Annotated in this window: 54 protein-coding genes (2 of these 54 running past the window's edge); 44 read left to right on the top strand and 10 right to left on the bottom strand. The window is 39.6% G+C overall.

Annotated features, from left to right (window positions below; translation table 11 throughout):
- On the bottom strand, window positions 1-71 hold the start of the coding sequence (rpsD, locus tag BPOF4_RS15095) for a 30S ribosomal protein S4 (RefSeq protein WP_012960062.1). It extends 532 nt beyond the left edge of the window; only the first 71 of its 603 coding nucleotides appear in the window; its start codon is at window positions 69-71; its stop codon lies beyond the left edge, outside the window.
- Window positions 72-556: 485 nt separating this feature from the next.
- On the opposite strand from rpsD, the gene BPOF4_RS15090 reads away from it, so the two are divergent.
- Window positions 557-2,443 carry a sensor domain-containing diguanylate cyclase gene (locus tag BPOF4_RS15090; protein ID WP_012960061.1) on the top strand — a complete coding sequence of 629 codons (1,887 nt, stop codon included), beginning with the start codon at window positions 557-559 and terminating at the stop codon, window positions 2,441-2,443.
- Window positions 2,444-2,490: 47 nt separating this feature from the next.
- Here BPOF4_RS15090 and BPOF4_RS15085 read toward each other — a convergent pair whose 3' ends face one another.
- Entirely contained in the window at window positions 2,491-2,970 is a 480-nt protein-coding gene (locus BPOF4_RS15085; RefSeq protein WP_012960060.1) for a GAF domain-containing protein, read from the bottom strand.
- Between the two features lie 263 nt (window positions 2,971-3,233).
- On the opposite strand from BPOF4_RS15085, the gene refZ reads away from it, so the two are divergent.
- Window positions 3,234-3,884 (top strand): forespore capture DNA-binding protein RefZ, encoded by a 651-nt coding sequence (gene refZ, locus BPOF4_RS15080; RefSeq protein WP_012960059.1) that lies wholly within the window; start codon window positions 3,234-3,236, stop codon window positions 3,882-3,884.
- Here refZ and hisJ read toward each other — a convergent pair.
- Window positions 3,876-4,700 (bottom strand): histidinol-phosphatase HisJ, encoded by an 825-nt coding sequence (gene hisJ / locus BPOF4_RS15075; RefSeq protein ID WP_012960058.1) that lies wholly within the window; start codon window positions 4,698-4,700, stop codon window positions 3,876-3,878. The genes refZ and hisJ overlap by 9 nt on opposite strands.
- A 308-nt stretch (window positions 4,701-5,008) precedes the next feature.
- Here hisJ and ezrA point away from each other — a divergent pair, with 308 nt between their 5' ends.
- Entirely contained in the window at window positions 5,009-6,703 is a 1,695-nt protein-coding gene (gene ezrA, locus BPOF4_RS15070) for a septation ring formation regulator EzrA (RefSeq protein ID WP_012960057.1), read from the top strand.
- 50 nt (window positions 6,704-6,753) lie between these two features.
- Here the strand turns inward: ezrA and brnQ are convergent, their stop codons facing one another.
- Entirely contained in the window at window positions 6,754-8,055 is a 1,302-nt protein-coding gene (gene brnQ, locus BPOF4_RS15065) for a branched-chain amino acid transport system II carrier protein (protein WP_012960056.1), read from the bottom strand.
- A 359-nt stretch (window positions 8,056-8,414) separates the two neighbouring features.
- Here brnQ and BPOF4_RS15060 point away from each other — a divergent pair, with 359 nt between their 5' ends.
- The 5 genes from BPOF4_RS15060 to BPOF4_RS15040 all read left to right on the top strand — a co-directional run bounded on the left by BPOF4_RS15060 (window position 8,415) and on the right by BPOF4_RS15040 (window position 14,652).
- Entirely contained in the window at window positions 8,415-9,557 is a 1,143-nt protein-coding gene (locus BPOF4_RS15060) for a cysteine desulfurase family protein (protein WP_012960055.1), read from the top strand.
- On the top strand, window positions 9,558-10,769 hold the full coding sequence (gene thiI, locus BPOF4_RS15055; protein ID WP_012960054.1) for a tRNA uracil 4-sulfurtransferase ThiI: 1,212 nt from the start codon (window positions 9,558-9,560) through the stop codon (window positions 10,767-10,769).
- Window positions 10,770-10,896: 127 nt separating this feature from the next.
- Window positions 10,897-11,100 (top strand): alpha/beta-type small acid-soluble spore protein, encoded by a 204-nt coding sequence (locus BPOF4_RS15050; protein ID WP_012960053.1) that lies wholly within the window; start codon window positions 10,897-10,899, stop codon window positions 11,098-11,100.
- 187 nt (window positions 11,101-11,287) lie between these two features.
- Complete coding sequence (gene mbcS / locus BPOF4_RS15045) at window positions 11,288-12,880, top strand: acyl-CoA synthetase MbcS (RefSeq protein WP_012960052.1); 1,593 nt, start codon at window positions 11,288-11,290, stop codon at window positions 12,878-12,880.
- 176 nt (window positions 12,881-13,056) lie between these two features.
- The gene (locus tag BPOF4_RS15040; protein WP_012960051.1) at window positions 13,057-14,652 is read left to right on the top strand and encodes an amidohydrolase; all 1,596 of its coding nucleotides are present in this window, start codon (window positions 13,057-13,059) and stop codon (window positions 14,650-14,652) included.
- A gap of 283 nt (window positions 14,653-14,935) precedes the next feature.
- Here BPOF4_RS15040 and BPOF4_RS15035 read toward each other — a convergent pair whose 3' ends face one another.
- Window positions 14,936-15,736 carry an NAD kinase gene (locus BPOF4_RS15035; RefSeq protein ID WP_238446517.1) on the bottom strand — a complete coding sequence of 267 codons (801 nt, stop codon included), beginning with the start codon at window positions 15,734-15,736 and terminating at the stop codon, window positions 14,936-14,938.
- Window positions 15,737-15,899: 163 nt separating this feature from the next.
- Here BPOF4_RS15035 and sppA point away from each other — a divergent pair, with 163 nt between their 5' ends.
- From sppA to BPOF4_RS14990, 9 genes are all read left to right on the top strand, one after another.
- Window positions 15,900-16,895: a signal peptide peptidase SppA gene (gene sppA, locus BPOF4_RS15030; protein ID WP_012960049.1), complete on the top strand. Its 996-nt coding sequence runs from the start codon at window positions 15,900-15,902 to the stop codon at window positions 16,893-16,895.
- Between the two features lie 12 nt (window positions 16,896-16,907).
- A complete protein-coding gene (locus BPOF4_RS15025; RefSeq protein ID WP_012960048.1) occupies window positions 16,908-17,483 on the top strand; it encodes an RDD family protein in 576 nt (191 codons plus the stop codon).
- Between the two features lie 94 nt (window positions 17,484-17,577).
- Window positions 17,578-18,246 carry a DUF2953 domain-containing protein gene (locus BPOF4_RS15020; protein WP_012960047.1) on the top strand — a complete coding sequence of 223 codons (669 nt, stop codon included), beginning with the start codon at window positions 17,578-17,580 and terminating at the stop codon, window positions 18,244-18,246.
- A gap of 34 nt (window positions 18,247-18,280) precedes the next feature.
- Window positions 18,281-18,775, top strand: coding sequence for a GerW family sporulation protein (gene ytfJ, locus BPOF4_RS15015; RefSeq protein WP_012960046.1), 495 nt, complete (start codon window positions 18,281-18,283; stop codon window positions 18,773-18,775).
- Window positions 18,776-18,928: 153 nt separating this feature from the next.
- Window positions 18,929-19,429 carry a thiol peroxidase gene (tpx, locus tag BPOF4_RS15010; RefSeq protein WP_012960045.1) on the top strand — a complete coding sequence of 167 codons (501 nt, stop codon included), beginning with the start codon at window positions 18,929-18,931 and terminating at the stop codon, window positions 19,427-19,429.
- Between the two features lie 90 nt (window positions 19,430-19,519).
- Window positions 19,520-20,515 (top strand): class I SAM-dependent methyltransferase, encoded by a 996-nt coding sequence (locus BPOF4_RS15005; protein ID WP_012960044.1) that lies wholly within the window; start codon window positions 19,520-19,522, stop codon window positions 20,513-20,515.
- Window positions 20,516-20,765: 250 nt separating this feature from the next.
- Window positions 20,766-21,953 (top strand): acetate kinase, encoded by a 1,188-nt coding sequence (locus BPOF4_RS15000; RefSeq protein ID WP_012960043.1) that lies wholly within the window; start codon window positions 20,766-20,768, stop codon window positions 21,951-21,953.
- 156 nt (window positions 21,954-22,109) lie between these two features.
- Window positions 22,110-23,048 (top strand): hypothetical protein, encoded by a 939-nt coding sequence (locus BPOF4_RS14995; protein WP_012960042.1) that lies wholly within the window; start codon window positions 22,110-22,112, stop codon window positions 23,046-23,048.
- 52 nt (window positions 23,049-23,100) lie between these two features.
- Entirely contained in the window at window positions 23,101-23,937 is an 837-nt protein-coding gene (locus tag BPOF4_RS14990; protein WP_012960041.1) for an EcsC family protein, read from the top strand.
- A gap of 71 nt (window positions 23,938-24,008) precedes the next feature.
- Here BPOF4_RS14990 and BPOF4_RS14985 read toward each other — a convergent pair whose 3' ends face one another.
- A complete protein-coding gene (locus BPOF4_RS14985; protein WP_012960040.1) occupies window positions 24,009-24,314 on the bottom strand; it encodes a hypothetical protein in 306 nt (101 codons plus the stop codon).
- A gap of 249 nt (window positions 24,315-24,563) precedes the next feature.
- Here BPOF4_RS14985 and BPOF4_RS14980 point away from each other — a divergent pair, with 249 nt between their 5' ends.
- The 9 genes from BPOF4_RS14980 (at window position 24,564) to BPOF4_RS14945 (ending at window position 32,298) form a co-directional block, all read left to right on the top strand.
- The gene (locus BPOF4_RS14980; protein WP_012960039.1) at window positions 24,564-25,775 is read left to right on the top strand and encodes an argininosuccinate synthase; all 1,212 of its coding nucleotides are present in this window, start codon (window positions 24,564-24,566) and stop codon (window positions 25,773-25,775) included.
- The gene (gene argH, locus BPOF4_RS14975; RefSeq protein WP_012960038.1) at window positions 25,772-27,166 is read left to right on the top strand and encodes an argininosuccinate lyase; all 1,395 of its coding nucleotides are present in this window, start codon (window positions 25,772-25,774) and stop codon (window positions 27,164-27,166) included. Before BPOF4_RS14980 ends, argH begins: the two co-directional genes overlap by 4 nt.
- Window positions 27,167-27,232: 66 nt before the next feature.
- On the top strand, window positions 27,233-27,400 hold the full coding sequence (locus BPOF4_RS22270; protein WP_012960037.1) for a hypothetical protein: 168 nt from the start codon (window positions 27,233-27,235) through the stop codon (window positions 27,398-27,400).
- Window positions 27,401-27,616: 216 nt separating this feature from the next.
- Complete coding sequence (locus tag BPOF4_RS14970; RefSeq protein ID WP_012960036.1) at window positions 27,617-28,375, top strand: SDR family oxidoreductase; 759 nt, start codon at window positions 27,617-27,619, stop codon at window positions 28,373-28,375.
- Between the two features lie 53 nt (window positions 28,376-28,428).
- Entirely contained in the window at window positions 28,429-28,806 is a 378-nt protein-coding gene (locus BPOF4_RS14965) for a hypothetical protein (protein WP_012960035.1), read from the top strand.
- A gap of 107 nt (window positions 28,807-28,913) precedes the next feature.
- Window positions 28,914-29,768: a YitT family protein gene (locus tag BPOF4_RS14960; RefSeq protein ID WP_012960034.1), complete on the top strand. Its 855-nt coding sequence runs from the start codon at window positions 28,914-28,916 to the stop codon at window positions 29,766-29,768.
- A gap of 95 nt (window positions 29,769-29,863) precedes the next feature.
- A complete protein-coding gene (locus BPOF4_RS14955; protein WP_012960033.1) occupies window positions 29,864-30,547 on the top strand; it encodes a metal-dependent hydrolase in 684 nt (227 codons plus the stop codon).
- Between the two features lie 97 nt (window positions 30,548-30,644).
- A complete protein-coding gene (locus BPOF4_RS14950) occupies window positions 30,645-30,884 on the top strand; it encodes a hypothetical protein (protein WP_012960032.1) in 240 nt (79 codons plus the stop codon).
- 106 nt (window positions 30,885-30,990) lie between these two features.
- Window positions 30,991-32,298 carry a CBS domain-containing protein gene (locus tag BPOF4_RS14945; RefSeq protein WP_012960031.1) on the top strand — a complete coding sequence of 436 codons (1,308 nt, stop codon included), beginning with the start codon at window positions 30,991-30,993 and terminating at the stop codon, window positions 32,296-32,298.
- A 44-nt stretch (window positions 32,299-32,342) separates the two neighbouring features.
- On the opposite strand, the gene BPOF4_RS14940 is transcribed toward BPOF4_RS14945, so the two are convergent.
- A complete protein-coding gene (locus tag BPOF4_RS14940) occupies window positions 32,343-32,630 on the bottom strand; it encodes a YtpI family protein (RefSeq protein ID WP_012960030.1) in 288 nt (95 codons plus the stop codon).
- A 182-nt stretch (window positions 32,631-32,812) separates the two neighbouring features.
- Here BPOF4_RS14940 and BPOF4_RS14935 point away from each other — a divergent pair, with 182 nt between their 5' ends.
- On the top strand, window positions 32,813-33,766 hold the full coding sequence (locus BPOF4_RS14935) for a DHH family phosphoesterase (protein ID WP_012960029.1): 954 nt from the start codon (window positions 32,813-32,815) through the stop codon (window positions 33,764-33,766).
- Between the two features lie 40 nt (window positions 33,767-33,806).
- Here BPOF4_RS14935 and BPOF4_RS14930 read toward each other — a convergent pair whose 3' ends face one another.
- From BPOF4_RS14930 to ytrH, 3 genes are all read right to left on the bottom strand, one after another.
- Window positions 33,807-34,025 carry a YtzJ family protein gene (locus BPOF4_RS14930; protein ID WP_012960028.1) on the bottom strand — a complete coding sequence of 73 codons (219 nt, stop codon included), beginning with the start codon at window positions 34,023-34,025 and terminating at the stop codon, window positions 33,807-33,809.
- Window positions 34,026-34,135: 110 nt separating this feature from the next.
- Entirely contained in the window at window positions 34,136-34,642 is a 507-nt protein-coding gene (ytrI, locus tag BPOF4_RS14925) for a sporulation membrane protein YtrI (protein ID WP_012960027.1), read from the bottom strand.
- Complete coding sequence (gene ytrH / locus BPOF4_RS14920) at window positions 34,639-34,977, bottom strand: sporulation membrane protein YtrH (RefSeq protein WP_012960026.1); 339 nt, start codon at window positions 34,975-34,977, stop codon at window positions 34,639-34,641. Before ytrH ends, ytrI begins: the two co-directional genes overlap by 4 nt.
- Window positions 34,978-35,231: 254 nt before the next feature.
- On the opposite strand from ytrH, the gene dnaE reads away from it, so the two are divergent.
- The 17 genes from dnaE to polA all read left to right on the top strand — a co-directional run.
- Complete coding sequence (gene dnaE, locus BPOF4_RS14915; protein WP_012960025.1) at window positions 35,232-38,585, top strand: DNA polymerase III subunit alpha; 3,354 nt, start codon at window positions 35,232-35,234, stop codon at window positions 38,583-38,585.
- 234 nt (window positions 38,586-38,819) lie between these two features.
- On the top strand, window positions 38,820-40,058 hold the full coding sequence (ystJ, locus tag BPOF4_RS14910) for an NADP-dependent malic enzyme (protein ID WP_012960024.1): 1,239 nt from the start codon (window positions 38,820-38,822) through the stop codon (window positions 40,056-40,058).
- Window positions 40,059-40,090: 32 nt separating this feature from the next.
- Window positions 40,091-40,756, top strand: a complete 666-nt coding sequence (locus BPOF4_RS14905) for a FadR/GntR family transcriptional regulator (protein ID WP_012960023.1) — start codon at window positions 40,091-40,093, stop codon at window positions 40,754-40,756.
- 83 nt (window positions 40,757-40,839) lie between these two features.
- Entirely contained in the window at window positions 40,840-41,688 is an 849-nt protein-coding gene (gene accD, locus BPOF4_RS14900; RefSeq protein WP_012960022.1) for an acetyl-CoA carboxylase, carboxyltransferase subunit beta, read from the top strand.
- 13 nt (window positions 41,689-41,701) lie between these two features.
- Window positions 41,702-42,679 carry an acetyl-CoA carboxylase carboxyl transferase subunit alpha gene (gene accA / locus BPOF4_RS14895; protein ID WP_012960021.1) on the top strand — a complete coding sequence of 326 codons (978 nt, stop codon included), beginning with the start codon at window positions 41,702-41,704 and terminating at the stop codon, window positions 42,677-42,679.
- Between the two features lie 213 nt (window positions 42,680-42,892).
- Window positions 42,893-43,852, top strand: coding sequence for a 6-phosphofructokinase (gene pfkA, locus BPOF4_RS14890; RefSeq protein ID WP_012960020.1), 960 nt, complete (start codon window positions 42,893-42,895; stop codon window positions 43,850-43,852).
- Window positions 43,853-43,902: 50 nt separating this feature from the next.
- Window positions 43,903-45,657: a pyruvate kinase gene (gene pyk, locus BPOF4_RS14885; protein WP_012960019.1), complete on the top strand. Its 1,755-nt coding sequence runs from the start codon at window positions 43,903-43,905 to the stop codon at window positions 45,655-45,657.
- A gap of 85 nt (window positions 45,658-45,742) precedes the next feature.
- Complete coding sequence (locus BPOF4_RS14880) at window positions 45,743-46,138, top strand: FxsA family protein (protein ID WP_012960018.1); 396 nt, start codon at window positions 45,743-45,745, stop codon at window positions 46,136-46,138.
- Between the two features lie 143 nt (window positions 46,139-46,281).
- Window positions 46,282-46,755, top strand: a complete 474-nt coding sequence (locus tag BPOF4_RS14875) for a DUF441 domain-containing protein (protein WP_012960017.1) — start codon at window positions 46,282-46,284, stop codon at window positions 46,753-46,755.
- A gap of 218 nt (window positions 46,756-46,973) precedes the next feature.
- Window positions 46,974-48,089, top strand: a complete 1,116-nt coding sequence (gene citZ / locus BPOF4_RS14870) for a citrate synthase (protein WP_012960016.1) — start codon at window positions 46,974-46,976, stop codon at window positions 48,087-48,089.
- A gap of 109 nt (window positions 48,090-48,198) precedes the next feature.
- Window positions 48,199-49,467 carry an NADP-dependent isocitrate dehydrogenase gene (gene icd / locus BPOF4_RS14865; protein ID WP_012960015.1) on the top strand — a complete coding sequence of 423 codons (1,269 nt, stop codon included), beginning with the start codon at window positions 48,199-48,201 and terminating at the stop codon, window positions 49,465-49,467.
- A 133-nt stretch (window positions 49,468-49,600) separates the two neighbouring features.
- Window positions 49,601-50,545 (top strand): malate dehydrogenase, encoded by a 945-nt coding sequence (gene mdh, locus BPOF4_RS14860; RefSeq protein WP_012960014.1) that lies wholly within the window; start codon window positions 49,601-49,603, stop codon window positions 50,543-50,545.
- Between the two features lie 222 nt (window positions 50,546-50,767).
- On the top strand, window positions 50,768-51,493 hold the full coding sequence (locus tag BPOF4_RS14855; RefSeq protein WP_012960013.1) for a response regulator transcription factor: 726 nt from the start codon (window positions 50,768-50,770) through the stop codon (window positions 51,491-51,493).
- Complete coding sequence (gene pnpS / locus BPOF4_RS14850; RefSeq protein ID WP_012960012.1) at window positions 51,486-53,267, top strand: two-component system histidine kinase PnpS; 1,782 nt, start codon at window positions 51,486-51,488, stop codon at window positions 53,265-53,267. Before BPOF4_RS14855 ends, pnpS begins: the two co-directional genes overlap by 8 nt.
- Before the next feature lie 435 nt (window positions 53,268-53,702).
- Window positions 53,703-54,653: an FtsH protease activity modulator HflK gene (gene hflK, locus BPOF4_RS14845; RefSeq protein ID WP_012960011.1), complete on the top strand. Its 951-nt coding sequence runs from the start codon at window positions 53,703-53,705 to the stop codon at window positions 54,651-54,653.
- On the top strand, window positions 54,653-55,585 hold the full coding sequence (gene hflC / locus BPOF4_RS14840; RefSeq protein ID WP_012960010.1) for a protease modulator HflC: 933 nt from the start codon (window positions 54,653-54,655) through the stop codon (window positions 55,583-55,585). The genes hflK and hflC overlap by 1 nt, the downstream gene beginning before the upstream one ends.
- A gap of 109 nt (window positions 55,586-55,694) precedes the next feature.
- Window positions 55,695-57,671 carry the 5' portion of a DNA polymerase I gene (gene polA, locus BPOF4_RS14835; RefSeq protein ID WP_012960009.1) on the top strand. Its footprint extends 651 nt past the window's final position, so the window shows 1,977 of its 2,628 coding nt (coding positions 1-1,977); the start codon lies at window positions 55,695-55,697; its stop codon lies off the right edge, out of view.

Here is a 57,671-nt window from a genome sequence, read left to right as displayed (position 1 = left end):
TTACCAGTACCGCTTAGAGAGATTCCTAAACGACGAGATAATTTCCAAGATGGACCTGTATAACGAGCCATAATAAGACTCCTCCTTGTTATTTTGATGTTGCAAAATAACAACCGATGGGTAATCTCTTTAATATGTTCATTTTGCCTTCATGCATCTTCGCTTCGACAGCTAGAAGTTACGTGATGCACCTCAGTTTGCAGCCGCTAATCGAGGAACAAAATGACCGGACATATTAAGTTTACCTAGGCTGTCGTATTTCACACAAATTCGAGTATAAGCTTAATAGGGGCGAAAGTCAAGAGGAAACAAGAAAAGGCGATTCTTGTGAAAATTGTCGGAAGGTTTTCAAAATAATATCGTGGAAAATAATAGTAATGTGTTATAAGTTGATTTATAATGACAGTAACAAATACCTAGAAAGTATAATTGAGAATGGTTTTTTTTGATTACATTATCCTATAGTTTGTGACATTTTCTCTAGATAAGCCTATATGAACCAGTAATATTTAAGAGTAAATTAAGTATTTTCCTATATATGGTGGTGTAAAAGTAGATGAATCCACGGAATGAAGTTACGGTTGGGGAAATGATGACTGTTGATCAATGGTTAAAAGGAGCAGACTATCAAATTAATTTCTATGCATTAGCTTCTTCTTACCATGCCCTCGCATTAAAAGCGGGTAAGCCTAATCATTTAGAGAAGATAGCTATTTATGAAAGAAATAATGAACAATTTGAACTCGTTAAAGGGGAAGAAGCAGATAAAGGTATACTTCAGAATAATAAAGAGATCGAGAGCTGGTTCAAAAAGACTCATGATCATTCCATGGAAGTAGTAGAGGGCAGTTTAATTACCACTTCTCCAAGCTGGAATGTATGTATCTCCTTATACTATAAATCGATATTATATGGATTGATTATTCATACTTTCCCTACAAAAAAAGATGCAGATGCGTTTGCTGCAGGACACCTAGAGATGATTCCTTTCCAAACACTATTTGCCCAGGGCTATAATTGCTCGAAATCCACTACCGTCAGCATGAAGAGAGATCTTCTTTTGCAAGTAACAAAGAAGTGTCATGGATCTATGGATATAAACGAAGTATTAAAACAAATTATTACGGCTCTTAATCAAGTATTCCCTAATTGGAATGTTCATTTATATTTAACGCATGAGTGGAAAATTGATCATGACCTATCAATTAAACCATTGGTGTATGGAATGGATAACCATAACCGATTGGCCGAGCATGCTTATTTAAAAGGAGAGCTCCAAATAGATAGAAATGAAAAACAACTGAATGTTTTTGCGCCGCTTAGAGGCAAACAAGCGGTTTACGGGGTCATAGAATTAGAGGCTGATACAGACATTGTCCTTCACACACATGACCTCGAGTTTATTAATGTCCTAGCGGATACTGGGGGAAACGCTTTAGAGAATGCCGAGCTTTATCAGCAGTCTAGAAACTTAAATCAAGATCTGCAGCTTATTAATCAAACATCCCACCAGTTAAATGAAAAATTAAGACTAAAAGATACAATTACCTTTATGACTCAACAGATTCTTGTATCATTTGGAGCTGAACAAGTAGGTTTTGTTCTTTATGAAGAGGGAGAAATTACTGTGTTAGAAGGTAGTACACCTGTTTTCAATGACCCCTCACTCTTAAAGAAGCTCAACCCGCTGTTTATGGAGATGAAATACCATAGAGAACCGCAGTTTGTTGGGGACTCTAAAAGTCACAAGCTCTTTCAGCACTCTTATTATCGAAGTCTTTTAGCGGTGCCGATGATTCAAAGTGGAGTCTTAAAAGGTGTGGTTATCGTGCTGGATCAGAAGCCGTATTGTTTCAGTTACGATCATTTTAAGTTGCTGCAATCTCTCGCACATCACTCTACATTAGCTTTTACAAATGCTATGCTTCATGAGAAGTTAGAAAAACTCGTAATTACCGATCATCTAACCAGCTTATATTCTAGAAGTTATTTAGATCAGCAAATTAGAGCCTCGCTTGAAAATGATGGCTATGGGACGTATCTTCTATTTGATGTGGATAACTTTAAACAGATTAATGATACACACGGACATCAAATTGGAGATGAAGTGCTTATTCAAGTGGCTAAGATTTTGAAGGAAAATATTCGTGATGAGGATATTGCAGCAAGGTGGGGAGGGGAAGAGTTAGCTCTATATCTGCCAAAAGTCAATTTAGAAGATGCTAAAAAAATTGCCGTGCGCATCGTAGAAGCTGTTGAATATCAAACCGAGCCGCCTATTACGGTTTCATGCGGTGTCTCTTATTGGCATCATCATAAAGCTGCCCGCTCGCTAAAAGAATTAATTAAAGAAGCTGATGACGGGCTTTATACAGCCAAAAGGTTAGGTAAAAACCGGATTCATGTGGCTCAAGAGAGCTCTTCACTTAAAGAAGAAGCCTAAAAACATTCATTGTTTTTAGGCTTTATTTAATTTAACTATTATTTTGTTTATATGTGCCGTTCTAATTCTTCAACGAACGCTTCAAGATGTGTTTGATCTTCTTCAGTGAAACGATTTAGTATTGGACTGTCAATATCAAGAACCCCAACTAGATTACCATCTTTTATAATGGGGATCACAATTTCAGAACGTGATGCGGCATCACAAGCAATATGTCCAGGGAAAGCATGAACATCTTCTATGCGAAGAGTTTTTCTCTCAGCTGCGCTCGTTCCGCATACACCTCTGCCAAGTGGAATACGTACACATGCAGGCAGCCCCTGAAATGGCCCAAGAACAAGCTCATTGTCTTTTAATAAATAGAAACCAACCCAATTTACATCATGCAAAAATTGACTTAATAGAGCACTTGCATTAGACAAATTAGCAATAAGGTCATTCTCTCCTGTTAAAAGAGCATTCAATTGCTTAGTAACTAATTGATAATTTGAAGCAAGATCTCCTTTATAAGCTTCTTGATTAAACATGGCGACTCCCCCAAGCATCTATAGAATTATAGAAAATAGTTTACAGCAAGAGGCAAAGGAATACAAAATAATTCACTCTGAAAATACTGGAGGATAAAAAAGAGATTTGGTGGACGCTGTCATGTTATTGCCAGGATTCGTTTTATTGGGCTTTTTTTGTAGAAAAGTTTGACGGGAATGTCGAACAAATCAAAGAGGATCAATCAAAACAATAGAGAAGTAAAAGACTATAGCAAGCAGTTTATTGTTAAGGGGGAGAATGCATGAGTGAAACAACACGTGAGAAGATGAAAGAAGCAGCTGCCCGTTTATTTTATACACAAGGCTATCATGGAACATCGGTCCGTCACATTGCAGAACAAGCAAATGTAAATATTGCACTCGTATCTTATTATTTTGGTGGAAAAAAAGGGTTGTTTGAACTATTAATGACTGAATTTCTAGAAGGATACTTACAGGCAATGAAGGTGGATGAGGAAAAACTTAAAAACCAAGATGCTAGAGATCTGCTGTTAACCATGATGCATTCATTGTTATGCTATCAGCAGAAACATTATCATTTAGCTAGAATGGTACACAGAGAGATGACAATGGACTCGATATTAGTTAGGGAACTTATGTCCACGTATTTGAGGAAAGAAAAACATGATGTAGAGAAAATTATTAGAAAAGGGATGAGAGAGGGCAGGTTTATAGGGCAGCCAGTGGATTTTGTCTTAATTCAAATACGCGGAATGATTACACTTCCTTACTACTCGCCTCAGTATTTTAGAGAACTTTATCAGTTATCTACAACGGAACCTTATTTTATTGACCGCTATGCAGAGCATCTAGTGAGATGGATTGATTCATGCCTGTGCGGAATAAGCGAGCCACGAACCAATCGCATAATAAGCAGGGTGAATTTAGCGTAGAACAGGGGCAGAAAGAATATCCGTATCAAAAAGGGTATCAACCCCGGCAGCCATTCCCTTTACTTGATGAGCATCTGAACCATAAATTAATGGTATACCTAATTGATGAGCAAGAGATGCGATGTCACCAGGAGGATAGGTCACTCCGCATAAAGGCTTAAGTGTACCTGCCCCGTTATAATCAAGGCTGTAATTATGATCATTTATTAATTGGAGAATAGATATGATATCCTGGCTGTGTAATTCAGTCGCAGGGTATTTTTTTTTGAATTTTTGACAAAGAGTAATATGGCCGATTCTAGTGGGTTTGTATGAACCAAGGTCAGATTTTACTGATTTTTTAACCGTCTCGTAATAATGTTTATATACTGCATCCGTTGAGCCGAGCAATGTTTGACACGTTAAAAACACATCAGGGCTATAATCAATACAATAATATTCGTTATTTATGTTAATAAAATGACAAGATAGGATACTATCATCTAGTTTTGGGCCCACCTCATTTAGAAAGGTCGTCGTTTCTTTCTCAAACCCTTCAATGAAATCAACCTCCAGGCCGATTAATACAGATAGCTTATTCTTATAAAAAGATTTGACAGCTTGTAAATCCTCTATATAAGACGTCAGCTGGCCATAAGACATAGCGCTGTCCTGCTCTGGGGTAGGGTCAGTGAACCCTTCAGGAAGCGGGGCATGTTCTGTGAATGTGATGCCGGATAAACCATCGCTAATAGCTTGTTCGCAATAATCAGCAAATGTATCAGCTGTTCCATGCGGGCAATAAGGAGAATGGATGTGTCCATCGTGCTTGATCATGAATAAACCCCTTTCATACATAAGATTAATAAGAAGATGTAACTATGATAAAAAGGCATACAAAAGCTTATTTTCATGGTATCATATTACATATCGTATACATAAAAAAATGAATAATTTTGTTTGAAATTAAAGGGTTTTCACGTTTTAGAGAGAATCCATGTAAAGATTATGTCTAATAGTAGTGAATTTTAGCTTATGTAGAGAGGTCATAGTGATTAATGGTGCGGAGCAGTTAATATGTATAAACCAATCATCGAGGCCTTCATAAACAAGACTGATATGATGCTAGAGAAGGGGGTCCTCAAATGACGATGTATGTAATTTATGCGGCAATAGCCGTTATAGCTGTACTATTTGTTATTGGAATGGTATTTAGAAAAAACATCTATAAAGAGGTCGATAAATTAGACGACTGGAAAAATACCATTTTAAACCGTGATATCCCAAGTGAAATTGGAAAAGTGAAGAACTTACATATGTCAGGCGAAACAGAGGAAAAATTTGAATTGTGGCGTAGTGAATGGGACGAAATCGTGGGCGGTATCCTTCCAAATATTGAAGAACAACTATTTGATATTGAAGAAGCAGCTACTAAATATCGCTTTAAAAAAGCAAAGGAATTGATTGCTTTAACGACAGACAGGCTGAACGGGATTGAAACGCAGCTTCAAGTGATGGTTGAAGAAATTAACCAGCTTGTGACAAGTGCTGAACAAAACAGCACTGAAATTGGCTCTGTAAAAGATCAATTCCATACAGTCATGCAGCAAGTATTAAAAAAACGAGGTTCACTAGGTGTAACTGTTGAAACCTTTGATGAAAAACTTGCGCACACAAAGCAGCTTCTTGAAGATTTTGATCAAGCTACAGAAGAAGGAAGCTATTTAAAAGCAAGAGAATATCTGAGAGAAGCGAAAGAAGAAGTCGATTTAGTACGACTGAGTGTAGAGAAAGTACCTGCTATTCTTGTTCAATTGAAAACGACCATCCCCCAAGAGGTACGCCAGCTGATCCTTGGAATTGAAGATATGGAGAAGTCTGGTTATTATTTAGAACCGTTTGCTCTCATGTCTAAAATTGAATCGATTACGAACGAAAATGAACAACTGCTAGCTGACATTTCTACCTTAGAGGAAATAGAAAGTATGGAAGAGAAGGCAGCTGAGGTAACCGCTCAACTAGATCAGTTATATGAAGTGTTAGAAACTGAAGTTGAAGCAAAACAAGAGGTAGCAAAAGCAGTGCCTACAATGAAAGAGCAGGTTGAGCAAGTAGATGAACAACTCACTCTTTTAATGGAGGAAACGACTCAAGTGCAGTTAAGTTATCGTTTGGCAGAAGAAGAAATTTCCTTCCAAGAGAAAGTGAAAAAACAGTTGAATGAATTAATGCATCAGCTGCAGCTGATTGTAGATGTTTCTGAAAATAACTCTCAAACCTACACGTCTATCTTAGATATGGTAGAAGAATGGATGGAGAAAATCAAACAGATTCAGCTTGATATTGATAAAGGGAAACAAGCACTAAATGACCTTCGTCAAGATGAGCTCGATGCAAAAGAGACACTAATCGAGTTAAGACAAAAGCTGCTTGAGAGTAAACGTCTCCTCCAAAAGAGTAACATACCAGGCCTTCCGCAAGAGGCAGTAGATCACTTAGATGAAAGTGAAATGAAAGTGATTACAGCGGCAAGACAGCTTGAGCAGGTGCCTCTTGAAATGGGGCGTGTCAATGTATTGGTAGAAGAAGCTCTTAGTTGTGTAGAGGAAAATGAACAGCTCATTAAAGATACAATTGAGTCAGCTCAGCTTGCAGAGAGAGTAATTCAGTTTGCTAATAGATACCGTAACAGGTCGGAACGTACTAGAAACGGATTAATTGAGGCTGAAGAGCTGTTCCGTCAATATGAATACACCGAAGCGATTGAATGTGCTTACCAAGCTGTAAAGGAATTTGATCCATCGATTGTTGAAAAGGTAAGCGAACAATATACGGCATAATAAAAAGTGTAGCATCAAAGCGATGCTACACTTTTTTTGTTCTCGTCATTTTAACGCTTTGAAACAGCCCAGCCTATGAGAGCTCCGATGATACTAGGAACTAACCAGCCTAAACCTTCTCCGTACAATGGAATCCAGTCAAGGAATGCGAGAGACTCTAGATTAACACCTGCTGTACTGATTCCATCAAGCAGGCTGATAATAAATGCCCCTATAAGAGCTCCGATATAAATTTGGCGTCTTTGACCAATTTTATGGTGGAGAAATGATAGTGTAATCAACACAATAGCAATAGGGTAAATCGTTACTAATACAGGTACTGAAACGGCAATTAATTGGCTTAAACCTAAGTTAGCCATGGTGAAACTGAATACACACAAGATGAAAATAATGACAGGATAAGATACACTCGAGAAACGTTTAGCAAAAAATTCACCACATGCCGAAACCAGTCCAATTGATGTGGTTAAACAAGCAAATGTAATAACAAGCGCAAGGATCATCGAACCAGTTGAGCCGAAAAGAGCATTTGCGACTGCTGCTAAAATAGCTCCTCCGTTATCTAAGCGACCAATAGTGGAAACACTGCTTGCTCCTAAGTATCCTAATGATAAATAAACAAGAGACAATCCAACACCCGCTATAATACCTGCTTTAATGGTAAAGGCTTGAATAGCTGCACGGTCTTTAATTCCTCTTTCTTGCAGGCGGTTCATGATGACAATCCCGAACACTAAAGCAGCAATTGTATCCATCGTTAGATAGCCTTCAATAAAACCTGAGAAAAAAGCGCCGTTTTGATAGTTTTCCTCAGCTGCTTCAAAGCTTCCCATCGGGGCAAATACTCCGCGAAGGGAAACGATGGCAATCAATATAATTAATAACGGTGTTAATATTTTCCCGACCCGGTCGACTAATTTGGCCGGATTCAAAGCTAGCCAGAACGTTAGACTAAAGAAAATAAGAGTGGATATAAGTAAAGAAGTAGTGGTAGCTTGTCCACCAGGCAAAAATGGTACCACACCTATTTCATATGCCACGGTTCCTGTACGAGGAATTCCAAAGAATGGTCCAATCGCAAGGTATACAGTGAATGAAAAAATAACAGCGAATATTGGGTGCACCCGGTTAGCTAATTGATGCAGATCTCCATTGACCTGTGAAACAGCAATGATGGCAAGTAACGGCAGTCCCACACCTGTTACAAGAAAGCCTATTATGGCAGGCCAAAGTGCCGTTCCTGCTTGTTGCCCCAGCAATGGTGGGAAGATCAGGTTTCCTGCCCCTAAAAATAGAGCGAACATTAGAAAGCCTAATGCTGCTAAGTCCTTCATTGGTAATGTACGATTCATAGTTGTCCTCCAACATATAATATAATGGTATAATTTGCACTTGCTTCCATAAATGTAAGCGTATACGTGTTTTTTCAGTCATAAGAGAAATTCCCTTATCACTTACCGTCGCTTATCGTATCATAAATGTTGCGAATTGTTGAATAGTTTTAAAAAAGAAAGAATAATCAGTTTTTTGATAAAGTTTATTTCACATATCTGATCGCTTTTCTGTCTTGTCATTTAAACATTTTGTGCTAAGATATAATGATGCATACATGGGATGTGTGCAAGAGTTGTGTTTGTGAGAAGATATAATTGTGATGATAAAAGCACAATTTTTTTTATAGAAGTTCATAATTAAAGGGGTAAATAATCCAATGATTTATCTTGATAATAGTGCAACAACTAGACCGCATCAAGACGTGTTAGAAACCTATACAAAAGTGTCGTATGACTATTTTGGAAATCCTTCATCACTTCATACATTAGGGATGGAAGCAGAAGGATTACTGACTAAAGCGAGATCAGCTATTGCTGATCAGCTTCACGTATCTGCAAAAGAAATTTTGTTTACCTCCGGGGGAACAGAGGGTAATAACCTTGCTATTAAAGGAACAGCGTATCATAAAAAATCTAGGGGCAGGCATTTGATCACAACAGAAGTGGAGCATGCTTCTTCATATGAAACCTATAAGGAACTAGAGGCAGATGGGTTTGAGGTAACATATTTATCTGTAGACTCTAATGGAAGAGTTTCTTTAGAAGATGTGAAAAAAGCTATTCGCAAGGAAACCATTTTAGTCTCAATTATCCATGTTAATAATGAAACAGGGACGATTCAACCAATAGAAGAGATAGGTCAGTTATTAAGCCACTTTCCTCAAGTTCGTTTCCATGTCGATGATGTACAAGGTATAACAAAAGTGCCTTTAAATATAAAAAAAGCCAAAATTGATCTGTTAACAGCATCTGCTCATAAATTCCATGGAGTAAGAGGTACAGGGATGCTTTATGTACGTAACGGAGTAAGGTTGAAGCCTCAAATTCATGGCGGTGTCCAAGAGATGGAAGTACGCTCAGGCACTGAACATGTTGCGGGGGCTGTGGCAATGGCCAGAGCATTAAGAATGGAAATGGAGAAGGCCCAAAAAGAGAAGTCTCATTTAGTAAAACTTCATTCTAAACTTATTCACAGTCTGCCAACGATTGATGGAGTGACGATTAACAGCCCATTAGAGAAATCTGCGCCACATATTATTAACTTCTCTGTAGAATCAATTAAGCCTGAAGTGCTAATTCAATCACTATCAGCTAAAAAAATATATGTCTCAACAAAGTCAGCATGCTCCTCAAAGTTAGCCGAACCCAGCCGAGTGCTCCTAGCTATGGGGAAAAATTCAACAGCAGCTGGTTCTGCAATAAGAGTCAGTTTATCTTATGAGACAACGGAAAAAGAAATTGATGTCTTCTTGCGCGAGTTAAAGAAGATCATACCAACACTAGTGGGGGTTAGAAAATAAATGGAATACAATCATATTTTAATTCGTTTTGGTGAACTTGCCTTAAAGGGAAAGAATCGATCTTTTTTTGAAAAGCAGTTACTCCAGAATATGAAATTCACATTAAAAGGATTATCAAATCTTACATTTAAACGCACGTATGGAAGAATCGTGATCGAATTAAACGGTGAGAATCATGAGCCTGTCATGGAAAAGCTATCTAATATCTTCGGGATCCACTCATTTAGCTTAGCGTTAAAAGTAGAAAATGACGTGGATGAAATGAAGAAGGCTGCACTTGGAATTTTAAAGGAACAGCAGGCGGCAGAAGGAATTAAAACATTTAAAATCACGTCAAAACGTGCGTATAAGCCGTTTCCTATCGATTCTCAGCAATTAAATCAAATGATCGGCGGTTATGTACTTAGTCAATCAGAAGATATTTCAGTAGACGTTCACAATCCAGATTTAGATATTCGAGTGGAAGTACGAGAGACAGCAACGTACCTAACCTTTGGACAGTATCCGGGAGCTGGAGGCCTGCCTGTTGGTACTGGTGGAAAAGTTCTCTTAATGCTCTCAGGTGGAATTGACAGCCCGGTTGCTGGTTATTTGACAATGAAAAGAGGGGCTCGTATTGAAGCCGTTCATTTTCACAGCCCTCCATATACAAATGAAAGAGCACTGCAAAAAGTGAAAGATTTAGCTCAAACGTTAACGAAGTATGGTTCAAGCATCCGTCTTCATTTAGTACCGTTTACTGAAATCCAACAATACCTTCATAAAGAAGCGCCAAGTAATTATCAAATGACGCTTATGAGACGAATGATGCTTCGTATTAGTGAACGAATTGCACGTGAGCGAGATATATTAGCGATTGCATCTGGTGAAAGTTTAGGACAGGTTGCAAGCCAAACTCTTCACAGCATGAATACAATTAACGAAGTAACAAATTTACCTATCATCCGTCCTTTAATAACAATGGATAAATTGGAAGTTATTGATATTGCCAAGAAGATTGATACATTTGAAACGTCTATTCTTCCTTTTGAAGACTGCTGTACAATCTTCTTGCCTTCTGACTCAAAGACTCGTCCAAAAAGAGAGCATGCGAACAAGTTTGAGAAGTATTTAGAGTTCGATAAATACGTAAATGATGCTGTGGAACGAACGGAATCGGTCCAAATCACAAGCGTAAGCAAAGCTGAAAAAGACATGGAAGACTTATTTTAGCCAGACTTTTTCGGTTAAATAAAAGCAAAGAAGCGTGCTTCTATTTCTCTCATTAATTACCATAAAATATTGTGCATGTTAAACAGCCATGTGACTCATTCTATAAGTACAGAAGGAGGTGAGACACATGGCTAACAACAACAGCTCAAATCAACTTGTAGTACCTGGCGTACAACAAGCACTTGATCAAATGAAATATGAAATCGCTTCTGAGTTTGGTGTACAATTAGGACCTGATGCTACAGCTCGCGCTAACGGATCTGTAGGTGGTGAAATCACTAAGCGTCTAGTTCAAATGGCTGAACAACAATTCGGCGGACAACAATACTAATATTATATGAATGGCTTAAGAGGGCGGATCATCCGCTCTCTTTTTATTTGTTCACAATCTTTATGAAAATAATATTCAAAAAAATCATTTTTTTCTGTATAATGTGGAGGAGGACATCGAAAAAAATAGTCCTGTAATGAAGCAAGGTGTATGTATAAAGGTTTATGTATAATTGAGGAGGATGATTATGGAAAGAGAACAACTTATCGCACCAGAGATTTACAATTTATCTCATGAAGTAGAACGTTATGCAAAAGACACAGAACGAATTGCTATTGATTGGTCAGATGATAAGAATAACCGCCGCATCATTTCTTACCCTGAATTAGTAGCTCAAACAAACCGCTTTGCGAATGCTCTATTAAGCCAAGGATTAAAGCAAGGAGATAAGGTCCTTCTTATTCTACCAAGGGTTCCTGAAGCTTATTTTTCATACTTAGCATGTTTAAAAGCAGGGCTTGTCATTATTCCTTGTTCTGAAATGCTTCGAGCAAAAGATTTAGCTTATCGTATTAATCATGCAGAAGCAAAAGCTGTTATTGCTTACACTGGATTTACAGATGAAATTCAGTCTCTCGGGGATTCTACTCCTACACTTCACGCTAAACTAATCGTTGGACAAACATTAGAAGGATGGGTAGATCTAGTTGCTGCAGCTGAAAATGAAAGCGATTACTACGAAGGTGCAGAAACAAAAAGAGACGAGCTTGCTTTCCTTCCTTACACATCTGGTACAACAGGAAATCCAAAAGCAGTTGTACATACACACGGATGGGCTTATGCTCACCTGCAAGTCGCTTCAAAAATGTGGCTTGATGTTCAAGAAGGAGATAAAGTTTGGGCAACAGCAGCTCCTGGCTGGCAGAAATGGATTTGGAGTCCTTTCTTATCAACGATTGGAGTAGGCGCGACAGCATATGTCTACCATGGCCGCTTTGACCCTAACGAGTACCTTCAACGTCTAGAAGATGAGAAAATTAATGTATTATGCTGTACACCAACTGAATATCGCCTAATGGCTAAAGTTGAATCAATTGAAAGTTATAAATTACCAGAGCTTAGAAGTACAGTTTCTGCTGGTGAGCCTCTTAACCGTCAAGTTATTGAAACCTTTAAAAAAGCATTCAATGTAAATGTTCGTGATGGATACGGACAAACAGAAAATACCTTACTCATTGGTACACTTCAAGGGATGGAAATTAAGCCTGGTTCTATGGGCAAGCCGACACCTGGTAATGAGGTAGCGATTGTGGATGAGAGTGGTGTTCCGGTTCAGCCAGGTGAAGTTGGCGATATAGCTGTGCACAAGAGTGCCCCTGCATTGTTCCGTGAATACTATAAAGATCCTGAACGTACAGCGATGGCGTATAGAGGAGACTACTATATTACAGGAGACCAAGCTAAATTAGATGAAGATGGATACTTCTGGTTTGAAGGGCGCAGTGATGATATCATTATCAGCTCTGGATATACAATAGGACCTTTTGAAGTAGAAGATGCCCTTACAAAGCACCCAGCTGTGAAAGAGTGTGCTGTTGTAGCTTCTCCTGATGAGATTAGAGGTAATGTTGTAAAAGCATTTATCGTATTAAGAGATGAAAAGGCAGTAGCTGATGATCAACTTGTAGCTGAATTGCAAGAGCATGTGAAAGTGATGACAGCACCATATAAATACCCAAGAAAAATTGAGTTTGTAAACGAGCTTCCAAAGACGACATCAGGGAAGATTAGACGTATTGAGCTTCGTCAGCAAGAAACAGCGAAATATGCAGAAGCTTAAAAAGATATAATATCCTTTATTCTTTGGTGAGCGAGCGCTCGTACAGGATAAAGAAGAGGAAGTATGGCTTAAATAGCAGCCATGCTTTTTCTTTTTGCTCTAGATTGCATCTTGCTATGTTTTCTGTCACGATAGAATAAAAATGACATGATGTTACAACTTCAGGAGGGAAAACAGTGGGGACTCTTTGGTGGAATGGGACGTTTTTTACAATGAGAAAAGAGGGTGAAACAACGGATGCTGTATATGTGGAAGAAGGACAGATCATTGATCATGGCAGCGCAGAGGATCTTTCATCAGCATATTCAGAACGCATCACCAAGAAGGTTGATATAGAAGGAGCATACGTTTATCCAGGTTTAGTAGACAGTCACCTGCATATGGTAGGTCATGGTGAACGGTTAATCCGTCTCGACTTATCAGAAACCACTCAAGCGAGTGAAATGGTTCATCAACTGATAAAAAAAGTAAAAGACACACCGCCTGGTGAATGGGTATTTGCAGAAGGGTGGAATGAGAATAACTTTATAGATCGAAAGATTTTTCACCGGATGGAATTAGATGAAATAACAACATCTCATCCAATGTACTTAACGCGCATATGCAGGCACGCAGCTTTAGTAAATTCTAAGGCGTTAGAACTGGCTGGAATTACAAAAGACACCCCTGATCCTGAAGGAGGGGTGATTGTTCGTGATGCAGATGGAATGCCGACTGGCTATTTGCTTGATGCGGCGACTGAGTTAGTTAAATCGGTCATTCCTCCTGTTGATAAAGCTTATGTAAAACGAGCACTTCAAACAGCAGTACAGGATATGCTCCGCTTAGGTTTAGTTGGAGGACATACGGAGGATTTGAATTATTACGGCGGCTTTAAACAGACATTTGATGCATTCAATGAAGTGATCAATGGAGTAGATTGTAAATTTAGAGCACATTTGCTTGTCCATCATGAAGCTATAGATGAGATGAAAGAATCAGGTTACAGTAAGGGTGAAGTAACTCCTTATATTGAACTGGGACCCATGAAGATCTTTGCCGATGGAGCACTAGGCGGAAGAACGGCTCTTCTTAGCGCACCTTATACGGATGACCCAAGAACAAGCGGAGTGGCAATGCATCAACAGAGCGAGCTTGAAAACTTAGTAAAACGAGCACGTGATGAAGACATGCCTGTTGCTATTCACACAATCGGAGATGAAGCTCTGCGCTTAGCAATTGATGCGATTGAAAAGTATCCTTGTACAAATGGGCGTGATCGATTAATCCATGTACAAGTCATCAATCAAGATTTAATTGAGCGGTTGAAGAATTTGCGCGTAGTTCTTGATATTCAACCACGTTTTGTGGCTGCGGATTTCCCTTGGGTTATGGAGCGGCTTGGTGAAGAGCGTCTGCCTTATTCCTTTGCTTGGAAAACATTAATTGAAGAAGGTCTTCATTGTGCGGGAGGATCGGATGCTCCTATTGAACCCGTGGATCCGCTATTAGGCATCCATGCAGCGGTAACGAGAAAGAAACCAGGCGAAACGCATGAAGGGTATTTACCTGATCAAAAGCTATCGATGTTTGAAGCTGTAAAGTTATTTACAACAGGCAGTGCTAGTGCGATTGAAAAAGAGAGTGAGCGTGGCTTGATTGCACCAGGTTATGCTGCTGATTTTACTGTTTTAAATCACAATGTTTTTGAAGGAGACCCTGATCATCTATTACATGCAGAAGTCCTTATGACGGTAGTTGATGACTCTATCATGTATCAAAAGAATAAATAGGTAAAAGACGACTTATTTGTAGTAAATAAGTCGTCTTTATCGGTTTATGCTGAGTATGGTTCATACAGGCGTTTTTATTTCGTTCATTTGCTGGGTAATTGCACTGTGTAATTACTAAGTAGGGCGGTGTAGTTAGGGTGCAAAGCTTGTTTAAAGACTCAAGTACCTAAACCATGGGGGGGAGCGTACTTGCCGCTCCTGAACTATACTTCGCTGCAGCGGAGATCAACATCTACTTCAGTGGGAATAACCTTGGACTATCAAGCTCATCGTTATTCTTTTCTTATAAAAAATTTCGCTGTACCTTTTGCCAGAACGAGTTTGTTTTAAGTTTTAACACTTTTATTTGTCGGTCTGCTAACTTAATACGGATGTTTTTAGCATGGCGCAGACTTAACGCTTCATTATCTGCACCGATGATTGGGTGGTCGTTTCCGTCTTGGACCACTTTTAAAAGCAACGTACGATCTGGACCGAGGACAAACGGACTGCCAAGAGTACGGTATTGATTATTATTTAAAGAAGCTAGCTCACTTACTTGCATAGATGGCAAAGTAGGGTCTATAACAGCGCCTCTAACGGATTTATTATAGGCGGTGCTGCCTGTTGGTGTGGAAACAATCATGCCATCTCCTCTAAATGTTTCAAAAGCAAAATCATCAATGACAACATCAATAACAAAGGTCTTAATCACATTTGAGCGGATAGAACATTCATTCAAACAAAAAATAGGTTTCTCGTTATTGACCGATACTTCTAATACAGGGTAGCGGCGTACCTCAAGCTCTTCATTTTTCATCGCTTGAATCATGCGTTCCTGGTCATTGATTGTAAAATCAGTGTAGAAGCCTAGTTGGTCTGTATTTACTCCGATATAAAGACAGTCTTCTCTAAAGCCGGTTTTTCTTAATGCTTGCAAGAACGCATTGTCACCGCCTACACTTACAACAATATTTGCTTCTTTAATAGAATGAACTAAATGAAAGCCATGTACCTCAGCTAAGTTTTTAAGTGGTGTTACGATGTCTTGCATTTCTGGCGTTTGTTTAAAGAAGAAGTATAGGTTTTTACGTGAAATCATCAGAATCATCCTTTCTAGAGGAATTAAATCAGGTGAATAGTTCCACTTCAAGTGAAATTTGACAGGATTCTATGTTATCATAACCTTTGTTCAGGAAAAGAATCAAAAATTATTATCGTTTACGTAATCGGAAACAAAACGTGATACAAAAAGAAGGGGTGGGATCATGAGTCGCAAACGCTGGCTGGCTTTAATTGCAGCTCTTATGTTGGTTGTAGCTGCTGTAGGAGTTAATGTGGCCACTTCACAAGCAGGGGCAGATTTAGACCGAATGTTTGGAAGTGAACATGGCTGGGCTGAGAGAGTGATTGAACAAGGAGACGATTTTGGAAACTCTATTGTTGTGCTTGAATTAAATGGAGTGATTCAAGATACAGGAGATGCTGTTAGTATTTTTGATGCACAAGGCTACAGGCACCAAGCTTTTCTTTCTCAAATTGAGCATGCTGCGAAGGATTCCTCTGTGCAAGGGGTAATTATTCGAGTGAATACACCAGGCGGCGGGGTAGTTGAAAGTGCAGAAATTCATGAAAAGATCGTAGAAGTTCAAGAAGAGTATAATAAGCCTGTCTATATCTCAATGGGCAGTATGGCAGCTTCTGGTGGGTATTACATAGCAGCACCGGCTGATAAGATTGTAGCTAGTCCACAGACGATTACGGGTTCCTTAGGCGTTATTATGGAGTCTATTAATATTGCTGAACTGGCTGAGAATTACGGTATTAAATTCAACACGATTAAAAGCGGAGAATACAAAGATATCATGTCAGCGACGCGTGAGATGACAGAAGGCGACCGTGCAATTTTACAATCATTAATTGATGAGTCTTATGATGAGTTTGTACGTATTATCTCTGAAGGACGCAACATGTCTGAAAGTGAAGTAAGACAATTAGCAGACGGGCGAATCTATACAGGAAACCAGGCTTTAGAAATAGATTTAGTTGATGAGCTTGGAAGTCTTGATGATACGATTGCCATGATGCGTGAAGACTTAGGTGCAAATTATAGTGTAATTAAATATGAGGCTGATACGGGTCTGTACAGTTTATTTTCAATGACAGCGGCTAAAATGTTATCTTCGAATAATGAACTGGCAAGTATTGAACAATTAATTACAGAGCGCCGTGCACCGACATTAAAGTATCTTTACACTGAATAGGGAGGGATCATTTTGGAGCAAGGAATGATAAACCGCGGGTCTCGCCCAAGAAGGAGCCGTATACTCCAGCAAAGAAAAAAGAGACAGGAGCGCTCGCTTCAACCAAGTGAAGGACTTAACCGTCAGGAAGAGATAGAACGTGAAACCTATTACGCGAATGAGCGGCACTATGCTGGTTTTTGGATGAGATTCTGGGCGTTTAGCCTTGATGCTCTTATGCTGCTAAGTTTACGTTGGCTGCTTATTGGTCCGATCTTAAATCTAACGGATCTTCGTTACGCATTGGGTGGAATGTACGGATTTTTTGACTTAGTTGTATCAGCCTTATTCTTCTTCGCCTACTTCGCCCTGATGACTAAGTTTTATGGTGCGACTATAGGCAAGATGGTATTTGGTCTGCGAGTCGTTTCAAAAGAAGGAGACTTGCTTTCGTGGAGAGAGGTCATATTTAGAGAAGGAGTAGGACGAGTGTTACACCAGTCTTTTGCTCTCCTCTATATTCTTTATATAACGGTTGCTTTTACGTCTACTAAGCAAGGCTTGCATGATATGATTGCTGATTCCTATGTGATTTATGAAAAAAGATAAAAGTGGGTAAACCTGTGTGTCAAGACGCACAGGTTTATTTTTTTTTGGCAGGGATATCCTAGAATAATCAACGCTGTCTTAAAGGGAGTTTAACATGACTTGGTTTTTAATCATTCTTGCTGTAGTTATTGTCTTATTACTCATCCTGTTACTTACAAAAATAAAAATAGAACTCACTTATAAACATACGAAAGATGATGACTTGCTAATGGCCGCTGTAACAATTTGGTGGATGCGTGTATATACATTTGAAGCACCTCTGATAAAAATAAATGAAGAATCACCAGCAATCATCGTAGAGGAAAAAGAAAATATCGCTGGGTCAGAAAGCGAAAAAGATAAGAAAATAACGCTTGAGACGATTATTCACGATATTCATTTAGCGGAACGTTGGATTAGGCATGTAGTCGGCTTAAATCGGATTATTCGCAGGTTTCTAAGGCATGTCCATGTGTATAAATTTGATTGGTACTCGGATGTTGGGGTCGGAGATGCTGCTTTAACAGGACCTGCTGCTGGTATGCTATGGTCAATGAAAGGCATGATGGCAGGCCTAATCGGGAACCATGTGAAAATGCATAGGATGCCTAAAATGTCTGTGACACCTCATTATCAAGCCGTTGTTTCACATACCTATTTTTCTTGCATGTTTATGTTTGGGATAGGGCATGCTATTTTTGTAGGTCTTTCGATCATAAAACATTGGAAGCGAAGACCAAAGAGGAATCATGATCAAGACCAAAAAGCTACAGAAACAATGTAAGAAAGAATGCAGGTATTTAAAGGAGGAAAAGGTTATGTCTGATCATCCTATTCAAGGGCTAATGAAGACGGCAATGGAAAATCTTAAAGAAATGGTAGATGTAAACACGATTATTGGTGATCCGGTAGAGACACCAGATGGAAGTGTGATCATGCCTGTTTCTAAAGTAGGGTTCGGGTTTGCAGCTGGCGGAAGTGAGTTTGTTATTGATCAGCACCGTCCATCATCTACAGAAGATCACACGCAAAAGCACCCATTTGGCGGCGGTAGCGGCGGAGGTGTTTCCATCACCCCAATTGCATTTTTAGTAGTCGGACATCAAGGTGTGAAAATGGTTCATCTTGATAGCAGCACCCACCTTTACGAGAAATTATTGGATTTTGCTCCGCAAGTAGTGGATAAAATTCAACAAATGATCAAGTCAGGTTCGAACGCATCGTATTCCAATCAATCGCAGCAAACGAATCAAGCGTATACAAACAATTCAAATATGAATTACCAGCAGCGTAATGATCAGTCACCAATTTAGAGAATGGGATAACCCCACTCTCTATTTTTGTGTATAAAGTTAATAGTTGCATCCTTTTAGGTATGAACAATAGGTTGTTACTTGAATTTGTGGCGTCAGCTCATGTATGATGAGTACGTACATAATTTGGAACGATCATAGGAGGGTGTTCACATGGCAGAAATTACATTTAAAAACAATCCTGTAACGTTACTTGGAACAGAAGTAAAGGTTGAGGAAAAAGCTCCTGATTTTAAAGTTCTTGCAAATGATTTATCAGAGGTAACTTTGGCTGATACTAAAGGGAAGGTTCGTTTAATCAGCGTCGTTCCATCGATTGATACGGGTGTTTGCGACCAACAAACCCGCCGTTTCAATGAAGAGGCATCATCACTTGGCAACGTAGAAGTATTAACGGTAAGTGTAGATTTGCCATTTGCTCAAAAACGTTGGTGTGCAGCTGCAGGTATTGAGAATGTTCAAACATTATCAGACCATCGTGAGCTTTCATTTGGACAAGCATTCGGTGTTGCAATTGAAGAACTTCGTCTGTTAGCTCGTTCCGTTTTTGTTATTGATTCAAATGATGTGGTAACTTATGCGGAGTATGTATCTGAAGCAACGAATCATCCAGATTACGAAGCAGCTATAGAAGCAGCAAAAGCTGCAAACTAAGCACGCTGGTTACATTTAAAAAGAATGTTAAAAGGGTCAACCCGCTTGCTAAGTGGTGGGTGACCTTTTTTTAGGCTAGGAGTTGAAAAAATGAGCGTAATGAATTCGAAAATGGAAGAGCTCTTTATCTTTCTAGACAAAGGGGCTTCTCTCTTAGAGGAACACGAATCCTTTACTTATCTAGAGGGACTCTCTGAGATGGGAGAAAACTTATTTCAAGGTGAAGTGGTACAAACGGTTACACCAGAAGTGAAAGACCGTCTTTATGATTTAATGCGGCCGCTTGACGTAAGTGAATTTTCAAAAGAAGATATCCGTAAAGCTTTTCAGTTAACGGTTTTAAAAGGAATGAAGGGAGCAACACAGCCAAATCATTCGATGACACCGGATGCGGTTTGTTTGTTTTTAAGCTACCTTGTGAATAAAGTGATGGCTAAAGCAAAGGGTGGTTATTCGGTCTTAGACTTGGCAGCGGGTTCGGGCAATTTATTAACAGCGCTGTTAAATCAATCTGAAAACCCTGCAAAAGGATTTGGATTTGAGGTGGATGAAACACTTCTTAAACTGGCTTTTGTCAGCTCTAATTTACAAGAGATTGAACTTGAACTATTCCACAAGGACTCTATAGAGCCGCTTACATTTCCTGAGGTAGATCTAGTGGTTACCGATTTACCAATCGGTTATTATCCGCATGATGAAATTGCAAAGGAATATAAAGTAAAGGCAGATGAAGGTCATTCCTTTAGTCATCACCTTATGATTGAAAAAGGAATAAACAGTGTGAAAGAAGGCGGGTTCTTGTTTTATATTGTTCCTAACTTCTTATTTGAAAGCGAACAAGCACCAAAGCTGCATGCCTATCTAAAAGAGCATGCGATGATCCATGGACTGCTGCAGCTTCCAAAAACGATGTTTACCTCTGATAATCATGGCAAAAGTATATTAATGCTGCAGAAAAAAGGGGAAGGTGTGTCTCAGGCAAAGCAAGCACTGCTCGCAGAACTTCCATCCTTCAGTAACAAAACAGCACTAACGGATATGATGACACGTATTAATAAGTGGTTTGAACTCGAACTTAACTTATAAGATGAATCCTGCTTCCATATTTGGGAGCAGGATTTTTTTGGATGTTATATAAAAGTGTCTGGCTCTCCTTACAAAAACGTATAGTATTTAAGCGGTTTCAAGTCTGAAAATAAAGAATTCAAGAGAAAACAAGCGAAAATAGCCGATTTTACTTGAAAACGTATTTTCAGGGTGCTTAAATGGAAAGGTATTGATATCTACTCTGATAGTCAAATTATATAAATTACTTAATTAAGGGAGCTGTCTTAACATGGCGAAAATTATTGCGATTAATGCTGGTAGCTCATCATTAAAATTCCAATTACTAACAATGCCTGAAGAAGAAGTAGTAACAAAAGGCTTAGTTGAACGTATTGGTCTTGGTGACGGTATTTTTACAATTGAAGTAAATGGTGAAAAACAAAAAGAAACAACTGAAATTCCAGATCACTCTGTAGCAGTAAAAATTCTGCTTGAAAAGCTTACAGGACTTGGAATTATCGATTCTCTTGATGAAATTGACGGAATCGGACATCGTGTCGTTCACGGTGGAGAGAAGTTTAACGACTCTGTTCTTATTACTGATGAAGTACTTGCGGGAATTGAAGAAGTTTCTGAATTAGCTCCTCTTCACAACCCTGCAAACATTGTTGGAATAAAAGCATTTAAAGAAGTATTGCCAAATGTACCTGCAGTAGCAGTATTTGATACAGCTTTCCACCAAACAATGCCAGAGAGCTCATTCTTATACAGCTTACCTTATGATTACTATAAAGAGTTTGGAATCCGTAAATATGGTTTCCACGGCACAAGTCATAAGTATGTGTCTGAACGTGCAGCAGAATTATTAGGTCGTCCAATCGAGCAATTACGTTTATTATCTTGTCACTTAGGTAATGGTGCTAGTATCGCTGCAATTGATGGTGGAAAATCAATTGATACGTCTATGGGCTTTACACCTCTTGCAGGGGTAACAATGGGTACTCGTTCAGGTAACATCGATCCTGCTTTAATTCCATATATCATGGAAAAAACAGGACAAGATGCAAATGGAGTATTAGACACGTTAAATAAAAAGAGTGGACTTCTTGGTGTATCAGGATTTTCTAGTGACTTGCGTGACATTGAAAGTGAAGCAGAAGCTGGAAACGAGCGTGCTGAGCTTGCTCTTGAAGTATTCACTTCACGTATTCACAAATACATCGGTTCATATGCGGCCCGCATGAGCGGAGTTGACGCGATTATTTTCACAGCTGGTATTGGTGAAAATAGTGATGTTATCCGTGAGCGAGTTCTTCGCGGCCTAGAATTCATGGGTGTATATTGGGATCCATCATTAAACAAAGTACGCGGAAAAGAAGCGTTCATTAACTATCCGCACTCACCTGTAAAAGTAATCATTATTCCTACGAATGAAGAAGTAATGATTGCACGTGATACAGTACGTCTATCTAACTAATATAAGTTCCTTTGAGCATCACTTACAATCATGTAAGTGATGCTCTTTTTAAATACATCTTCACGTTGTTTACATCTAAATCAAAAAAAGACTATGATAGTAAGAGATCTTAAAAGGGGTATATATAAAGCAACACCCATAAAGGAGGTTTATGATGTGGGATTGTTTTCAAAAGCAAATGAAGGAGAGAAGTTTACAAACTTCTTTTTAATTCGTGAAAGAGAGTTAAAACAGGCTTCTAATGGAAGTGAATATGCAACCTTTCTTTTAGAACGTAACTTAGAGATTATCCCTGCTCAATTATGGGACCTTACGAAAGAGCAAAAAGAATCTTTGCAGCCCAAAGCATTAATTAAAGGAGAAGGGATTGTCACTACCTTTAAGCAAAAGAAGTTATTAAAGCTATTAAGAGTTAGATTAGCAACATCAGACGACCCAGTATCCATTAGTGAACTGATTTCTAGAAAAGGAATATCTAGAGAAGAGCTATGGCAAGAGCTGCGTATGTTGATGGAGGAAGTTACCTCTCCCATTTTACGAAATATTTTACGTCGGGTTTATTCTGAACGTACCATTCGGGAAAAACTAACGACTCTCCCTGCCTCTAAAACATATCATCATGCCTACTATGCTGGCCTCATGCATCATATTGTAGAGCTATCTAGAGCGGCATATCAGCTCCTGCCTCTCTATCCTTATGTCAATCGAGATTTAGTGTTATCAGCATGCTTGTTAGGGGACATCGGAAAAACGAAGGCGCTGCGGGATGTAGTAGCGCCAGAGTATACATCAAGCGGAGAATTAATGGGACATATGGTGCTTGGAATTGAAATGATTAATGAAGCAGCGAGAGAAGCAGGGATTTCGACCGATGATGTGGAAGTTATTGCATTGAAACATCTTATGCTCAGTCAGAACGGGGATGTAGAAAAAGGATATGGGAGCGCTGTATCGGAAAAAACGGCAGAAGCAGTCATGCTGGCATCTATAAAAGAAATGAATACAAAACTTCATGCCATTGAAATGATCCGTGAACGAAGTGAAGAAGAATGGGTGTATTCTCCAATGTTTAAACGTAAGATGCACCATTCATGATGTATAACTCATACTAAATTAATGATTTACTTATAAAAAAGAAGGTGAGCGAATGAGACAGGAAGAAAGAGATCAAAAGAGATACCAAGCAATTATTGAATGGGAAGATACATATTTTTCGCATGAAGCCACTGATGTAGAATACACCTATCTAAAGTGGACAGATAAATTATTTGAACAATTAGGTGATCATAGAAGACAGAAAGTCCTTTTGCAGATTGATCACGTCTTTATTCATCTGCATGCTTATCTGCAAAACACAAGATCTCATGAGGAGACAAGAAAGCGAATCCTGCAATATGCTAAAGTGTTTGCTCCTACGGTTGATTCCATTGAAGACCTTCAATATCTCCCGGTGGAGCAGCTCGATTACATGACTGATCAATTAATGGCCAAACAGCGTCTTCTCGCGCTTGGTCAAGGCGGATTAACGGGGATGGGCGGGATGTTTTTATTAGCAGCTGACCTTCCAGCAGTGATAGCCATTAATCTCCGTTCGATTCAACAGATTGCAACGATCTATGGGTACGATTTAAAACGTCCTGTTGAAATGGTTATTGCTTTAAAGCTTCTGCATTTGTCAACTTTGCCTAAAGCATTCCAAGCGCATGAATGGGAGCGGCTGTGGCAGGATCTAGATCAGCACCATACGGATGATATCTTTTATGCAGGTTCAGAGGAAATTGTTGAACCTGAGTGGCTGGGACAGTTTATACGTCAGATGGCGAAAAGCTTCGTCATTACAATGCTCAGAAAAAAAGTGTTTCAAGGGCTGCCGCTTGTTGGAATGGCATTTGGCGCTGGTATAAACTACAGATTATCGCAGCAAGTGATTGAACTATCACATAAATTTTATCAGAAACGATTATTATCAGAGCGCAACCAATAAGCATAGAAAAAACTCGTCTTGATATACTACTTCAAGACGAGTTTTTTATTAGGAGGCTTATAGTTAAGGGCTCATCCCTTAGACAGCGAAGGATTTAATCTAAACCATATCCAGAGATCGTTAATAATGGATGCTAATTCTGCTATTTCCGTATTAAGAAGACAAGAATGTTCAAAATTCATCTCTTCTGATAAAGCAGCATTCTTTTCGTTAATGAGCTCTTCTAATTCTTTAATACGCTCTGGGATATTACCGCGAATCTCTTCCCACATACGAAGAATTTGAGCTTGTCTTATCTCCTCAAGTTCATCCCAAGCTGTATGAAATCGAGGAAGAGAAATCTTTAAACGCTCATCGTATACAAATTCAACGTCCATTTCATCACCCCTCTCTTATATTGTAACGAAATCCCTGAGTGAAAGTCACGATCAATTAAATATCATTTAGAAAAAATTAAAAATACCCCTTGCCAAAATGGAGAATCGTTGGTAAAGTATTTTGTATATTAATAAGTTAGTTGTTTGGTTTTATACAAAAGGTGATGAATAGAAGTCACCTCCTTTTATACAAAGAAATGCATAAAAATAATAACAGAAGTATGAATATTCATTTGGAGGGAATGTAAAATGACAAAGAAAAAAGTAGTTTTAGCATATTCAGGTGGTCTAGATACATCAGTAGCAATTAAATGGTTATCAGATAAAGGGTATGATGTCATTGCAGTTGGTTTAGACGTGGGTGAAGGGAAAGATTTAGATTTTGTAAAAGAGAAAGCATTAAAAGTAGGAGCAAGTCAATCGTATACAATTGATGCAAAGAAAGAGTATGCAGAAGAATTTGTACTTCCTGCCTTGCAAGCACATGCATTATATGAGCAAAAATATCCATTAGTATCTGCTCTATCACGTCCGCTAATCTCTAAAAAGCTTGTAGAGATCGCTGAGCAAACTGGAGCGACCGCAGTTGCGCATGGATGTACAGGAAAAGGGAATGACCAAGTTCGTTTTGAAGTGTCCATTCAAGCTTTGAATCCAAACTTAGAAGTGTTAGCGCCGGTGCGTGAGTGGGCATGGTCTCGTGATGAAGAAATCGAATATGCAAAAAAACATAATATCCCGATCCCAGTTGATTTAGATAATCCATATTCTGTTGATCAAAACCTATGGGGACGCAGTAATGAGTGTGGCATCTTAGAAGATCCATGGGCAACACCTCCTGAAGGGGCATATGAGCTTACAGCTTCAATTGAAAATGCTCCTGATACAGCGGATGTAATTGAAATTGGATTTGATAAAGGGGTTCCTGTAAGCATTGATGGAGCACCTTATCAATTAGATGAGTTAATCTTAAAGCTTAATGACATAGCAGGTAAGCATGGTGTTGGACGTATTGATCATGTAGAAAACCGTCTTGTAGGAATTAAATCACGTGAAGTGTATGAGTGCCCAGGTGCGATGACGTTAATCAAAGCCCATAAAGAGCTAGAAGATTTAACGCTTCCTAAAGAGGTAGCGCACTTTAAACCGGTAGTGGAGAAAAAGTTAACGGAACTAATTTATGAAGGTCTATGGTTCTCACCATTACAGCCAGCTATTCAAGCCTTCCTAAAAGAGACACAAAAGTCTGTGACAGGCGTTGTTCGTGTGAAGCTGTTTAAAGGGCATGCGGTTGTAGAAGGACGTAAATCTGATTTCTCTTTATATGATGAGAAGCTTGCGACTTATACACCAGACGATGAATTTGATCATAATGCAGCAGTCGGCTTCATCTCACTTTGGGGTCTTCCAACGAAAGTGCACAGCATTGTGAACAAACAGAAGGAGGCAGTAAAGCTGTGAGTAAGCTGTGGGGAGGTCGTTTTACAAAAACGGCAGAAGAGTGGGTCGATGCATTCGGTGCATCGATCGGCTTTGATCAAAAATTAGTAAAAGAAGATCTAACTGGAAGTCTTGCCCATGTAGCGATGTTAGGCAAATGTGGAATTCTGCCTGCAGATGAGGTTGAGCAGATTACAGAAGGTCTTAAGACTCTTCAGAAAAAAGCTGATGCAGGTGAACTAGAGTTTTCTGTTCAAAATGAAGATATTCACTTAAACCTAGAGAAGCTGTTAATTGATGAAATTGGACCAGTAGGCGGCAAACTTCATACAGGACGAAGCAGAAATGACCAAGTAGCAACAGATATGCACTTATACTTGCGCAATGAAACGAATGAGATTATGGGTGCCGTAAGAAATGTACAACAAGCTCTTGTGAACCAAGCGAAGCAGCATGTAGAAACATTAATACCAGGTTATACGCATCTTCAACGTGCCCAGCCTGTATCATTTGCTCATCATCTATTGGCCTATTTTTGGATGCTTGAGCGTGATTTCAGCCGCTATGAAGACAGCCTAAAGCGTGTTAATATTTCTCCTTTAGGTGCGGGGGCATTAGCAGGAACAACCTTTCCGATCGACCGTGAATATTCAGCTGAATTATTAGGGTTTGATGGAATTTATCAAAATAGTTTGGATGCCGTCAGTGATCGTGATTTCATTGTAGAATTTTTGAGCTCCTCTGCTACACTGATGATGCATTTGTCACGTCTTTGTGAAGAGTTAATCTTATGGTCTTCACAAGAATTTCAATTCATTGAGATGGACGACAGCTTTGCAACAGGAAGCAGTATTATGCCGCAAAAGAAAAATCCAGATATGGCTGAATTGATTCGTGGAAAAACCGGCCGAGTATATGGCAGCCTTTTTTCTTTGCTTACAGTATTAAAGGGACTTCCTCTGGCATACAACAAGGATATGCAAGAAGATAAGGAAGGTATGTTTGATGCCGTTGAAACAGTAAAAGGGTCGCTAAATATCTTTGCCGGTATGATTGATACGATGACAGTAAATAATGAAACGATGGAAAAAGCCGTTCACCAAGATTTTTCAAATGCTACAGAGCTTGCTGATTACTTAGCTACAAAAGGAATGCCTTTCCGTGAAGCGCATGAAGTAGTGGGGAAACTGGTGCTCACAGCGATTGAAAAAGGTGTGTATTTGCTCGATTTAACGATTGAAGAATACAAACAAGCTAGTGATTTATTTTCAGAGGATATCTTTGAGGTTCTGCAGCCAAAAACGGTTGTAGCTAGAAGAAATAGTGCTGGCGGGACAGGATTTGAGCAGGTTAAACTGGCACTTACTAAAGCAGATAAGATCTTACAGGTAAAAGAAGAAACTCTAGCATAAAAACATAATACTCGTTTAAGTTGCTCATACTAAACATATCTTTATGAGAGGAGAGTGACTTGAACGATGAAAGAGCATAAGCTAAGTAATTCTTTGTATGATGAAAAAGGGGTAAATGCTGTCCATGATCAAGTGATGAACGCTTATTATGCTGGCACAAATGAAACTCCTAAGGCAAATACAGGTGAGAATGATCAGCAACAGGAAGATTTTGAGGATGGTCAATTAACGTAACAAGAGAAAGCGCGTCTCTGCTTATAGGCAGAAGACGTGCTTTTTTTTCGGTTGGAGAAGGAATCATACATAGAGACAGCGAACGAACTACATAAAGAATCATCTTTTTTTACATTGAATTTGATAAATAGTATGATCAAATAGCAGTTGATAAATTAAATAAGCGAATAAATAGTAACGAATGATATAAAGCTTGACTTGAGAGGGGAATGCTTAATGAGGCATGCGTTAATCACAGCAGGAACTAAAGGATTAGGTGTTCAAGTGACAGAAGGTTTATTAAAAAGTGGATATTCAGTTACGATTACATATAGAAGTGATGAAGAAGCTGTTCTTAAAATGAAAGAAAAGTGGAAGGGAGACTTAAACCGTCTTCAATTCGTTCAAGCGGATGTGACAAATAAAGAAGATAGTAAGAGGGCTGTCGCAGAAGCATTTAGTCGATTTGGGAGAATTGATTTATTAATTAATAATGCCGGCCCTTACGTATTTGAGAGAAAAAAACTGATTGATTATGACGAAGAAGAATGGTATGAGATGATTGAAGGTAACCTAAGCGCCGTCTATCATCTTTTAAAACATGTTGTTCCAATCATGCGAAAGCAACAATACGGACGTATCGTGATGTATGGATTTCAAGGGGCAAACAGTGCCCCGGGTTGGATCTATCGTTCGGCATACGCTGCAGCAAAAGTAGGCTTAGTCTCTTTAATGAAAACCATCTCAATAGAAGAAGCAGAATACGGTATCACAGCTAATATGGTCTGCCCGGGTAATATTCTTGGTGAGATGAAAGAGTCGACGATCAAAGAAGCTAGGGAGCATCCTGATTCAGACACGCCGATTGGCCGCTCAGGTACAGGAGAAGATATTGCGAGAACGGTCCTCTTTTTATGTGAAGAAGATGCTGATATGGTAACAGGAACGGTCGTAGAAGTAACCGGCGGAGTAGATGTCATACACCGTTACCGTTAAAATATGTATAATCATCCAATGATCTTCACACATTACTAGTGAGGTGATAATCATTGAATAATAAATTGATCCCGATCATTTTATCCATGGGTTTCTTATTCTTATTTTTGAGTGCGACTACAAGTTCAGCGGCAAATGTAATGGGTCCTCTTTCTTTTAGAGTGACGATTACAGAGCAGGATGTAACCTATGAATACGAATTTGATAATCCTGATTATTATGAGTACGAGGAAGGAAACCATGTCGAGAGGGGAGCGGAAGCGAAACAAAAGGTTACTCGTCTCGTCTCGCTGATCAATTTAGAAGAAGATGCTGCAATTGATGCGATGGTGCGTGAATTAAAGCAAATTCATCCAAATGTGAGTAAGGTAGATATTCGATATATGAATGAAGAGAACAAACTTTATACATGGGTATGGACTGAAGAATAAAGCTGCCGTCATTCAGGCAGCTTTATTTTTTTGTAGTTTGTCTGATTATTCTTAGTAGTGGGATGTATGGTAAAATGAATAGGAGAAAGGGTTAAGAGGAGAAGTGGATGAAGAAACTGATTGATTATTTAATCTTGACAGTTGGTGCGATCATCGTTGCGGCTGGCTTAGAGCTCATATTAGCTCCTAATAGTCTTGTCGATGGCGGGGTCACAGCTCTTGCTATAATGGGTAACTATTTATTTGGAGTGCCTATTTGGCTGATTTATTTCGCACTGAATATACCTGCATTATTATTTTGCGGAAAGTATATGGGTAAGCGTTTCATCATTCGCACGTTATATGCAAACGCTGTAACTTCTATTGCCTTATCTCTTTTAGCTCCGATGCAAGCCATTACATCGTCTGAAGTGCTGATTGTTTTATATGGAGGGCTTATGCTTGGATTAGGAGTAGGACTCGTCGTTAAGGCAGGAGGAGCAGTAGACGGAACAGAAATGATTGCCGTCTGGGCTCAAAGGAAGTTTCATATACCTATCAGCACCTTCTTATTAGCTGTAAATGCGGTAATTTTAACAGGAGCAGCATTTGTTTTCTCTCTTGAGCAAGCCATGTTCAGTGTAGCTGTATTTTATATTGTTTCTAAGTTAATTGATTTTGTTCTTGATGGTTTAAATCAAGGGAAATCGGTAATGATTATCTCTGATGCCCCGCATGAAGTGGGGGCAAAGCTTATAGAGGAACTAGATGTACAAATTACGTATTTATACGGTCAAGGCGGGTATACAGGGGATGAACGTTTACTCATCTATTGTATAACCAACCGCTTTATGTATCCAAAATTGAAAGAAGTTGTCATGTCAGTTGATTCAAGTGCAGTGATTGAAGCGTCTTATGTAACTGAAACGGCTGGAGTAAAAAAACAAAACTTCTTTGAAGTAAACAGAGAAAACGGAAAGTAAGGCAGGATTTTTAACGTTTATGTGTAATGGTTTAATTGTAATGTTGAAAAGGTAAAGGAAAACAAAGAAAACATTTTCTTAAGGAGTGTCATTAAATGAAGGTAAGTTATCATGGCCATTCAGTTGTTCAAGTTGAAGCAAATGGGAAAAAGATTATTATCGATCCATTTATCTCGGGCAATGAGTTAACGGACTTGGATGCAGACAAGCTGGAAGTAGATGTAATCTTATTGACTCATGGCCATAATGACCATGTAGGTGATACAGTTGAGCTTGCAAAAAGGAATGATGCGTTAGTCGTTGCACCTTTTGAACTTGCTACATACTTAGGGTGGAAAGGGGTAAATGTACACCCGATGCATATTGGCGGAGCGCATACCTTTGATTTTGGGACAGTTAAATTAACTCAGGCTTTTCATGGCTCTGCTTATACAGATGAAGAAAAACAAGAGATTATTTATACAGGGATGCCAGCTGGAATTTTACTATCAGCAGAAGGCAAAACGATTTATCATGCGGGAGATACCGCCCTGTTCTCAGATTTGAAATTAATCGGAGAACGCAATATGATTGATCTTGCATTTATACCAATTGGCGATAATTTCACAATGGGACCTGAAGATGCAAGTGTGGCGGCTGAATGGCTTCAAGCCAAACAGGTCGTTCCTATTCACTTTAATACATTCCCTGTTATTGAACAGGACCCACACGAGTTTGCTGATAACCTATCAGGTAAAAAAGGAAAAGTGTTAGAAGTGGGAGAGTCAATGGACGTATAAGTATTATAGGACCGAACAAGAGAATGCTCTTGTTCGGTCTTTTTTTATGCCGATGGACATATATGTACTAGTAAAAGAAAAACGAGGAGGGACTTTGTTGAAGCAGAGACTTATCATCAGTCTACTAGTTGCTAGCACATTATTAATTTACAGTTTTGGGTATCTCCCTTTTCAAGAAAGCGGCATGGCAGGAATTTTTGCTTGGAGCTGGCTAGCCTTTAGTTTTCTTGTGATCGGCGGAAATATCTACGGACTGTTATCACAATTCAGCAAGCCTGTTCAGCTGAAAAAGAGCCAAGCTGTGTCAAGAGGCAAGCAAGTCAAAGTAAGAGGTTAATGAAGATAGCCTTGATACTGTATTCTATCAGCCGTATAATAGGACTAGTACAGTTACCCAATTACATGTTGGTACAGCTGATTAGAATGAATGTGTGGAGGCTATCATGGCTACAAAGCATGAGCAAATTTTAGAATACATTTCAAATTTAGAAGTAGGCGAGAAAATTTCAGTCCGCCAAATTGCCAAAGCGCTTCAGGTAAGCGAGGGGACAGCTTATCGTGCAATTAAAGAAGCTGAAAATCAAAGTTTAGTAAGTACGATTGAGCGTGTAGGAACCATTCGTATTGAAAAGAAGAAAAAAGAAAATATTGAAAAGTTAACATATGCTGAAATTGTAAATATTGTTGATGGACAAGTTTTAGGCGGTAAAGACGGACTGCATAAAACCCTTAACCGTTTTGTGATTGGGGCTATGAAGTTAGATGCGATGATGCGTTATGTAGAGGCTGGAAACTTATTAATCGTAGGAAATCGTTATCAAGGTCACAAGCTTGCCCTTGAAGCAGGCGCAGCTGTATTAATAACAGGCGGCTTTGATACGAGTGAAGAAGTTATACAGCTCGCTGATGAATTAAATCTCCCTATTATCACAACAAGTTATGACACCTTCACAGTGGCTGCGATGATTAACCGGGCTATCTATGATCAACTCATCAAAAAAGAGATTATCCTCGTCGATGATATTCTCATTCCACTGCAGGATACATATTATATGACAACAGCAAATGCAGTGGAGAAATGGCATGAGTTGAATTCGAAAACAGGTCACAGCAGATATCCTGTTATTGATGAACATATGCGTATTCAAGGGATGGTTGCTGCAAAAGACGTATTAGGGGCAACAAAGCAAACACCGATCGAGAAGGTTATGACGAAAAATCCCATTACAGTAAATGAACGGACATCGGTGGCATCAGTTGCACATGTAATGGTGTGGGAAGGCATTGAGTTATTGCCAGTTATCGATAGCCAGCGCCGCTTAATTGGAGTCATCAGCCGTCAAGACGTATTAAAAGCGCTGCAGATGATTCAAAGGCAGCCTCATGTGGGTGAAACCATTGAAGATACGGTTACAAGCCGCATAGAAGAGCAGATGATAGATTCTGATTATGCGTATGAGTGTGAAGTGACACCGCAAATGACAAATCAGCTTGGTACGATCTCATATGGGGTTATGACGACTCTAGTGACAGAAGCCGGCAGCCGAATTATGCGTAAATATAAAAAAGGTGATCTGGTTGTTGAGAATATTACGTTATATTTCATTAAACCTGTTCAAATTGAAAGCCGTATAGTAATCCAGCCTAGAGTGCTAGAAATCGGCCGTAAACACGGTAAAATTGATGTAGAGATGTTTCATGAGGGAGAAATAGTAGGTAAGGCTCTTATGATGGCGCAATTAATTGAATAAACCAAAAGGCCAGGTAACATAACGTTAACTGGCCTTTTTTGCATTTATTTATTATCTAGCTGCGGAATATAATGACGGTATGCTTTATAGCCTAAAACAACATTAGCTATACCTAAAATAAGAAACACAATCCCTACTACCACATCGACCGTACTGCGTGGAGCGATCAAGAGATTAATACTGATTGCGACCAAGAAAAAGCCGATTGAAATGTTTGCCTTCGTTTGGTAAATACGCTTCAAAAGACCTTCAGGAGTTTTCCATGTTTTAACTTTATTATAAATAAAAAAGACCGCAGAAAAGACAATAATAATTGTCATCACTTTATCCATGCTACAACTTCCTCCCCTATATGCTATATTTATTGTAGCGTGAGTTAACGTGAATTGCTAGTGAACGAACAATGAACGCGTATAATGAACGTGTCTAATAAACGTGTCTAATCAAGGTGTATTGATGAGCGAGATGAAAGAAAGCTGTATTTTAATCTTAATGACCAGAAAAGAGGAGTACTATGAATTACATACATAAGTTACTAGACGAAGTAGAAAAAGCAGGAACAATTATTATTCATCGTCATGAAAGACCTGACCCAGATGCATTAGGCTCTCAATTAGGGTTGAAAGAAATATTAACACAGGCTTATCCTGATAAAACTGTTTATGCTGTAGGGGAAACGGAGCCATCACTTAGCTTCTTAGGAGAAATGGATGACATTCTTGACGATGTGTATGATGGGGCGCTTGTGATTGTATGTGATACAGCGAACACAGATCGAATAAGTGATAAGCGCTACAAAAATGGCGCTACACTTATAAAGATTGATCATCATCCGAACGAAGAGCCGTATGGAGATATCGTATGGGTCGACACAAATGCAAGTTCAACGAGTGAAATGATCGTAATGCTGCTTGATGCAGCAAAAGAGCGAGGGCTCGACCTTAACTCTGAAGCCGCACTTCTGTTGTATGCAGGTATTGTTGGTGATACTGGGCGTTTCCGCTATAACAATACTACACCGCAAACGATGCAATTAACGAGTCGATTGATTGAAGCAGGCTTTGATCAAAATCAATTTTACAGCCAGCTTCATAAACGAGACCTGAAGATTACTAGGCTTGAGGGGTATGTGCTGCAGCACTTTGAAATCGTTGATGGAATGGTAGGTGTAATGAAGCTTACAAAAGAAGTGATGGAACAATTTGACGTCACATCGAGTGAATCCTCTCAATTAGTCAATTGCTTCTCAGATGTGGAAGGTCTTAGAACATGGGTATTTTTTGTAGAGGACGATGAAAAAATTCGAGTAAGACTCCGCTCACGAGGGCCGGTTATCAACACCATTGCACAAGAGCATCAAGGCGGAGGACACCCGATGGCAGCTGGCGCTTCGGCATATTCTTGGGAAGAGACTGATGAAGTAATTCAAAAGCTGGTATTAGCATGTAAAAATGAAAAAAGCGTGTGAGTTCAACTCCACGCTTTTTTAGTTATCAAGTATAAAGAAACTAAGATTTTGCTGCTCCCTTATCTCCTGGGATAAACCATGAACCCACTTCTGTTACGTCTTCATGAACGGCAATGCCTTCTTTGGCTAATTGCTTTCGGATTAATTCAGAAACTTCCTTCGTCTCAGCAAATGCTGATAAGCCAGCTTTAATTTTGTCGACCTTTTTCTGAGCCATCGCTTTGCGATCTAGGACCATTTCTTTACCAGTTACATCCATACTAACAGCCTCCTTCATATTTAAATAGTGACGTGTTGAATTACTATCAGTATACAATAAAGAAGGAAATTTAGTTGTTAAATACGGAAATGTTCTCAAAACTGTTAAAGTTATGACCTAGGCGGGATGATCTTAGCATAGATTTCGAGTGTAGTGGTCAAATATACTTCTTCGATTTCAAGTTGAAAACGATTTTCATCTACCACGAATAGTTTATTTTCTAGCATTTTTTTCATTAAATCTCTTGTTTCAGATACAGAGGCAATGTTCTTTCGCTCAAGAAAAGCCAGTTCTTCTAAGGCTTGCTGCTGTAATTCAAATAAGGTTAATTGGTTTAGGCGCAGCCGCTGAGTATTGGTGAAATGAATTTCAATTTTTTGTACCGTTAGCTTACGTGCATTTTCTTCATTTTCCTCTTTCTGCTGACTTCGCAGTTCTTCAATCGTTCTCGTTTGGCTTTGAATGGTTACTTCTTGTTCTGATAATTTAACCATCAGCTCTTCATAAATTAAGCCATACTGATAAAGGAAGAACACCCATCCAATTAATACACCGATCACGATCCCTGCAAAAAAACGCTGCCATCCCGGTCGTTTATAATAAGGTGGGATTCTCATAACGGTAATTGCTCACCACCAACAATCCATTGAATTAATTTTGTGCCGGTCTGTGCTCCGCATAGAGCAGCGAAGATAAGAAATAATGTTCGATATATATCATCGTGTGTCCCGTTAAACAGGCCGCGCTCAATATTTGTTATGACATCAAAGGTTCCCCCAATTGCAGCGACAATCGCCCAAATCTTTAAGCTGCCAGCTAAATTGTACATAACCGACAGAGGCGGCTTGCCGATTAGAAATGCTCCAATTCCACCTATAATTGCACCGCCGACAATGACACCAAATGCGACAAAATAATCAATAATTAAATTTGCGAGAAGGTCACGATCCATATTGCTTTCCCACATCCTTTATCAGGTTGTCCTGACCATTTTATATACTATATAAATGAGGAATACGTTTTATGCTTGATCTGGTTAAATTACTAAAAGCGAATGGGCTGACTAGATGAGTAGAAAATAGACATCGTTAAATAAAAATGCAAAGCTATGGTGTCTTAAATCGAATGCGTACTATAATAAAGAAGATAAATGAAACAAGATTATATAGGAGTTTTAGTTCGTTAAGAAAGAGAGAAGGTGAAACGGTGAACTTGCTTCATACAAATGTTTATAGTGAATACAGTTTGCTTTCCTCGACTAATCGGATTAAGGAGCTGGTGAGTAAAGCAAAAGAGACAGGTTTCACTGCGCTTGCATTAACAGACAAAGGGAATATGTTTGCGGCCGTCCCTTTCTATAAAGCCTGCTTGGAAACGGGGATCAAACCTGTAATAGGTTTAGAGATACCTATTAAAGACAATGAGCACAGCGGTTCATTAAGACTGCTAGCTAAAAATACAACAGGATATAAGAGCTTATTAAAGATTTCGACCCTTCTTCAAACAGAGGACAACCTACGTGCTGGATTAGCACCTGATGACTTGCGTTCGCGTATTAATGATTGTCTCATTATTATTCCTTATGACAGTCCGATGCATCAATTGATCAAGGCAGGAGAGGTAGAAGCAGCAAAAGAATGGTGTGTGCGCTGGATCACCCGTTCTAAAAAAGAGGATTGGTATATCGACCTTGCTGGAAATGCTGATAGAGAAAGTCACCATTGGGAAGCTGTTTCCCAATTTGCTTCTCGTTATAACTTGAAACTATGCGGGTCTAACCCTGTTCGATTTACAAGTAAGGAGAATTATGAAGCTTATGCGGCAGTTAGAGCGATACGTGAGGGGAAAACGATTCACCTTCAGGACGAGGGACACGCTGAAAGGTCATTTTATTTAAAGAGTAAAGAAGAGTTAAAGCAATCATTTTCGCCTGTTCCTGCTGCTTTAAGCGGGTTAGGAGAAATCGTTGAACAATGCAATATTACGATCGATTTAGACCGGCGTTATTTACCTGCCTATCCTTTTACAAAGAGTGAGCCTGCAAAAGAAGTGCTGAAAAAAGCATGCTTAGAGGGTGCTAACAAGAGGTTCAACCACACCATCACTGATGAAGTAAGAAGAAGGCTTGAAAAAGAATTAGCAGTCATTGACCAAATGGGATTCAATGATTACTTTTTAATCGTTGCAGATTTTATGCAGCATGCAAGAAAACGAAACATGATGACAGGACCGGGGCGGGGTTCTGCTGCAGGGTCTTTGACAGCTTATGTGTTATATATAACAGATGTAAATCCGCTGAAATACGATCTCTTATTTGAACGATTTCTTAATCCAGAACGAATTTCACTCCCAGATATTGATATTGATTTCCCAGATCATAGAAGAGATGAGGTTATTCAATATGTACAGGAAAAATACGGCCCGGATCATGTGGCGCAAATTGCTACGTTTGGTACGCTGGCAGCCAGGGCTGCGATAAGAGATACAGGAAAGGCACTCTCTTGTGACTCTTTTTTAATTGAAAAGGTTGCGAAACTCATCCCTTCAACACCTGGAATTACAATTAAAAAAGCAATGGAACAAGAGAGAGGATTACAACAAATAAGAAATGATTCAGAGGATGCAAACAAACTTCTCTCGATTGCAGAATCAATCGAAGGTCTGATGAGACATGTGTCTACTCACGCAGCAGGTGTCGTGATAAGTCCTGTTCCATTAACAGAGCTTGTCGCTTTACAAAAAGGGCAAGGACCCGTTCGGTTGACGCAAGCAACAATGGGTATTGTAGAGGATATTGGGTTAGTGAAATTTGATTTTCTCGGATTACGTAATTTAACTTTGCTAGAGCGAGTTCTTTCTATTATAGAACAGGAATCAGGAAGAAGGGTGGATATTCATTCCATTCCTTGGGATGATGTGAAAACCTATGAACTTTTAGCAAATGGTGATACAACAGGAGTATTTCAGCTAGAGTCTCAGGGGATGAGAAGAGTCCTGCGCTCGCTTATGCCGACAGAATTTGAAGATATCGTGGCAGTTAATGCGCTCTACCGGCCGGGTCCGATGGATTATATTCAAGTGTATATTAACGGGAAACATAAGAAAGCCCCCATTAATGATATACATGAGGAATTAACTCCAATCCTTGGAAAAACATATGGCGTCATTGTTTATCAAGAACAAATTATGCAAATTGCCGTTAAAATGGCTGGCTTTTCATTAGCCCGTGCTGACTTATTGAGACGAGCAATTAGTAAAAAAAACAAAGCTGATTTAGAAAAAAGCCGTGGAGATTTTCTAAAAGGTGCCAAAGAAAAAGGATATAACGAAGACATAGCGAATAAAGTATTTCAACTCATTGAACGATTTGCGAATTATGGGTTTAATAGAAGTCATGCTGTTGCATACAGTATGATCAGTTATCAACTCGCCTATTTGAAAGCCCATTTTCCGACTGCCTTTTATACAGCTTTACTATCGAGTGTATGGAATACCCCAGAAAAGCTGACGGAATTACTTCAAGAGACTAAAAAGAGGAAGATTGACATCATGCCTCCAAGTATCTCGAAAAGTGGTTTGTTGTTTACTCTTGAAGACCATGGACACACTGTTCGCTTTGGCCTTCTGCCGGTTAGTCATGTAGGGGTGCAGGCGGCAAAGCATATCATTGATACAGCCAGAGAGGCGCCATATAAAGATTTATTTGATTACTGTGTGAGAGTTAATCAGCGCATCGTTAATCGGCGCGCTACTGAAAATTTAATCAAAGCTGGGGCCATGGATGAATGGGGGGAAGATCGTGCGACCCTCTTATATAACCTTGATCAAGCGTATTCTTTTGCTGAGAAAGTACTATCTTTTCAAGATGAAATGGCTGGATTGTTTACGTTAGATATTGAAACCCCTCAGTATGAACACGTTGACCCTTTATCTCTGCAAGAAAAGCTTTCTTTTGAACAAGAAGCTCTTGGTGTCTATGTATCGGGGCATCCGATAGAGCAAGTAAGCGATGTGTTAGCTAAATATCAGCGTGTGCTAATCGCAGATATGATTCAAGACCAAAAAGGTCAGGAACGTAAACGATTGAGAATTGCGGGCATGGTGTCTAGCTTGAAAAAAATTACGACAAAAAAAGGAGATCCAATGGCCTTTTTGGAGGCTGCAGACGAATCTGGCCATTGTGAAGTGGTTGTTTTCCCGGATGTGTGGAAAGAATACGAAACGATGATAAGAGAAGGAGAGCTTCTTTTCATGGAAGGGGCATTTGATCATACACGTGACAAGCCTCAATTCCTCCTAAAAAGGAGTGTACTTATTCAATCGATTGTCGCTGCATCTCGTAAAGAGAAGGTGCTGTACCTTAAATTAAAAGATCAATCGCAGCTGCCGGATGTAAAGAAACTGTTGATAGGCGATGAAGGGGCCACAAAAGTCATCACCTATTTGGAGAAGGAGAGACAAACAATACAGATGCAGCCTGTTTATGAGGTGGGGCCGAGCGAAGAGTGCATGAATCATTTAATGGAACTGCTTGGCAGGGAGCAAGTTGTGTTGAAATAACGCAGCTCCCGTTTACACGATATGATAAATGAACCATATGAATAAGCGGTCTTAGATAAGGGCTCGTAAAGGCTTTCAAGTAATTACCCCCTTGTTGATCGATTTAGTTTTGTTTATAATTAAGAATGATTTTGGTGGTCAGACCAATTTTCTGTTCTGTCGATCATGAAATTGGACAAGTGATAAAAATAAAAAAAACGGTCTTGCTGCCGAACTAAAAGGAGAGTGTCTGTTGTGCCAACAACAAGAGAGGAAGCGCTGCATATGCATCGCGCTAACCAAGGGAAATTAGAATCAAAATCAAAGGTGCCTGTAAAAAATGCTCGGGATCTAAGCCTTGCTTACTCACCAGGTGTTGCAGAGCCTTGTAAAGAGATTTTTGAAGATGTTGAATCCGTTTATGAATATACAATGAAAGGTAATATGGTTGCGGTAGTAAGTAACGGTACAGCGGTGCTTGGACTTGGAAATATTGGTCCTGAAGCTTCACTTCCTGTTATGGAAGGTAAAGCAGTACTATTTAAATCTTTCGCAGGCGTAGATGCGTTCCCTATTTGCCTGCGCTCAACAGATGTCGATACGATTGTTGAGACAGTGAAATTAATGGAGCCGACTTTTGGCGGCGTGAACTTAGAAGACATCGCGGCACCGAGCTGCTTTGAAATTGAAGAACGTCTTAAAAAAGAAGCAAATATCCCTGTTTTCCATGACGACCAACATGGGACAGCAATCGTAACGCTTGCTGGTTTAATTAATGCGTTAAAGATTACAGGCAAGAAAATGTCTGAGATTAAAGTTGTTGCAAATGGCGCTGGATCAGCTGGGATTGCCATCATTAAATTGATGCAGCGTATGGGTGTCCGCGACATTATTATGTGTGACTCTAAAGGTGCTATTTTTGATGGCCGCTCTCACGGAATGAACGATGTGAAAGCTGAAGTAGCTAAATTTACTAATCGTGACCGCCTAGAAGGCAGTCTTGCAGATGTAATTAAAGGAACAGATGTATTTATTGGTGTATCTGTTGCTGGTGCTTTAACTGAAGAGATGATTCAAACAATGAATGCAGACCCTGTTATTTTTGCAATGGCTAACCCAGTTCCAGAAATTATGCCTGAAAATGCTAAAGCTGCAGGTGCAAAAGTCATTGGAACAGGACGTTCTGACTTCCCTAACCAAGTAAACAACGTCTTAGCATTCCCAGGTATTTTCCGCGGAGCGCTGGATGTTCGTGCTACACATATTAACGAAGAAATGAAAGTAGCAGCGGTATATGCTATTGCTGATTTAGTAGCAGAAGCAGACCTGTCATCAGATTATGTAATTCCAGCTCCATTTGACCCGCGTGTAGCTCCAGCTGTAGCTGCAGCTGTGGCGAAAACGGCGATGGAAACAGGCGTAGCACGTTTAAAAGTTGACCCTGAACAAGTGGCTGAGAAAACTCGTCAGCTTGCTGTAATTGGTCAAGACTAAAAAGGTAGTTGAAAATGAGGAGAGGTTGACTCATGTCACTCCATCAGCCAAAAATCTACATTGAGATTATTAATAAAATCAATGAGATTATGGAAGAGGATAATTTAAAACAAGGTGATCGTCTCCCCTCAGAGCGCGAGTTGAGCGACCGGCTTAATGTCGGTCGCTCCTCTGTGCGTGAGGCTCTTCGGGCACTAGAATTATTAGATTTGATCGAAACCAGAAGAGGAGAGGGGACATTTTTAAAGCCAGTAAATAGTCACCGCCTTGTTAACATCATTCTTTCATTTTTATTAAAAGAGGAAAGTGCTAAGCAGGATTTAACTGAAACTAGGCGAATTGTAGAACTAGAAGCGACACGTTTAGCATTTGGAAGAATGACTCCTGAGACGCTTTGCAAACTCAGGTCTTTAATTGATCAGTCTAGGGAAGAATGGGAGCATGGTGATTTCCCGGTTGATGAAGATTATTTGTTTCATAAAACAATTGTAGAAGCTTGCGGGAACAGGCTGCTGCTTAACATCTGGGTTTCATTGGTTGAGTATAACAAAGTAGCAATCAGAGAATCTCTCAAACGAGAAGGACGTCCTGAGGCTTCCATTTGTGAACATGAAGCCATTTATCAAGCGTTAGTTGACCAGAGGTTAGAAGATGCACTCGATGCGTTGCGCAATCACCTGGAAAATAGTCGTTTTTAATTAAGTTAATAAGGTTGTACTATTTTAGGACAAGTGATCATATGCTCTAAAAAATATGGCTCCGAAGCTAGTGAGGTGCTGAGATGCTTAAGGATTTATTCACTAAAAAGAAACGATATGCAACGATTCCGTCAGAGCGTGCAAAGCAAGAAGTACCAGAAGGCTTAATGACGAAATGTCCGTCATGTCGTACCATCATGTATACAAAAGAGTTAAAGAAAAATTTAAATGTATGTGCTTCATGCGGTCATCATCATCGTATGAGTGCTTATGAGAGAATGGAAAGCTTGTTTGATGAAGGCAGCTTTGTTGAATACGACAAAGATATGATTGGGAAGAATCCGCTTGATTTCCCAACGTATGAAGAAAAACTTGAAGCGGACCGAGTAAAAACAAACCTGAACGAAGCCGTGGTTACTGGCGAGGGAGACGTTAATGGGTTTCCTGCAGTCATTGCAGTAATGGATGCACGTTTTCGGATGGGAAGCATGGGTTCTGTCGTTGGTGAGAAGATCACTAGGGCGATCGAAGCAGCTATTGAAAAAGACTATCCTTTCTTATTGTTCTCAGCCTCAGGTGGAGCTCGTATGCAGGAAGGTGTACTTAGTTTAATGCAAATGGCTAAAACAAGTGCGGCCCTTCAAAAGCTACATCGTAATGGCGGTTTGTTTATTTCAATTATGACGCACCCAACTACTGGAGGGGTATCTGCAAGTTTTGCTTCTCTTGGTGATTATAATTTTGCTGAACCAGGTGCGTTAATTGGGTTTGCCGGCAGAAGAATTATTGAACAAACGATTCGCCAAGAGCTTCCAGATGATTTCCAAACTGCTGAATTCCTATTGAAACATGGACAGCTTGATCGTGTTGTGTCTCGTAAAGAAATGAAAAAAGTCCTTACGACTATATTAGATATTCATCAACATGCATAAGGAGGTGTAGAAAATGGCAAGTGAACTAGGTTTTGAAAAACCGATTGTTGAATTAAGAGACAAGATTACAGAACTTAAAGCGTTTACAAGTGAAAAAGAGATTGATTTAAGTGATGAAATCGAGAAGCTTGAGAAAAGACTTCAACAATTAGAAAAAGATATTTACGGCAATCTTCAGCCATGGGAGCGTGTTCAAATAGCAAGGCATAGCGACCGTCCAACTACCCTTGATTACATTGAGCATTTATTTACAGATTTCCTGGAAATGCATGGGGACCGCTTATATGGAGATGACGCTGCTATTGTCGGCGGGATTGCAAAATATCACGGGAAGCCAGTTACAGTCATTGGACACCAAAGAGGAAAAGATACGAAAGAAAATATTCGCCGAAATTTCGGAATGCCTCATCCTGAAGGCTACCGCAAAGCGCTTCGTTTGATGAAACAAGCAGAAAAGTTCAATCGTCCAATTGTGTGCTTTATTGATACAAAAGGTGCATACCCTGGTATGGCAGCAGAGGAAAGAGGCCAAAGTGAAGCGATTGCAAGAAACTTGCTTGAAATGGCTGGTTTGACTGTGCCTGTGATTTGCATTGTCATCGGTGAAGGCGGAAGCGGCGGAGCATTGGCACTTGGAGTAGGAGATCGTATTTTCATGCTCGAGAATTCTACTTACTCTGTTATTTCACCAGAAGGAGCAGCGGCGCTTCTATGGAAAGATGCGACTCTTGCCCAAAAAGCAGCTGAAACGATGAAGATTACAGCACCTGATCTTAAGGAATTAGGGATCATCGATGGAATTATCCGTGAAGCAAAAGGCGGGGCTCACCGAGATGTGAAAAGCCAAGCAGAAGCAATGGATCAGATGCTGCGTGAATCACTAGGAGATTTGGAAAAATTATCAAAAGATGAGCTGGTGAATACACGTTATCAAAAATACAAAAAAATCGGACAATTTACGTTTGTAAACGATACCATTGGCGTAGAATAAGGTAAAGTGCTTTCTGGATAATAGAAAGCACTTTTTGTTTTGGAAGCATCTGTATTGTGTTCAGTTGATTTAAGTGGTATTTTTTTAAAATGAGAGCATGATAATAGGTGGAAAGCACGAAGAATGTAGGTTTGGCACCTTGTAAAAAAAGGGATTGTCAATTTAAGGTCTCTTTTAGATATATAAATTTGACGCTTGATGGAGGGAGTATTCATGAAACGAATTGGAGTATTAACAAGTGGTGGAGATTCACCGGGAATGAATGCCGCGATCCGTGCGGTTGTCCGTAAAGCAATCTATCATGATTTAGAAGTGTATGGAATCTCTTACGGATATGCAGGTCTAATTGCTGGTGATATTCGTAAAATGGAACTTGGTTCAGTAGGTGATATTATTCATCGCGGCGGAACTATGCTCTACACTGCACGCTGTGAAGAGTTTAAAACTCTTGAAGGACAGAAAAAAGGAATTGAACAACTTAAGAAATTTGGGATTGAAGGGCTTGTAGTAATCGGCGGCGACGGTTCTTACCGTGGTGCTCAAAAACTGACAGAACATGGCTTCCCAACGATTGGTGTTCCTGGTACGATTGATAATGATATTCCTGGTACGGACTATACGATCGGATTTGATACTGCGCTGAATACAGTTATTGATGCCATCGATAAAATTCGTGATACGGCGACTTCGCATGAGCGTACCTATGTTATTGAAGTAATGGGTCGTCATGCTGGAGACCTTGCTTTATGGTCAGGGCTTGCTGATGGGGCAGAAACGATTGTTATTCCAGAAGCAGATTACGAAATGAATCAAATCATCAGTCGTCTAGAACGTGGACAAGAGCGCGGCAAGAAGCACAGTATCATTATCGTTGCAGAGGGTGCAGGCAGCGGTATGGACTTTGGTAAACGTATTAGTGATGCTACACAGATGGAAACACGTGTAACCGTGCTTGGTCATATTCAGCGAGGCGGATCTCCAACAGGGGCAGATCGTGTGCTTGCTAGCCGTTTAGGAGCGAAAGCTGTCGATCTTCTACTTGAAGGAGAAGCTGGTCGTACGGTAGGAATTCAAAATAATAAGTTAGTCCATCATGACATCAATGAAGTACTAGCTCAGCCACACTCCGTCGATCTTGACATGTACAAGCTTTCACAAGAACTTTCCATTTAACCCCAAAAATAGATTTTAGATAGTAGATCAGCAATTACAGGAGGCAGAATATGCGTAAAACGAAAATTGTATGTACGATTGGTCCAGCGAGTGAGCAGATTGATACGTTGGTTGAATTAATAGAAGCTGGAATGAACGTTGCAAGATTAAACTTTTCTCACGGTGATTTTGAAGAACATGGTGCGAGAATTGAGAACATCCGTGAAGCGAGTAAGCGCACAGGCAAAACAGTAGCGATCTTACTTGATACAAAAGGTCCTGAAATTCGCACACAGACACTAGAAGGCGGCGTTGCTGAATTAAAAGCAGGTCAAAGCCTTGTTGTCTCAATGGAAGAAGTAGTAGGTAATACAGAGAAGATTTCGATTACATACCCTGGACTTGTTCAAGATGTGCATCCGGGTTCAAAAATCTTGCTTGATGACGGCCTGATTGGATTAGAGGTTGTAGAAGTTAGAGAGAAAGAAATTGAAACAAAAGTTTTAAACAGCGGTACTCTTAAAAACAAAAAAGGTGTCAACGTACCTAATGTAAGTGTGAAACTTCCTGGTATCACCGAAAAAGATACGGCTGATATTAAATTTGGTATTGAACAAGGGGTAGACTTTATTGCCGCTTCATTTGTACGCCGTGCATCTGATGTGCTTGAAATTCGTGAACTTCTTGAGCAGAATCAAGCAACTGATATCCAAATTATCCCTAAGATTGAAAATCAAGAAGGTGTCGACAATATCGATGAAATCCTTGAAGTGTCTGATGGATTAATGGTTGCTCGCGGAGATTTAGGTGTGGAAATTCCAGCAGAAGAAGTTCCGCTTGTACAAAAAGAATTAATTAAAAAATGTAATGCAGTAGCAAAACCTGTTATTACAGCTACACAAATGCTTGATTCTATGCAGCGCAACCCTCGTCCGACTCGTGCTGAGGCGAGTGATGTCGCAAATGCTATTTTTGATGGTACAGACGCGATTATGCTTTCAGGGGAAACAGCAGCTGGTGATTATCCTGTAGAAGCTGTGCAGACAATGAACAACATTGCTGCTCGTACAGAACAAGCACTAAACTATCAAGCGATTCTTTCTAAGCATACAAAAGAAACGCGTCCTTCGATTACAAGTGCAATCAGCCAGTCTGTAGCTCATGCTGCATTTAATTTGAATGCATCAGCTATACTCACAGCTACAGAGAGTGGTTACACAGCTCGCGTCGTAGCTAAATACCGTCCAGAGTCTCCAATCATTGCGGTGACAAGCAATGAGCGTGTTATGCGCACATTAAGCCTTGTATGGGGTGTATTCCCGCTAATGGGGCAAACAGCTCAAACAACAGATGAAATGCTCGATACAACGGTAAATACGGCCGTACAAGCTGGTCAAATTGGTCAAGGAGACCTTGTCGTTATTACAGCGGGTGTTCCTGTAGGCGAAACCGGTACGACGAACTTGATGAAAGTACATGTAATTGGAGAAGTTGTGGCTAAAGGTCAAGGGATTGGCCGTCGTTCAGCTTCAGGTAAAGTAGTCGTAGCTCAAAATGCGCAAGAAGCAAATGAAAAGGTAAAAGAAGGTTCTATTCTTGTTACTTACAGCACAGATAAAGACATGATCCCGGCCTTTGAAAAGGCAGCAGCTGTTATTACAGAAGAAGGCGGTCTAACGTCTCACGCTGCAGTAGTCGGTTTAAGTCTAAGCACACCTGTGATTGTTGGTGTGGTTAATGCACTTGATCTATTCAAAGATGGTGAAGAGATTACAGTAGACGGCGCACGCGGTGACATTTACAGAGGACATGCAAGTGTATTATAATAAGATTTAGGGAGAGGGATTTTCCTTCTCTCTTTTTTTATCACATGTGTTTTGGGTGCATGACTTATAAATAAAGGAGAGAACGATGTTTAGAATCCTCTTATTACTAATTATTATCGTTCCTGCCCTAGAAATTGCCGTTCTTATTCTATCTGGCAATACGATCGGTGTTTGGCCAACCATTGCTCTTATCATTTTAACAGGAGTACTCGGGGCATGGCTTGCCAAAAAAGAAGGGCTTCAAGCGATTCGAGTAGCTCAGCTTCAAGCGAGTCAAGGTCAGCTGCCTAGCAGTGTAATGCTGGATGGTATTTGTATCCTCATTGGGGGAGTTGTTCTCTTAACCCCGGGATTTATTACAGATGCAATTGGGTTCTTTCTGCTAATACCAGCAACTCGCGGGATTGCAAAAGGCTTCCTGCTCTCGATCTTTAATAAAATGATCAAAAATGGGAATTTTATAATTATGTCTAGACGATAACCACAGCATATAAGCTGTGGTTTTTATTTTCTTTTCACAATGCAATATTTCCCAACTTGTAGCAAAAGCGTGAAACATGGCGGAATTTTCAAAACTATGATATGATAAAGTAGAATTGCTAAGGAGGAAGGTTGGGTACAAACTTGTTTTCACAAGCAACGTTATTTATGCTGATTCTACTTGCCGTTGCCCTTCTTGCTAAAAACCAATCTCTATTAGTTGCTGTTGGATTCTTGCTTATTATAAAATGGGTAGGACTTGGCGATAAATTATTTCCAATTTTCCAACAAAAGGGGATTAATATAGGAGTCACTGTTATAACGATAGCGGTTTTAACGCCGATTGTTACAGGTGACATTGGTTTTAAACAACTTGGTGAAGCGGTGCGGTCTTCCTATGCGTGGATTGCATTAGCCTCAGGCATTCTTGTTGCACTCATTGCAGCAAGTGGAATTGACCTTTTAAAAAATGATCCTCATATTACAACGGCATTGGTGTTTGGTACGATCTTGGCGGTTGCCCTATTTAATGGAGTCGCAGTAGGTCCCTTAATCGGTGCGGGCATTGCTTATCTAGCGATGAGGGTTGTACAATTCTTTTCAAATTTAGGCGGGTAAGACCGCTGCTGATTAAAACTATCAGAATACTAAATGTAGTGGTAGTTTTAAAATGATTCAATTTAATTACTAATTAAACGTTCACAAAAGTGTAAAAAATGTTTATAATGGTGCTTGTGTACATCCTTCCTACATAGCGCACATTTCTTTTTTTAATTGGAAATGTAAGCATTTACCGAAAGATGAAAAAAGATAATTAGGGAAAAGGAGAGATTAACGTGAGTACAACTCGTGGTCTAGAAGGAATTGTTGCAACGACATCAAGTGTCAGTTCAATTATTGAAAGCGTCTTAACCTATCAAGGGTATGATATTGACGATTTAGCAGATAATGCGAGTTTTGAAGAGGTAATTTACCTGCTTTGGAATGGACGTCTTCCTAAAGAAGATGAATTACGTTCATTTACTCAAGAGCTTGCTGATCATGCAGAAATTCCACAAGCAATCATTGATCAGATGAAGTCATATCCAATCAATGAAGTTCATCCGATGGCTGCTCTTCGTACGGCTATTTCAAGTCTCGCATTATTTGATGAAAGTGCAGATGTAATGGAAGAAGAAGCGAACAGACTAAAGGCGCTTAAGATCCAAGCACAGATCCCAACAATTGTGACAGCGTTTTCTCGAGTGCGTGAAGGCAAAGAACCAGTAGCTCCTCGCAAGGATTTAGGGTTTGCTGCAAACTTCTTATACATGCTAAATGGTGAAGAGCCGGACGAAATTGCAGTAAATGCATTTAATAAAGCACTTGTTCTGCATGCTGACCATGAGCTTAATGCTTCAACGTTTACTGCACGTGTATGTGTAGCTACTCTTTCTGATGTATATTCTGGAATTACAGCGGCAATCGGCGCTCTTAAAGGTCCTCTTCACGGCGGTGCGAACGAAGCTGTAATGTCTATGCTTATGGAAATTGGTCAAGTTGAAAATGTAGAACCATACATTCGCAAAGCATTTGATAATAAAGAAAAAATTATGGGCTTTGGGCACCGAGTATATAAAAACGGTGATCCGCGTGCGAAACACTTACGTGAAATGTCTAAACGTTTAACGGGTATTACAGGCGAATCTAAGTGGTATGACATGTCAATTAAGATTGAAGATATGGTTACTGGCGAAAAAGGATTGCTTCCAAATGTTGATTTTTATTCTGCTAGTGTTTACCATAGTCTTGGGATCAAACATGACTTGTTTACGCCAATCTTCGCTGTCAGCCGTGCATCAGGTTGGTTAGCTCACATTCTAGAGCAATACAGTGACAACCGACTAATCCGTCCACGTGCTGAATATGTAGGACCGGCTAAACAAACATATATTCCAATTGAACAGCGCTAATTTCAGCGTAACAAGGAGCTTTTATCTCCTTGTACATACGTAAGAAGCGGACAAGGTCATACTTGTCAAAAAGAAAGACAGCTTTATCAATCTAGGGAGGTAATGTAACATGGCAAACGGAGATGTAATTAAGGTAGATAACGGGGTACTTGATGTCCCTAATAACCCAATTGTTCCTTATATCGAAGGTGACGGAATTGGTCCTGATATTTGGGCAGCAGCTTCACGTGTAATGGATGCTGCAGTTGAGAAAGCTTATAATGGCGAAAAGAAAATCGTTTGGAAAGAAATTTTAGCTGGTGAAAAAGCATTCAACGAAACTGGAAGCTGGTTACCGGATGAAACTCTTGATGCGGTTCGCAAGTACATGATCGCAATTAAAGGCCCTCTTACAACACCAGTAGGCGGCGGAATTCGTTCGCTTAACGTTGCATTACGTCAAGAGTTAGATTTGTACGTATGTCTACGTCCAGTACGTTACTTTGAAGGAGTTCCATCCCCTGTTAAACGTCCTGAAGATACGAACATGGTTATCTTCCGTGAGAACTCAGAAGATATCTATGCTGGAATTGAGTATCAAGAAGGTTCTGATGAAGTAAAGAAATTAATTAAATTCCTTCGTGAAGAGATGGGAGCTAGCAAGATCCGTTTCCCTGAAACATCTGGTATTGGTATTAAGCCTGTATCACAAGAAGGTACAGACCGACTGGTTCGTGCGGCTATTCAATATGCAATTGATGAAGGCCGTAAGAGTGTCACACTAGTTCATAAAGGAAACATCATGAAGTACACAGAAGGTGCTTTCAAGAACTGGGGTTATGAAGTAGCTGAGCGTGAATTTGGAGATAAAGTATTCACTTGGGCTCAATATGACAAGATTGTTGAAGCAGAAGGTAAAGACGCTGCAGATAAAGCTCAAGCTGATGCAGAAGCTGCTGGCAAAATCATTGTAAAAGATTCAATTGCTGATATCTTCTTACAACAAATCTTAACTCGTCCAAAAGAGTTCGACGTAGTAGCTACAATGAACTTAAATGGTGATTACATTTCTGATGCCCTTGCTGCACAAGTTGGCGGTATTGGAATTGCTCCTGGAGCAAACATCAATTACGATACTGGTCATGCAATCTTTGAAGCAACACACGGTACAGCACCTAAGTATGCTGGACTTGATAAAGTAAACCCATCTTCTGTTCTTCTATCTGGTGAGCTTATGCTTCGTCACTTAGGCTGGAACGAAGCTGCTGACTTAATCATGGCTTCTATGGATAAAACAATTGCAAGTAAAGTAGTAACATATGACTTTGCTCGTCTAATGGACGGTGCAACTGAAGTGAAATGTTCAGGCTTTGCTGATGAGTTAATTAAAAATCTTTAAGATCATAAAACATTTATGAATTCAAAAAGTCCTTATTTAGGGCTTTTTGAATTCTTTGTATCTAAGGGTAAAATGATATAAACTTAATTTATGGAATAAATCGTTTCACTATCATAACTGGGAGTTGATGAAGATGGCAATTAAGCGTAGAAAGATTTCAGTTATCGGTGCAGGTTTTACCGGCGCCACTACAGCATTAATGGTCGCTCAAAAAGAGCTTGGCGATGTTGTATTAGTGGACATCCCTCAATTAGAGGGGCCGACTAAAGGGAAAGCATTAGATATGCTTGAATCAACGCCTGTACAAGGTGTGGACTCAAACATTATCGGCACATCAAGCTATGAAGATACGAAGGATTCAGATGTTGTCGTGATCACTGCTGGGATTGCTCGTAAGCCAGGGATGAGCCGTGACGATTTAGTCAGCACTAATGCCGGTATTATGAAAGCTGTAACGAAAGAAGTAGTCAAACACTCGCCAAACTGCTATATTATCGTTTTGACGAACCCAGCAGATGCTATGACGTATACTGTGTATAAAGAATCAGGATTTCCTAAAAACCGTGTAATCGGTCAATCTGGTGTTCTGGATACGGCTCGTTTCCGCACGTTTGTTGCACAAGAATTAAATTTATCAGTTGAAGATATTACTGGTTTTGTTCTTGGCGGCCACGGAGATGATATGGTCCCTCTAATCCGTTACTCAGCAGCTGGAGGAGTACCGTTAGAGAAATTGATTCCAAAAGAGCGTATTGATGAGATTGTTGAACGTACACGTAAGGGCGGCGGTGAAATCGTTGGCTTATTAGGAAATGGCAGCGCGTATTATGCACCTGCAGCTTCACTTGCTCAAATGGTTGAGGCGATCTTAAAAGATAAGAAGCGTGTTATTCCTACAATTGCTTACCTTGAAGGCGAGTATGGATATGAAGATTTATATGCCGGTGTGCCGACGATTCTAGGCGGCGACGGTATTGAAAAAGTAATTGAACTTGATTTAACAGATGAAGAAAAATCTGCTCTAGAAAAATCAGTAGAGTCTATTCGCAATGTAATGCAGGCTCTGCCAAACGATTGATACAGTGAAGTATGCCTTATGGACCTGATGTTCATAAGGCTTTTTTATTTGCTCAATTCCTTTTAACCAGTGAAAAAACTAAACGAGTAAAATAGAAAAGAATGATGAAATGTGAAAGAACTTTGGTATACTAACTATGAAAAGGGATGAGTACATAAGTAAGACGTTTTTGAAGCCGTTTAATATAAGATCTACATAAGGTAGAGTGTGGAGGGTAACAAAATGGCACAAAGAATTTTAGTAGTAGATGATGAAGAATCGATTGCAACACTATTGCAATTTAATTTAGAGCAGTCAGGGTTTGAAGTGACTGTCGCATCAGATGGAGAAGAAGGATTAGCACTTGCTAAGGATGAACCTTTTGATCTGTTGATACTTGATTTAATGTTACCTAAAATTGATGGCTTAGATATTTGTAAGCAGCTAAGACAAAATAAAAAGATGACGCCTATTCTCATGCTGACAGCCAAAGACGATGAGTTCGATAAAGTATTGGGACTTGAGCTTGGGGCGGATGATTATATGACGAAGCCCTTTAGTCCAAGAGAAGTAGTGGCTAGAGTCCGAGCGATCTTAAGACGTTCCGCTCAACTCTCAGAGACAAGTGAGGCGGCTAATAATGAAGAAAACGGCCGTGTCATAAAAATTGGTGATGTGGAGATTTTCCCTGAAAATTATGAAGTTCTCGTTCATAAAAAAGCGTTAGAACTGACTCCAAAAGAATTTGAACTATTTCTTTATTTAGCTAATCATAAGGGCAGGGTGCTGACGAGAGACCAATTATTAAATGCAGTATGGAACTATGAGTTTGTGGGTGATACAAGAATAGTGGATGTTCATATCAGCCATCTGAGAGAAAAAATTGAACCGAACACGAAAAAACCAGTGTACATTAAAACAGTGAGGGGCCTAGGCTATAAATTAGAAGAGCCGCAGCTTCATGCATAAGCTTAAATTCAGGCTTGTCTTTGCGATCCTAAGCGTTACGTTGCTTGTGATGGCAAGCTTAGGATTAGTGATTGGACAAGTATATAAAAATATATATGAAAATCATCTAACAGATCGACTAATGAAAGAAGCTGAGCTTGCTGCTTTTACAATTGAATCTCATTCAGAAGAAGCGATTGATGAACAGCAGCTGGCGCTCAGGATGAGTGAAAGGCTCGATGCCCGGGTCACAATCATTGCAGCAGATGGTACTGTTCTAGGGGAGTCAGCAACCGATCCAGAGGATATGGATAATCATGCAGACCGGCCTGAAATCAGGGAAGTCCGTGAAGGTAAAAATGGAACAGAGATGCGGTACAGTGATACGATTGGACAAGAGCTGTTATATTATGCTGTTCCTTATCAAGTAGATGCTGAGCAATCTGGATATGTAAGACTTGGTCTTGCGACACAGACGATTGCTAAGTTGAATGAAACTATTTGGACAATCCTCATTGTCAGCTTTACTGTTGCGTTTATTGTAATTGGTGCGATTACGTACCGTATAGCTAATGAAATGATCAGACCAATTGAAAATGCTTCAGAAGTAGCGATTGAACTTGCAGAAGGTAATTTTAAAGCGAGAACATTTGAAGGGAAACAGGATGAAGTCGGACAGCTGACTCGTTCTATGAATGTTCTCGCTTATAATCTTGAACAAATAACAAAACGTCACGAAGCGCAGCAAGAGAGACTCGAGACGTTAATAAACAATATGGGTAGCGGACTTATTTTCATCAATACAAGAGGGGATATTTCGCTGATTAACCAAAAATGTCACGAGATCTTTGAGGAAAATACAGATAAGTGGCTCAATCAGCTGTACCATGAAGTATTCAAGTCCAAAGAGTTAATCAAAATTGTGCAAACAATATTTATAACCGAAAAAAGACATCGAGAACAGATACAACTTGTGACCGGAATTGATACAAAGCACTTTGATATTCAGGCAGCTCCTATTTTGAGCGAAATGGGTATGGTAAAAGGAATTGTACTTGTCCTCCATGATATAACAGAACTAAAAAAATTAGAGCAGGTGCGAAAAGACTTCGTAGCAAATGTATCACATGAATTAAAGACGCCGGTTACCTCAATCAAAGGATTTTCAGAAACACTGCTTGATGGCGCTATGGCTGATCCTGCTTATATGGAAAAGTTTCTAACGATTATCCATAAAGAGAGCGAAAGGCTGCAAAGTTTGATTCAAGATTTACTCGAGCTTTCAAAATTAGAACAACATTATTTTCGTTTGAATTGGGGTAGGGCTGAGTTAACAAAAATTGTTCAAGATGCAGTTGAGTTATTAAGGCCAAAGGCTGAGGCAAAAGAAATTGCTCTTTCACTGCATGCAGCCTCTTCAGTAGAAATGGACGGGGACTCAGAACGACTGAAACAAGTGGCGATTAATTTAATCAGCAATGCGATAACCTATACTCCGAACCATGGAGAAATTAATGTCTCAGTCACACAGGATCATCAATCAATCTTATTTACTGTTTCAGATAATGGAATTGGGATAGAATCAAGTGAACTGCCGCGAATATTTGAAAGGTTTTACCGCGTAGATCGGGCACGGAGCAGAAACTCTGGAGGGACAGGTCTAGGTCTTGCGATTGTTAAACATTTAGTAGAAGCACATAACGGAAAGCTTTCAGTTGAAAGTGAGCTTGGTCATGGAACGACGTTCACCATTCATTTTATGAAAGATCAGATGATAGATCAAGAGAAGCAGTGAGAACCTAGCTTCATGGGATAGAATAGAAAAAGAAAATTTTACAATATATTTACATTCTATTCATTAATGCTTAATGAAGATCATCTACAATGATTAGTGAACGGTTTCATCAATAAGGGCAAACGTTAGGTGCTCATCCCATCTCTATGTTTGTTCACGTTGATTTACATCCCCTTAAAAAGACGAAAGCACCCCCTTAGCTTTCGTCTTTTCCCATTCCTGTACATCCTCCTAAACGTACAAAATTCACCAACATTTTATCAATATTTACAATTTTTCCTGCATGTTAGAGAGAATCTATACTATAATAGTAAGGGATTTTCTAACATTATAGAATCAATCGTATAAAATCTATCGTTCTTTTTTCATAGGATTTGAATCTTTTTGGAAAGTCATCTCGTATAAAGTACTAATGATAAAAGAGGGGGATTACGTATGACAATCAAACAGTTAGTTGTTGGGTTTGTCTCCTTGATCGGTATAGCCATTCTTGCTTTATTTCTTGCAACAGGCTGGTATATTGTCGATGAATCAGAGCAAGCCGCATTAATTACATTTGGAAAGGTTGACGAAACAGTCACAGAACCAGGCTTGAAATTTAAGATGCCTTGGCCGATTCAGCGAGTAGAGATTTTATCTAGAGGTACATACAATCTGCAAGTAGGATACAGTGAGCAGGATGGTGAAGTGGTTGAATTTACGAATGAAGCAAAAATGATCACAGGGGATGAGAATATCCTTTTTGCTGATCTTGCTGTTCAATGGAGAATCACAGATCCTGAGCAATATTTATACAGCACTGAGGATGCTAGAACTGTATTGTACAGCGCAACCTCAGCAGCACTGCGCGGCGTGATTGGAAGTTCTGGCATTGATGAAGCTCTTACTGACCAACGCCCGGAGATTGAAGCAAAAGTATTTGAGAATTTGGTAGAGTTGCTTGAGATGTATGAGATTGGCATTAGTATTCAAGATGTAAAACTACAAGACGTTGAGCTGCCGACTGAAGAAGTTCGTCGTGCGTTTACAGATGTAACAGATGCTCGTGAGGAACGTTTAACTAAAATTAATGAAGCAAACAAATACAGAAATCAGCAAATAAATGAAGCTGAAGGGGAAAAGGATGCCATTATTTCTCGTGCAGAAGGGACAAAAGCAGAGCGGATTGAGCGTGCCCGCGGGGATGCTGCTTTATTTGACTCTTTATACAGTGAATATGTCGTCAATCCAGAAGTAACGAGACAGCGTTTAGTATTAGAAACACTTGATCGAGTTCTTCCGAATACAGAGATTTATATTATGGACAGCAACAATGATACGGTTAATTATTTGCCGATTAGACCGCTTGAGCGTCGTCCTGAGGCTGCAGAGGGGGGAAGTAACTAATGAGTGACGAGAACATTGTCGATTTAAATGAACGTCGTCCTAGTGACGAGTGGCGTAAATATGTGAAGTTGATTGCTGTAGCCATTATATTAATTACGATTTTAGCTACAATTATTAGTAATTTGTTTATTGTAGAACAAGGTGAATATAAAGTTGTCCGCCAATTTGGTGAAGTCGTGCGTGTGGTAGATGAACCAGGGTTAAATTATAAACTGCCTTTCATTCAATCCGTTACCACTCTTCCAAAATATCAAATGATCTATGATATTCCGCCTGCTGAGATTAATACATTAGATAAAAAGAGAATGCTTGCCGACCATTATGCATTATGGCGGATAGAAGACCCGCAATTAATGATTTCTAATGCTGCAACGATTGAGCGTGCGGAAGCGATCATGGGTGAAATTATTTTCTCAGCCATCCGTGCAGAGTTAGGACAGCTGAATTTTGATGAGATTATTAATGAAGAAAAATCTTCTAGAGGAAGTTTTAATGAAATGGTTCGTGAACGAGTAAACGAAGCGTTAGAACGCAGTAATTACGGCATTATCTTGACTGATGTTCGAATGAAGCGCACGGATTTACCAGAGGAAAATGAAGAGGCTGTCTATCGTCGGATGATTTCAGAGCGTCAATCGACAGCACAGGACTACTTGTCTCAAGGTGACGCGGAAGCAAACCGTATTAAAGCGAATACTGATCGAGAAGTACAAGAAATTGTTGCAACCGCAACAGCCGATGCGCGTGTGATTGAAGGTGAAGGGGAGGAAGAAGCTGCGTCTATTTACAATGACGCGTTCGGACGTGACCCTGATTTTTATCAGTTGTACCGCACACTTCAATCTTATGAGCAGACAATTGGTGAAGAAACAGTCATTGTCTTACCTGCTGACTCTCCGTATGCTCGTATTCTAATGGGATATATCGATTAAACAGGATTATTCATAAAAGGAAGTCTCGCATATGCGAGACTTTTCTTTTTCGTTAGCCGTTATGCTACAATTAAAGACAAGAATAAACGTGTAGAAAGGAGCCGATTCGTTGAAGAAGCTCATATTAATTGATGGAAATAGTATTGCATATCGTGCATTTTTTGCCTTGCCGCTGCTTAATAACGATAAAGGCGTTTATACAAATGCTGTGTATGGATTTACTACGATGCTGTTAAAAATTATCCAAGAAGAAAAACCGACTCATATGCTTGTTGCATTTGACGCTGGTAAAACGACGTTTCGTCATAAAACATATGAAGAATATAAAGGAGGACGTCAAAAGACTCCGCCGGAACTCTCTGAGCAGTTTCCTTTAATTCGTGAGTTATTAGATGCTTTTAATATTAAAAGGTTCGAGCTTGATAATTATGAAGCAGATGATATTATCGGTACTCTTAGTAAGGAAGCAGAAAAAGAAAAGTGGGAAGTGAAAGTTGTTTCTGGTGATAAAGACTTGCTGCAGTTAGTCTCGGATTACGTCACAGTGGTCCTCACTAAAAAAGGAATTACGAATGTCGAGTCATATGATGAAGCGTTGATTGATGAAAAATATGGTATTAAGCCGCATCAAATCATTGATATGAAAGGACTGATGGGAGATAGTTCAGATAATATCCCTGGAGTGCCTGGAGTCGGTGAGAAGACTGCGCTTAAATTACTGAAACAGTTTGGAACGATTGAGAACGTGTTAGATTCTGTTGATGACGTTTCTGGCAAAAAGCTTAAAGAAAAACTTTCGGAAAATAAAGAACAAGCATTGATGAGTAAAGAGCTTGCGACCATTTTTACAGAAGTTCCGTATAACCTTACCTTAGACGAACTTAAGTTTGGTGAATACGATGAAGAAAAAGTCGTGTCGCTCTTTAAAGAGTTGGAATTTAAATCGTTAGTGGATCAATTTGATACAGGCGTGAGTGCTGCAGAGAAGGAGTTAGAGGAATTATCTTTTGATGTAGTGGAAGAGGTAAAAGAAGAACATCTCGCAACGCCAGCTGCTATGGTTGTAGAAGTATTGGATGAAAATTATCATCAAGCAGATATTGCAGGGTTTGCTCTTGTACATGAGAAAGGCCGGTACTTTATCCCGACAGAAACGGCTCTTCGTTCTGATTTGTTTGTTGAGTGGGCAAAAGATGAAACCAAGAAAAAGTGGCTGCTAGATGCCAAACGTGGTGTGGTCGTTTTAGGGTGGAAAGATGTGCTGTTAGATGGAGTTGATTTTGACTTGCTGATGGCGTCTTATCTGCTTGATCCGTCTCATTCATCTCATGACCTAAGTGACATTGCGACTCGAAAAGGAGCCAAAAGTATTCAAGCGGATGAAGCGGTGTATGGAAAAGGTGCTAAACGAAAAGTGCCTGAGACAGACGTGTTGGCTGAACATTTAGTGAGAAAAGCTAATGTCATTTATGAACTGAAAGAGCGGATGGAAGAAGAACTGAAGAAAAATGAACAATTTGAGCTGTTTAAAGACTTAGAAATGCCTTTATCGGTCGTGCTTGGGCGCATGGAAACAGAAGGTGTAAAAGTTGATATCGACCAATTAAAAGCAATGGGTGAAGATCTAGCAAGCAGGTTAGCGGAGCTTGAAAAACATATTCATGAGCATGCTGGGGTGTCCTTTAATATTAACTCCCCTAAGCAGCTAGGGGAAGTGCTGTTTGAGAAGCTCGGTCTGCCGGTCATTAAGAAAACAAAAACAGGCTATTCTACTTCGGCTGATGTTCTTGAGAAGCTTGCTGAAGACCATGAAATCATTCGTCATATCCTTCATTACCGTCAGCTTGGCAAACTTAACTCGACCTACATTGAAGGACTAGTTAAAGTGACACATAAGGGTACGTCTAAAATTCATACGCGATTTAATCAAGCACTGACACAAACAGGCAGATTAAGCTCTACGGACCCGAACTTACAAAATATCCCGATCCGTTTAGAGGAAGGCCGAAAAATTAGAAAAGCGTTTATTCCGTCTGAGGAAGGCTGGAAGATCCTTGCTGCCGATTATTCGCAAATTGAATTGCGG

Origin of the sequence: Alkalihalophilus pseudofirmus OF4, assembly GCF_000005825.2 — a bacterium.
GTDB lineage: Bacteria > Bacillota > Bacilli > Bacillales > Bacillaceae_D > Alkalihalophilus > Alkalihalophilus pseudofirmus.
The sequence above is the reverse complement of the archived record's forward strand: the minus strand, read 5'-3'. Positions and strand labels throughout refer to the sequence as shown.

Excerpts from the sequence above, each read along its gene's own strand:
- BPOF4_RS15090 (WP_012960061.1), top strand. The coding sequence starts at position 557 with ATGAATCCACGGAATGAAGTTACGGTTGGGGAAATGATGACTGTTGAT.
- BPOF4_RS15085 (WP_012960060.1), bottom strand. The coding sequence starts at position 2,970 with ATGTTTAATCAAGAAGCTTATAAAGGAGATCTTGCTTCAAATTATCAA.
- refZ (WP_012960059.1), top strand. The coding sequence starts at position 3,234 with ATGAGTGAAACAACACGTGAGAAGATGAAAGAAGCAGCTGCCCGTTTA.
- hisJ (WP_012960058.1), bottom strand. The coding sequence starts at position 4,700 with ATGATCAAGCACGATGGACACATCCATTCTCCTTATTGCCCGCATGGA.
- ezrA (WP_012960057.1), top strand. The coding sequence starts at position 5,009 with ATGACGATGTATGTAATTTATGCGGCAATAGCCGTTATAGCTGTACTA.
- brnQ (WP_012960056.1), bottom strand. The coding sequence starts at position 8,055 with ATGAATCGTACATTACCAATGAAGGACTTAGCAGCATTAGGCTTTCTA.
- BPOF4_RS15060 (WP_012960055.1), top strand. The coding sequence starts at position 8,415 with ATGATTTATCTTGATAATAGTGCAACAACTAGACCGCATCAAGACGTG.
- thiI (WP_012960054.1), top strand. The coding sequence starts at position 9,558 with ATGGAATACAATCATATTTTAATTCGTTTTGGTGAACTTGCCTTAAAG.
- BPOF4_RS15050 (WP_012960053.1), top strand. The coding sequence starts at position 10,897 with ATGGCTAACAACAACAGCTCAAATCAACTTGTAGTACCTGGCGTACAA.
- mbcS (WP_012960052.1), top strand. The coding sequence starts at position 11,288 with ATGGAAAGAGAACAACTTATCGCACCAGAGATTTACAATTTATCTCAT.
- sppA (WP_012960049.1), top strand. The coding sequence starts at position 15,900 with ATGAGTCGCAAACGCTGGCTGGCTTTAATTGCAGCTCTTATGTTGGTT.
- BPOF4_RS15020 (WP_012960047.1), top strand. The coding sequence starts at position 17,578 with ATGACTTGGTTTTTAATCATTCTTGCTGTAGTTATTGTCTTATTACTC.
- ytfJ (WP_012960046.1), top strand. The coding sequence starts at position 18,281 with ATGTCTGATCATCCTATTCAAGGGCTAATGAAGACGGCAATGGAAAAT.
- tpx (WP_012960045.1), top strand. The coding sequence starts at position 18,929 with ATGGCAGAAATTACATTTAAAAACAATCCTGTAACGTTACTTGGAACA.
- BPOF4_RS15005 (WP_012960044.1), top strand. The coding sequence starts at position 19,520 with ATGAGCGTAATGAATTCGAAAATGGAAGAGCTCTTTATCTTTCTAGAC.
- BPOF4_RS15000 (WP_012960043.1), top strand. The coding sequence starts at position 20,766 with ATGGCGAAAATTATTGCGATTAATGCTGGTAGCTCATCATTAAAATTC.
- BPOF4_RS14990 (WP_012960041.1), top strand. The coding sequence starts at position 23,101 with ATGAGACAGGAAGAAAGAGATCAAAAGAGATACCAAGCAATTATTGAA.
- BPOF4_RS14985 (WP_012960040.1), bottom strand. The coding sequence starts at position 24,314 with ATGGACGTTGAATTTGTATACGATGAGCGTTTAAAGATTTCTCTTCCT.
- BPOF4_RS14980 (WP_012960039.1), top strand. The coding sequence starts at position 24,564 with ATGACAAAGAAAAAAGTAGTTTTAGCATATTCAGGTGGTCTAGATACA.
- BPOF4_RS22270 (WP_012960037.1), top strand. The coding sequence starts at position 27,233 with ATGAAAGAGCATAAGCTAAGTAATTCTTTGTATGATGAAAAAGGGGTA.
- BPOF4_RS14970 (WP_012960036.1), top strand. The coding sequence starts at position 27,617 with ATGAGGCATGCGTTAATCACAGCAGGAACTAAAGGATTAGGTGTTCAA.
- BPOF4_RS14960 (WP_012960034.1), top strand. The coding sequence starts at position 28,914 with ATGAAGAAACTGATTGATTATTTAATCTTGACAGTTGGTGCGATCATC.
- BPOF4_RS14955 (WP_012960033.1), top strand. The coding sequence starts at position 29,864 with ATGAAGGTAAGTTATCATGGCCATTCAGTTGTTCAAGTTGAAGCAAAT.
- BPOF4_RS14945 (WP_012960031.1), top strand. The coding sequence starts at position 30,991 with ATGGCTACAAAGCATGAGCAAATTTTAGAATACATTTCAAATTTAGAA.
- BPOF4_RS14940 (WP_012960030.1), bottom strand. The coding sequence starts at position 32,630 with ATGGATAAAGTGATGACAATTATTATTGTCTTTTCTGCGGTCTTTTTT.
- BPOF4_RS14935 (WP_012960029.1), top strand. The coding sequence starts at position 32,813 with ATGAATTACATACATAAGTTACTAGACGAAGTAGAAAAAGCAGGAACA.
- BPOF4_RS14930 (WP_012960028.1), bottom strand. The coding sequence starts at position 34,025 with ATGGATGTAACTGGTAAAGAAATGGTCCTAGATCGCAAAGCGATGGCT.
- ytrI (WP_012960027.1), bottom strand. The coding sequence starts at position 34,642 with ATGAGAATCCCACCTTATTATAAACGACCGGGATGGCAGCGTTTTTTT.
- ytrH (WP_012960026.1), bottom strand. The coding sequence starts at position 34,977 with ATGGATCGTGACCTTCTCGCAAATTTAATTATTGATTATTTTGTCGCA.
- BPOF4_RS14905 (WP_012960023.1), top strand. The coding sequence starts at position 40,091 with ATGTCACTCCATCAGCCAAAAATCTACATTGAGATTATTAATAAAATC.
- accD (WP_012960022.1), top strand. The coding sequence starts at position 40,840 with ATGCTTAAGGATTTATTCACTAAAAAGAAACGATATGCAACGATTCCG.
- accA (WP_012960021.1), top strand. The coding sequence starts at position 41,702 with ATGGCAAGTGAACTAGGTTTTGAAAAACCGATTGTTGAATTAAGAGAC.
- pfkA (WP_012960020.1), top strand. The coding sequence starts at position 42,893 with ATGAAACGAATTGGAGTATTAACAAGTGGTGGAGATTCACCGGGAATG.
- pyk (WP_012960019.1), top strand. The coding sequence starts at position 43,903 with ATGCGTAAAACGAAAATTGTATGTACGATTGGTCCAGCGAGTGAGCAG.
- BPOF4_RS14880 (WP_012960018.1), top strand. The coding sequence starts at position 45,743 with ATGTTTAGAATCCTCTTATTACTAATTATTATCGTTCCTGCCCTAGAA.
- icd (WP_012960015.1), top strand. The coding sequence starts at position 48,199 with ATGGCAAACGGAGATGTAATTAAGGTAGATAACGGGGTACTTGATGTC.
- mdh (WP_012960014.1), top strand. The coding sequence starts at position 49,601 with ATGGCAATTAAGCGTAGAAAGATTTCAGTTATCGGTGCAGGTTTTACC.
- BPOF4_RS14855 (WP_012960013.1), top strand. The coding sequence starts at position 50,768 with ATGGCACAAAGAATTTTAGTAGTAGATGATGAAGAATCGATTGCAACA.
- pnpS (WP_012960012.1), top strand. The coding sequence starts at position 51,486 with ATGCATAAGCTTAAATTCAGGCTTGTCTTTGCGATCCTAAGCGTTACG.
- hflK (WP_012960011.1), top strand. The coding sequence starts at position 53,703 with ATGACAATCAAACAGTTAGTTGTTGGGTTTGTCTCCTTGATCGGTATA.
- hflC (WP_012960010.1), top strand. The coding sequence starts at position 54,653 with ATGAGTGACGAGAACATTGTCGATTTAAATGAACGTCGTCCTAGTGAC.